The organism is Rummeliibacillus pycnus, from assembly GCF_044359855.1.
In the GTDB taxonomy this organism is placed as follows: domain Bacteria; phylum Bacillota; class Bacilli; order Bacillales_A; family Planococcaceae; genus Rummeliibacillus; species Rummeliibacillus pycnus_A.
In genome coordinates this window covers 2,768,232-2,825,902 of record NZ_CP132291.1, presented here as the reverse complement: position 1 = coordinate 2,825,902, position 57,671 = coordinate 2,768,232, and the positions used below count along the sequence as shown (strand labels likewise).

The 57,671-nt window shown below is 37.8% G+C and carries 41 protein-coding genes, 16 tRNA genes, 6 rRNA genes, 2 other RNA genes and 1 pseudogene (1 of these 66 only partly in view); 19 read left to right on the top strand and 47 right to left on the bottom strand.

From position 1 onward, the window contains the following. Positions 1 to 133: 133 nt before the first annotated feature. The 3 genes from Q8X41_RS13965 to Q8X41_RS13955 all read right to left on the bottom strand — a co-directional run bounded on the left by Q8X41_RS13965 (position 134) and on the right by Q8X41_RS13955 (position 2,404). Positions 134 to 502, bottom strand: a complete 369-nt coding sequence (locus Q8X41_RS13965; RefSeq protein WP_397536877.1) for a helix-turn-helix domain-containing protein — start codon at positions 500 to 502, stop codon at positions 134 to 136. 117 nt (positions 503 to 619) lie between these two features. After that, the gene (locus Q8X41_RS13960) at positions 620 to 1,102 is read right to left on the bottom strand and encodes a PaaI family thioesterase (RefSeq protein WP_397536876.1); all 483 of its coding nucleotides are present in this window, start codon (positions 1,100 to 1,102) and stop codon (positions 620 to 622) included. A 177-nt stretch (positions 1,103 to 1,279) separates the two neighbouring features. Continuing rightward, positions 1,280 to 2,404: a sensor histidine kinase gene (locus tag Q8X41_RS13955; RefSeq protein ID WP_397536875.1), complete on the bottom strand. Its 1,125-nt coding sequence runs from the start codon at positions 2,402 to 2,404 to the stop codon at positions 1,280 to 1,282. Positions 2,405 to 2,789: 385 nt separating this feature from the next. Here Q8X41_RS13955 and Q8X41_RS13950 point away from each other — a divergent pair, with 385 nt between their 5' ends. After that, positions 2,790 to 3,296 (top strand): ferritin, encoded by a 507-nt coding sequence (locus Q8X41_RS13950; protein ID WP_397536874.1) that lies wholly within the window; start codon positions 2,790 to 2,792, stop codon positions 3,294 to 3,296. Between the two features lie 117 nt (positions 3,297 to 3,413). On the opposite strand, the gene Q8X41_RS13945 is transcribed toward Q8X41_RS13950, so the two are convergent. Next, entirely contained in the window at positions 3,414 to 3,890 is a 477-nt protein-coding gene (locus Q8X41_RS13945; RefSeq protein ID WP_397536873.1) for a hypothetical protein, read from the bottom strand. A gap of 204 nt (positions 3,891 to 4,094) precedes the next feature. Between Q8X41_RS13945 and Q8X41_RS13940 the strand changes: the two genes are divergently transcribed. Next, on the top strand, positions 4,095 to 6,092 hold the full coding sequence (locus tag Q8X41_RS13940) for a penicillin-binding transpeptidase domain-containing protein (protein ID WP_397536872.1): 1,998 nt from the start codon (positions 4,095 to 4,097) through the stop codon (positions 6,090 to 6,092). 144 nt (positions 6,093 to 6,236) lie between these two features. Here Q8X41_RS13940 and Q8X41_RS13935 read toward each other — a convergent pair whose 3' ends face one another. Then, entirely contained in the window at positions 6,237 to 6,674 is a 438-nt protein-coding gene (locus tag Q8X41_RS13935; protein WP_397536871.1) for a hypothetical protein, read from the bottom strand. A gap of 257 nt (positions 6,675 to 6,931) precedes the next feature. Here Q8X41_RS13935 and Q8X41_RS13930 point away from each other — a divergent pair, with 257 nt between their 5' ends. Next, the gene (locus Q8X41_RS13930; protein WP_397540272.1) at positions 6,932 to 7,561 is read left to right on the top strand and encodes a YfbR-like 5'-deoxynucleotidase; all 630 of its coding nucleotides are present in this window, start codon (positions 6,932 to 6,934) and stop codon (positions 7,559 to 7,561) included. A 28-nt stretch (positions 7,562 to 7,589) separates the two neighbouring features. On the opposite strand, the gene Q8X41_RS13925 is transcribed toward Q8X41_RS13930, so the two are convergent. Then, complete coding sequence (locus Q8X41_RS13925) at positions 7,590 to 7,748, bottom strand: hypothetical protein (RefSeq protein WP_397536870.1); 159 nt, start codon at positions 7,746 to 7,748, stop codon at positions 7,590 to 7,592. A 481-nt stretch (positions 7,749 to 8,229) separates the two neighbouring features. Here Q8X41_RS13925 and ssrS (Q8X41_RS13920) point away from each other — a divergent pair. The 7 genes from ssrS (Q8X41_RS13920) (at position 8,230) to ssrS (Q8X41_RS13890) (ending at position 13,466) form a co-directional block, all read left to right on the top strand. Continuing rightward, a non-coding RNA gene (ssrS, locus tag Q8X41_RS13920) (6S RNA) lies at positions 8,230 to 8,423 on the top strand. A 344-nt stretch (positions 8,424 to 8,767) separates the two neighbouring features. Beyond that, positions 8,768 to 9,943 (top strand): acyl-CoA dehydrogenase family protein, encoded by a 1,176-nt coding sequence (locus Q8X41_RS13915; protein WP_397536869.1) that lies wholly within the window; start codon positions 8,768 to 8,770, stop codon positions 9,941 to 9,943. 20 nt (positions 9,944 to 9,963) lie between these two features. Beyond that, positions 9,964 to 10,830 (top strand): transporter substrate-binding domain-containing protein, encoded by an 867-nt coding sequence (locus Q8X41_RS13910; RefSeq protein WP_397536868.1) that lies wholly within the window; start codon positions 9,964 to 9,966, stop codon positions 10,828 to 10,830. A gap of 69 nt (positions 10,831 to 10,899) precedes the next feature. Continuing rightward, the gene (locus Q8X41_RS13905) at positions 10,900 to 11,607 is read left to right on the top strand and encodes an amino acid ABC transporter permease (RefSeq protein WP_397536867.1); all 708 of its coding nucleotides are present in this window, start codon (positions 10,900 to 10,902) and stop codon (positions 11,605 to 11,607) included. 12 nt (positions 11,608 to 11,619) lie between these two features. Next, positions 11,620 to 12,333 (top strand): amino acid ABC transporter permease, encoded by a 714-nt coding sequence (locus Q8X41_RS13900; RefSeq protein WP_397536866.1) that lies wholly within the window; start codon positions 11,620 to 11,622, stop codon positions 12,331 to 12,333. 18 nt (positions 12,334 to 12,351) lie between these two features. After that, a complete protein-coding gene (locus tag Q8X41_RS13895) occupies positions 12,352 to 13,107 on the top strand; it encodes an amino acid ABC transporter ATP-binding protein (protein WP_397536865.1) in 756 nt (251 codons plus the stop codon). A gap of 168 nt (positions 13,108 to 13,275) precedes the next feature. Then, positions 13,276 to 13,466: non-coding RNA, 6S RNA (gene ssrS / locus Q8X41_RS13890), on the top strand. A gap of 265 nt (positions 13,467 to 13,731) precedes the next feature. Here ssrS (Q8X41_RS13890) and Q8X41_RS13885 read toward each other — a convergent pair. The 5 genes and pseudogenes from Q8X41_RS13885 to Q8X41_RS13865 all read right to left on the bottom strand — a co-directional run bounded on the left by Q8X41_RS13885 (position 13,732) and on the right by Q8X41_RS13865 (position 18,506). Beyond that, a complete protein-coding gene (locus Q8X41_RS13885) occupies positions 13,732 to 13,950 on the bottom strand; it encodes a DUF3955 domain-containing protein (RefSeq protein WP_397536864.1) in 219 nt (72 codons plus the stop codon). A gap of 33 nt (positions 13,951 to 13,983) precedes the next feature. Further along, positions 13,984 to 14,108 (bottom strand): annotated as a pseudogene (locus Q8X41_RS13880) (helix-turn-helix domain-containing protein); the annotation flags it as partial. Positions 14,109 to 14,674: 566 nt separating this feature from the next. After that, positions 14,675 to 15,316 (bottom strand): hemolysin III family protein, encoded by a 642-nt coding sequence (locus Q8X41_RS13875; RefSeq protein ID WP_397536863.1) that lies wholly within the window; start codon positions 15,314 to 15,316, stop codon positions 14,675 to 14,677. 217 nt (positions 15,317 to 15,533) lie between these two features. Beyond that, on the bottom strand, positions 15,534 to 17,153 hold the full coding sequence (locus Q8X41_RS13870; RefSeq protein WP_397536862.1) for an amidohydrolase: 1,620 nt from the start codon (positions 17,151 to 17,153) through the stop codon (positions 15,534 to 15,536). A 15-nt stretch (positions 17,154 to 17,168) separates the two neighbouring features. Next, positions 17,169 to 18,506 (bottom strand): APC family permease, encoded by a 1,338-nt coding sequence (locus tag Q8X41_RS13865; RefSeq protein WP_397536861.1) that lies wholly within the window; start codon positions 18,504 to 18,506, stop codon positions 17,169 to 17,171. Between the two features lie 269 nt (positions 18,507 to 18,775). Between Q8X41_RS13865 and Q8X41_RS13860 the strand changes: the two genes are divergently transcribed. Continuing rightward, positions 18,776 to 20,149, top strand: coding sequence for an APC family permease (locus Q8X41_RS13860; RefSeq protein ID WP_397536860.1), 1,374 nt, complete (start codon positions 18,776 to 18,778; stop codon positions 20,147 to 20,149). 448 nt (positions 20,150 to 20,597) lie between these two features. Here Q8X41_RS13860 and Q8X41_RS13855 read toward each other — a convergent pair whose 3' ends face one another. The 22 genes from Q8X41_RS13855 to Q8X41_RS13750 form a co-directional block, all read right to left on the bottom strand. Next, positions 20,598 to 21,962, bottom strand: coding sequence for a putrescine aminotransferase (locus tag Q8X41_RS13855; RefSeq protein WP_397536859.1), 1,365 nt, complete (start codon positions 21,960 to 21,962; stop codon positions 20,598 to 20,600). Between the two features lie 12 nt (positions 21,963 to 21,974). After that, positions 21,975 to 23,468, bottom strand: a complete 1,494-nt coding sequence (locus Q8X41_RS13850) for an aldehyde dehydrogenase family protein (protein WP_397536858.1) — start codon at positions 23,466 to 23,468, stop codon at positions 21,975 to 21,977. A gap of 194 nt (positions 23,469 to 23,662) precedes the next feature. Then, positions 23,663 to 25,780 (bottom strand): sigma 54-interacting transcriptional regulator, encoded by a 2,118-nt coding sequence (locus tag Q8X41_RS13845; RefSeq protein WP_397536857.1) that lies wholly within the window; start codon positions 25,778 to 25,780, stop codon positions 23,663 to 23,665. Positions 25,781 to 26,025: 245 nt separating this feature from the next. Next, positions 26,026 to 26,097, bottom strand: a tRNA-Glu gene (locus tag Q8X41_RS13840). A 1-nt stretch (position 26,098) separates the two neighbouring features. Then, a tRNA-Asn gene (locus Q8X41_RS13835) sits at positions 26,099 to 26,175 on the bottom strand. A gap of 9 nt (positions 26,176 to 26,184) precedes the next feature. Then, positions 26,185 to 26,261 (bottom strand) — tRNA-Ile (locus Q8X41_RS13830). Positions 26,262 to 26,265: 4 nt separating this feature from the next. Further along, positions 26,266 to 26,349 (bottom strand) — tRNA-Tyr (locus tag Q8X41_RS13825). 7 nt (positions 26,350 to 26,356) lie between these two features. Next, positions 26,357 to 26,432 (bottom strand) — tRNA-Thr (locus Q8X41_RS13820). A 6-nt stretch (positions 26,433 to 26,438) separates the two neighbouring features. Next, a tRNA-Phe gene (locus Q8X41_RS13815) sits at positions 26,439 to 26,514 on the bottom strand. Between the two features lie 36 nt (positions 26,515 to 26,550). Then, positions 26,551 to 26,627, bottom strand: a tRNA-Asp gene (locus Q8X41_RS13810). Between the two features lie 4 nt (positions 26,628 to 26,631). Then, positions 26,632 to 26,708 (bottom strand) — tRNA-Met (locus Q8X41_RS13805). Between the two features lie 26 nt (positions 26,709 to 26,734). Then, positions 26,735 to 26,827, bottom strand: a tRNA-Ser gene (locus Q8X41_RS13800). A 15-nt stretch (positions 26,828 to 26,842) separates the two neighbouring features. After that, a tRNA-Ala gene (locus tag Q8X41_RS13795) sits at positions 26,843 to 26,918 on the bottom strand. A 13-nt stretch (positions 26,919 to 26,931) separates the two neighbouring features. Next, positions 26,932 to 27,008 (bottom strand) — tRNA-Pro (locus Q8X41_RS13790). Between the two features lie 4 nt (positions 27,009 to 27,012). Beyond that, positions 27,013 to 27,089: transfer RNA gene (locus tag Q8X41_RS13785), tRNA-Arg, on the bottom strand. Positions 27,090 to 27,129: 40 nt separating this feature from the next. Then, positions 27,130 to 27,204, bottom strand: a tRNA-Gly gene (locus Q8X41_RS13780). Positions 27,205 to 27,218: 14 nt separating this feature from the next. Further along, positions 27,219 to 27,300: transfer RNA gene (locus Q8X41_RS13775), tRNA-Leu, on the bottom strand. A 17-nt stretch (positions 27,301 to 27,317) separates the two neighbouring features. After that, positions 27,318 to 27,390 (bottom strand) — tRNA-Lys (locus tag Q8X41_RS13770). A gap of 22 nt (positions 27,391 to 27,412) precedes the next feature. Further along, a tRNA-Val gene (locus tag Q8X41_RS13765) sits at positions 27,413 to 27,488 on the bottom strand. Positions 27,489 to 27,495: 7 nt separating this feature from the next. Next, a 5S ribosomal RNA gene (gene rrf / locus Q8X41_RS13760) occupies positions 27,496 to 27,612 on the bottom strand. A gap of 59 nt (positions 27,613 to 27,671) precedes the next feature. Beyond that, positions 27,672 to 30,600, bottom strand: a 23S ribosomal RNA gene (locus Q8X41_RS13755). Positions 30,601 to 30,782: 182 nt separating this feature from the next. Next, positions 30,783 to 32,332 (bottom strand): 16S ribosomal RNA (locus tag Q8X41_RS13750). Together the 16S, 23S and 5S rRNA genes with 16 tRNA genes alongside form the textbook arrangement of a ribosomal RNA operon. A gap of 985 nt (positions 32,333 to 33,317) precedes the next feature. Here Q8X41_RS13750 and Q8X41_RS13745 point away from each other — a divergent pair. From Q8X41_RS13745 to Q8X41_RS13735, 3 genes are all read left to right on the top strand, one after another. Further along, positions 33,318 to 33,797 (top strand): hypothetical protein, encoded by a 480-nt coding sequence (locus Q8X41_RS13745; protein WP_397536856.1) that lies wholly within the window; start codon positions 33,318 to 33,320, stop codon positions 33,795 to 33,797. Between the two features lie 124 nt (positions 33,798 to 33,921). After that, complete coding sequence (locus Q8X41_RS13740) at positions 33,922 to 35,370, top strand: hypothetical protein (protein WP_397536855.1); 1,449 nt, start codon at positions 33,922 to 33,924, stop codon at positions 35,368 to 35,370. 139 nt (positions 35,371 to 35,509) lie between these two features. After that, the gene (locus Q8X41_RS13735) at positions 35,510 to 36,184 is read left to right on the top strand and encodes a DUF2642 domain-containing protein (protein WP_397536854.1); all 675 of its coding nucleotides are present in this window, start codon (positions 35,510 to 35,512) and stop codon (positions 36,182 to 36,184) included. 295 nt (positions 36,185 to 36,479) lie between these two features. On the opposite strand, the gene Q8X41_RS13730 is transcribed toward Q8X41_RS13735, so the two are convergent. Beyond that, on the bottom strand, positions 36,480 to 37,265 hold the full coding sequence (locus tag Q8X41_RS13730) for a TrmB family transcriptional regulator (RefSeq protein WP_397536853.1): 786 nt from the start codon (positions 37,263 to 37,265) through the stop codon (positions 36,480 to 36,482). Between the two features lie 114 nt (positions 37,266 to 37,379). Here Q8X41_RS13730 and Q8X41_RS13725 point away from each other — a divergent pair, with 114 nt between their 5' ends. Beyond that, on the top strand, positions 37,380 to 38,156 hold the full coding sequence (locus Q8X41_RS13725) for a TSUP family transporter (RefSeq protein WP_397536852.1): 777 nt from the start codon (positions 37,380 to 37,382) through the stop codon (positions 38,154 to 38,156). Between the two features lie 276 nt (positions 38,157 to 38,432). Here Q8X41_RS13725 and Q8X41_RS13720 read toward each other — a convergent pair whose 3' ends face one another. Further along, entirely contained in the window at positions 38,433 to 38,999 is a 567-nt protein-coding gene (locus tag Q8X41_RS13720) for a TetR/AcrR family transcriptional regulator (protein ID WP_397536851.1), read from the bottom strand. A 154-nt stretch (positions 39,000 to 39,153) separates the two neighbouring features. Between Q8X41_RS13720 and Q8X41_RS13715 the strand changes: the two genes are divergently transcribed. Beyond that, positions 39,154 to 39,912 (top strand): SDR family oxidoreductase, encoded by a 759-nt coding sequence (locus tag Q8X41_RS13715; protein ID WP_397536850.1) that lies wholly within the window; start codon positions 39,154 to 39,156, stop codon positions 39,910 to 39,912. A 163-nt stretch (positions 39,913 to 40,075) separates the two neighbouring features. On the opposite strand, the gene Q8X41_RS13710 is transcribed toward Q8X41_RS13715, so the two are convergent. The 8 genes from Q8X41_RS13710 to Q8X41_RS13675 all read right to left on the bottom strand — a co-directional run bounded on the left by Q8X41_RS13710 (position 40,076) and on the right by Q8X41_RS13675 (position 49,375). Further along, positions 40,076 to 41,116: a DUF4179 domain-containing protein gene (locus Q8X41_RS13710; RefSeq protein ID WP_397536849.1), complete on the bottom strand. Its 1,041-nt coding sequence runs from the start codon at positions 41,114 to 41,116 to the stop codon at positions 40,076 to 40,078. Next, positions 41,113 to 41,679, bottom strand: a complete 567-nt coding sequence (locus tag Q8X41_RS13705) for a sigma-70 family RNA polymerase sigma factor (RefSeq protein ID WP_397536848.1) — start codon at positions 41,677 to 41,679, stop codon at positions 41,113 to 41,115. The genes Q8X41_RS13710 and Q8X41_RS13705 overlap by 4 nt, the downstream gene beginning before the upstream one ends. A 189-nt stretch (positions 41,680 to 41,868) precedes the next feature. After that, the gene (locus tag Q8X41_RS13700) at positions 41,869 to 42,522 is read right to left on the bottom strand and encodes an HAD-IA family hydrolase (RefSeq protein WP_397536847.1); all 654 of its coding nucleotides are present in this window, start codon (positions 42,520 to 42,522) and stop codon (positions 41,869 to 41,871) included. Positions 42,523 to 42,686: 164 nt separating this feature from the next. After that, a complete protein-coding gene (locus tag Q8X41_RS13695; protein WP_397536846.1) occupies positions 42,687 to 43,292 on the bottom strand; it encodes a DedA family protein in 606 nt (201 codons plus the stop codon). Between the two features lie 60 nt (positions 43,293 to 43,352). Further along, positions 43,353 to 44,009: a phosphatase PAP2 family protein gene (locus tag Q8X41_RS13690; RefSeq protein WP_397536845.1), complete on the bottom strand. Its 657-nt coding sequence runs from the start codon at positions 44,007 to 44,009 to the stop codon at positions 43,353 to 43,355. Between the two features lie 532 nt (positions 44,010 to 44,541). Continuing rightward, positions 44,542 to 44,658 (bottom strand): 5S ribosomal RNA (rrf, locus tag Q8X41_RS13685). 59 nt (positions 44,659 to 44,717) lie between these two features. After that, positions 44,718 to 47,645 (bottom strand): 23S ribosomal RNA (locus Q8X41_RS13680). Positions 47,646 to 47,827: 182 nt separating this feature from the next. Beyond that, positions 47,828 to 49,375: ribosomal RNA gene (locus Q8X41_RS13675) — 16S ribosomal RNA — on the bottom strand. A gap of 1,676 nt (positions 49,376 to 51,051) precedes the next feature. On the opposite strand from Q8X41_RS13675, the gene Q8X41_RS13670 reads away from it, so the two are divergent. Both Q8X41_RS13670 and Q8X41_RS13665 read left to right on the top strand, forming a co-directional pair. Then, positions 51,052 to 51,618, top strand: coding sequence for a hypothetical protein (locus tag Q8X41_RS13670; RefSeq protein ID WP_397536844.1), 567 nt, complete (start codon positions 51,052 to 51,054; stop codon positions 51,616 to 51,618). A 16-nt stretch (positions 51,619 to 51,634) separates the two neighbouring features. Continuing rightward, positions 51,635 to 51,949, top strand: coding sequence for a DUF3139 domain-containing protein (locus Q8X41_RS13665; protein ID WP_397536843.1), 315 nt, complete (start codon positions 51,635 to 51,637; stop codon positions 51,947 to 51,949). A gap of 92 nt (positions 51,950 to 52,041) precedes the next feature. Here Q8X41_RS13665 and Q8X41_RS13660 read toward each other — a convergent pair whose 3' ends face one another. From Q8X41_RS13660 to Q8X41_RS13650, 3 genes are all read right to left on the bottom strand, one after another. Next, the gene (locus Q8X41_RS13660; RefSeq protein WP_397536842.1) at positions 52,042 to 52,566 is read right to left on the bottom strand and encodes a tyrosine-type recombinase/integrase; all 525 of its coding nucleotides are present in this window, start codon (positions 52,564 to 52,566) and stop codon (positions 52,042 to 52,044) included. A gap of 426 nt (positions 52,567 to 52,992) precedes the next feature. Continuing rightward, the gene (locus Q8X41_RS13655) at positions 52,993 to 53,163 is read right to left on the bottom strand and encodes a tyrosine-type recombinase/integrase (RefSeq protein WP_397540271.1); all 171 of its coding nucleotides are present in this window, start codon (positions 53,161 to 53,163) and stop codon (positions 52,993 to 52,995) included. 867 nt (positions 53,164 to 54,030) lie between these two features. Beyond that, positions 54,031 to 55,080 carry a 2,3-butanediol dehydrogenase gene (locus Q8X41_RS13650; protein ID WP_397536841.1) on the bottom strand — a complete coding sequence of 350 codons (1,050 nt, stop codon included), beginning with the start codon at positions 55,078 to 55,080 and terminating at the stop codon, positions 54,031 to 54,033. A gap of 577 nt (positions 55,081 to 55,657) precedes the next feature. Here Q8X41_RS13650 and Q8X41_RS13645 point away from each other — a divergent pair. Continuing rightward, entirely contained in the window at positions 55,658 to 56,218 is a 561-nt protein-coding gene (locus tag Q8X41_RS13645) for an SLOG family protein (RefSeq protein WP_397536840.1), read from the top strand. 140 nt (positions 56,219 to 56,358) lie between these two features. On the opposite strand, the gene Q8X41_RS13640 is transcribed toward Q8X41_RS13645, so the two are convergent. Beyond that, a protein-coding gene (locus Q8X41_RS13640; protein ID WP_397536839.1) for a nucleobase:cation symporter-2 family protein crosses the window boundary here: on the bottom strand, positions 56,359 to 57,671 show its 3' portion. It continues 34 nt past the right edge of the window; only the last 1,313 of its 1,347 coding nucleotides appear in the window; the start codon falls outside the window, past its right edge; the stop codon is at positions 56,359 to 56,361.

Genomic DNA, 57,671 nt, shown 5'->3' with positions numbered 1-57,671 from the left:
AAAAAGGAGTTATGCAAAAGAAAATCTTTTGCATAACTCCTCACGAATAAATTATTATAACGGTATCAGTCCAGTATCTAATTAGAAACGAAAAACTTCGCTCTATTTACTATTAAAATTATCAATTCTACTTCTATAATGATACTTCTTTTTGCAATGCTTTTAATTCAGCTAAAGTATAAAGTTCCCATAAATCCTTTTTATCCAGTTCATGTAATAAAACACTCAACTCATTTAAAATAGCATTGCGCTTTTTAGGAAACACCTTTTCCCCTTTTGAAGGCGTTTCATCAAGCATATTAAGCAACAATTCGTCAGCTGATACTTGTAGAATATTGCTAAGCTTGACAATCCAGCTAGCAGACGGTACACTTTCGCCCATTTCCCAACTTTTGATACGGCTTGCGGATGTACCAATGGCTTTTCCTAACGATAGCATTGAATACCCATTTTGAATACGTAACTCTTTTAACTTTTCACCAAAATCTTGTGGATTAAACATTCGCCATCTCTCCCTTGTGTTTGTCAGACTGATGTCAAGCGCTTACATAATGTCCGAAATAGTAATTTTTAAAAATAACTTTCTTAAAAAGAATTTTCTTCTATAATAAATATTCCCTTAGCTTTTTAAAAAGCTTTTTGGCATGACAACAGCTACTACTTCAGCATTTGCTACATGAAGATCGCTTGCAAAAACTTGAATCATTACTTTAAATTTCTTAGGATGAATCTCTTCTACCTTACCGATCGCCTTTAACTGCACCCCTTGTGGCGTTGGCATTAGATAATCTACATGTAAAGACGCCGTAACGAAGCGAGGTGGTTCTACTCCGTCACCTGGTTTGTGACCGTTTTTTTGATGCAATGCTAATGATGCTGACCCAGTCCCATGACAATCTATAAAAGAAGCTATAAATCCCCCATACACAAAACCAGGTATTGCTGTATACTTTTTGTCCGGTTGAATGCAAGAAATTGTTAGTTCATCTTCCCAATAAGTTTTTACATGAATGCCTTCATCATTTAAATGACCACATCCATAACACCAAGCAAAACTATTTGGATAATCATCTTGAATTGCTTTACTATTCTCTTTGATCATACCCATTTCAACCTTTCTGTTTAAAATAAAATATTCTTATTACTTACATTTCGACGTTAATTAATTGAATCCTTTTCTTTTTAGTGAATTTTATCTTTAAAAAGAAAATATTCTTCATAGGAGAGAATATTTCTATAAAAAAGCTCGAATATCTACAAAGATATTCGAGCGAAATAATTATTCTTTATTAGGTGCGATCACAATCGGCACTGTTATTCTCACTATCGTTCCATTCTTTTCACGTATTTCCAATTCACCATTTACAAATTCAACGCGTTCTTTCATACCATTTAAACCATTACATGATGGCTTTTTAGTGCTATTGGATAACCCGATTCCATTGTCACTAATAATGATTTCTATAAAATCGGCAGTTTGAAAGATGGCTATCTTACATTCTGTTGCCTGGCTATGACGCACCACATTATTAATAGCCTCTTTTAAACACATACTCAATGAGTTACTAAGCATTGTTGGAATCTTTTCGAACTGTGGATTTCCATCCATTGATAGCCTTATATTAGCCGCCCTTAAAATTTGCTGTACATGTGCTAATTCCTCTTGTAATTTAACATTCTTCATATTCGATACCATTTCGCGTACTTCTTTTAATGCAATACTAGATGTTTGTCGAATATCATGGAGCTCCCCGATAGCAGCTTTTGGATTCTTCTCAACTAAACGAACAGCCAAATCACTTTTCAAGCCAATCATAGATAGTTTTTGTCCTAATGTATCATGTAAATCTCTTGCAATTCGTTGTCTTTCTTCATAAACGCTTAATTCTGAAATTCGTGCGTTTGCTGTTTCTAATGCACCTTCAAGTTTTTTACTCTTACTTTCACTATAAAGATAAAAAGGCCCCAAAATTGCACTAAACAAAATCACTACTATTAAAGGAAGCTCTTGAACGAACAAATCTGTCTCGATAAAGAACCCACCGATAACGGAGCCAACAGTCATCGCAATATGAAGTCCATACATAATGTAAAATCCTACTGTATGGTGGATTTTCCCTATAGAAAATGCTGTGAAAAAGGAAAAATATATATATCCAAATAATACTGTCATCCCAGCATTGATTACCATACCGAAAGCGATCCACATATATACAAGCCCATTTGTAGCGCTATAGGCAAAACGGAAGCATATTAAATACATGATTAATACCGCAAGAGCAATTGATCCTTCAAGCTTTTGTGATGAATGGAAAATCAAATAAAATGGAAGCAAACAAAAAGCAATCCATGCTACTCCACTCATCACTGGATTTTTTGGAAAGACACTATACCATTTTGTCACGTAAACTATTCACCGCCTTTTAGTTGATTTCATTATAGCAAAGTCTAAGTGTATCTATATGGCTTGACCATATAAATACCGGTGAAAAGATTTGGATCAGCTTTCGACAAAATTATTTCTCGGGAAATTTTTTAAGACAAAATTCCATCTATTCACAATTTTTTCTACACTATTAGGTGGATTTTCATTTAAATTGCAACAACAATATTAGCATTGTGGCTAATTTTTCTCGGTGCAGTTCTTCAAAATGCATAATTAGGAATTGCCATAAACATAAAAAATATTACAAAAAAACAATATTTATTCATTTTTTGAACCAATAGTTATGACCGTTGTATACTAGAAGGGAAATATTGAAGTCATTATATTCTGAGGAGGAAAATTCATGTTAACTGAAACACTACACAATGCACTAAATGATCAAATGAACTTTGAATTTTATTCAGCACACACTTACTTAGCGATGGCAGCTTATTGTACTAGCGAAAACTACGATGGCTTTGCTAACTTCTTTTTAGTACAAGCTGAAGAAGAACGCTTCCATGCGATGAAGTTGTACAACTTTATAAATGATATGGGCTATCGTGCAACAATCCAAGGATTTGAAAGTCCAGAAAATGATTTTCCATCTGTTTTAGAAGCATTTAAAACTGCACTTTTACATGAAAAAGAAGTAACTCGTCGAATCTATGGACTTTCTGATATTGCATTAGATGAACGTGAGCATGCTACAATGGCATTCTTAAAATGGTTTATTGACGAACAAGTTGAAGAAGAATCTACATTAGATACACTTATTCACAAATTTGAACGTATCGAAAATGATTCAAATGCCATCTTCATGTTAGATTCTGAATTAGCAGGTCGTACATTTACCGCTCCTGAAGCATAAAAATTCCAAAAGAAAAAGCATGATGTTGAATGACAAACGGTGTCACAGCATCATGCTTTTTGCATTATTCTCATAGTTATCGAGAGGCACCCTTTAAAATCTTTAAAGATAGACGTTTCATTTTACACGATTTAATAATTTTTGTGTATTCTCTGATTGTTCAAGTACTTTATTTTGTTCTGGCCAATAGATTACATAAGTATTACCTTTTACATCAAACAAAAATGGCTGTAATTCCTTAGAAACTGATTTATTTTCACCTGTCAAACGTAATATTTCAACAGAATAAAGCGCTTTACTATCCCTTTTATAAGTAATCTTGTAATCTGGATCTTCGGCAAATACCTTGCGATCTCCTTTTTCCAGTTTATCAACATGGCTTAAAGGATATTGTTCTTTGTACTGATCTGCTTCATTTTTTGTTGACCAAACGACTTTGTCAGCACTATCTTTTACCTCGATTTGATTGACGCCTTGTTGTTCATTTATTATTGAATTGATTTGTTGTTTTTGCTCTTGTTGCTTATGTGCTCCCCATCCGAAAACAATAAGCACAACCGCTATCAGGATGAGTGAAATTCGCATTTTCTTCATATTAAATCCTCTTTTCATGTATTATCGAACAGTAGCCCTTCAGTTCAACACTCAATACAAAAGCCCGATTCTACTAACAAGACAAGAATTAAGAAAACTCCCCTTGTTAAGTGAAATTTCACTTTATCATTTTAACATTAATAGTTCATTCTATTATACTTTTAACCATACATCGTTATAATAACGATAAGGAGGCGATTTTGCTTGAAGAGTAAAGCACTACTAATTAGCATCATTGTAATTCTAATCGCAGTTATTTCTAGCGGTTCTTATTATATGGCACAACAAAATGCCGAACAAAAGGCTGAACAAAAAGCCAAAAAATTTGTCGAAATCATAACAAAACAACAATTTAATCTATTACCTTCACTAGTGTCCAATAATGCGCTTAAAAAATATGATTATAACAAGCAAGCATTGATTGATAAGTATTCAAATATTTTTCATGGAATTGGTGCAGAAAATATGAAGGCTAGTGACGTTACCGTATCCAAGATCAAAAGAGGTCAATACGAATTTACGTATAAATTAAGTTTGGTAACGGCACTTGGCAGAATACCTACCCTTTCATACAAGGGAATGCTCGTAAAACAAGGTAAGGATTTTGTTGTTGACTGGAACCCTGAACTCATCTTCCCACATATGGAAGCAACCGATAAGATTTCCTATACAGAAGAAGATGCCATTCGAGGCAAAATTCTCGACAAAAATGGTAATGAACTCGCAACAAACGCTGAATTCCGTCAAGCTGGAATCATCCCTAAAGAACTTGGAGACGGATCGAAAAAAGAAGAAAATATAAAGACTATTGCAAAACAATTTGATATGACTGAAAAAGAAATTAAAACAAAGCTCAGCCAAAATTGGGTCAAAGAAGATTTATTTGTTCCATTAAAAGTAATCAATAATGATCAGATTATGAAAATGACTGGCGTACAGTATCAAGCAGTAGATATTCGTTATTATCCACTTGCAGAAGCTGCTTCAACAATGATTGGTTATACAGGGAAAGTAACTCAAGAAGATCTTGAAAAAGATGCGACTCTTTCAGCCGATGCTATTATTGGCAAAAGTGGCTTAGAAAGAGCCTACGATAAAGAATTACGTGGTAAGAACGGTGGTAAAATTTCTTTAAAAGATAAAAACGGTAAAGTTAAAGAAGTATTACTAGAAGCTTATCGTGAAGACGGTAAGGATATTAAACTAACAATAGATGCAAAAACACAATTAAAAGCATATGATGCACTAGAAAATGCTGCTGGAGCTTCTGTCGTCATGCAGCCTAAAACTGGTGAACTACTTGCACTCGTGAGTAAACCTTCCTACGATCCAAACAAAATGATTCGAGGGATATCACAACAAGACTACGATGCCTATATGAACGATGAACAAAAACCATTCACAAATCGCTTTACACAACGCTTTGCACCCGGCTCTACATTGAAAACTGTTACAGCAAGCGTTGCACTTGATGCAGGCGCTTTAACAACAAACAAAGTTCGTACAATCCAAGGACTTAAATGGCAAAAGGATAAATCTTGGGGCAATTATTTTGTAACGCGCGTATCCAATGTTCCAAAAGTAAATTTGCAAACAGCCTTGATATACTCAGATAATATTTTCTTTGCTCAAGAAGGGTTAGAAATGGGCGAAAACATATTGCGAAAAGGGTTCAATAAATTTATCTTTGGTGAAAAGTTAGATTTACCATTTGATATGAAACCTGCTCAAATTTCAAACAACGAATCCTTTAAATCTGACATTCTATTAGCTGATACCGCATATGGACAAGGCCAAGTGTTGATGTCCCCTATTCAACAAGCCATTACGTATAGTGCTTTTGCAAGTAACGGCAAAGTGGTTTATGCACATTTATTAAAAGATCAACAAACAAAGACCAAAAATGCTGTTAGTGCAAAATCAGCAAATATTGTCAAAAATGCAATGGTACAAGTTGTTCAAAATACAAACGGTACAGCACATAGTTTAAATGGAATTAGCTCCACTCTAGCTGCCAAAACAGGTACCGCTGAATTAAAACAAACACAAGGAACAGAAGGCCAAGAAAATAGCTTTGTCGTGGCATTTGATACGAAAAAGAAGCATGAATTCCTAGTTTTATCTGTAGTAGAGGATCATAAAAAAGTTGGGAAAACAGCTACTGAGCTTGTAAAACCTTTAATCCAAACATTAGAAAAGTAAATAAAAAAGGATGCTCTATAAGTGTATAAAAACACTTATAAGGCATCCTTTTATTTTTATGAAAGTAAGAGTGCTTCTACCTAATGTTATCCGGCTTCAGTGGCTAGCTTTTCGGGCATGGACGAGCCACTTCAGCACTTATATTTACCATAACGCTGGTTTTGTCACCATAAACCAAAGCATGATTAATAATAATATTGTATAAATCCAAACCGACTTGGTTAATTTATCTACAAAGTGCTGATGATCATATTGCGGTGTATTAAATGTTCGTATCGTTGGCTTAAATGCTCGTGCTAAGAACATAATCGAAAGGATTAACAAAGTAATCGTCATTACAATGAAAGGCGATGTAACTGAGTAACCACCGCGCCACAGAATGTATAACCCGGATAATATAAGTACATGCCCTGAATGCTTCACTACTTGAATAGCAAGAGAGAAAGTAGTTACATATGCTGTCATTTCTTCATGTGTCTTTGCTAGTCTCATTTTCTTCAGCATTGGAATGAGTACAAAAAAAGGACCAATCGATAAAATTGCACTTATAACATGTATGTAAGTTACAGTTGAATAAAGCATAGATAGGCTTCCTTTTCTATATATTTCTTACTTCAACAATAAAGGAATTCATAAATACAAGCAATCGACAAAAAGGTGAACATGAATTTCGCTTTGTAAATGCAATGTAAACATACCCTATATTCTTTGTAAATACATAATTTGCGAGTAAAGTATGTATTATAATATACGTATCAAGAAGAAATTAGTGGACATCCTAAGCACATTCTTGGTAAAGTAGCATACAATAAATAAAATTAAAAAGGGAGAGGATTTTTATAGGAATCCATAAATTTTTTACAAGTTTAAATGATTTAGAGCGTATTATACGTTGCCCAGGTCGCTTCAAATTAGAAGAACATAATGTGGCAGCACACTCTTGGAAAGTATCACAATACGCAATGTTTTTTGGGACAATTGAAGAAATGAACGGTGCAATTATCGATTGGAAATCACTATATGAAAAGACAATCAACCATGATTTTGCAGAAGTATTTATTGGTGATATTAAAACACCAGTAAAGCATGCATCCCCTGAGCTTAAACAAATGATTGCTCATGTAGAAGAGAAAATGATGGAAAAGTTCATTTTTAACGAAATTCCAGAAGAATTTCAAGAGGTATTCTTCAATCGTATGAAAGAAGGAAAAGATGCAACAATTGAAGGTCGATTACTCGAATTTGCAGATAAACTAGATCTCTTTTATGAAGCATTTGCGGAGCTAAAACGAGGCAACACCGATAGTGAATTTGTCAGTATGTATCAAGAGGCACTAAAAAAATTGTTAGTCATTCCATTGCCAACAAGTGTTGATTACTTCAAAAATGTCATTTTAGCAGATGTCATAACTGAAAAAACACCAGTTGATATTACTGCATTGACTGAAGAAGTATTATCAGAAGCTTAAGCCTTAAAAAAATAAGGCATATGCTTTTTTATTTTACCCAAAAATAAACCGCAAACAATCGAATCATTCGTTGCTTGCAGTTTAATATTGTTTGATAAAAGGTTTTAGGAATTGCCCCACCACTACGTTGATAGTAAAGCAATAGCGCTTTGTCAGCATTTATAATATTCGTTACTTTCCCTATCAATATCACCTTGTCCCCTGCATCTATCTGTTAAATACTTTCGCATTCTAATGCTGTATTCGTTAATATCGGTAATTATTTGCCGAACGTTGCCACTCGCAAATCCTTCAAAACGCTTTTTATTGCATTCATATCTTTCCTCACTATGTCCATCGTGGATTCCCTCAAATGCTTACTTCCAAAATTCTTTCTTATTGTCCCCAAGCAAGACGACTAATCACCCGGTAAGTGAATTATAAGCAGTCGGTATATTTTTCACCGCAATATGTAATACTTCTTGCAAACGTGTATCGAAATAATCAGATAAAGCATATTATAGTACGTCTTCCCTCTACAGCTTCATAGAAATTCTTTGTTACATGATTTCCTTCTTATTTCACTCAATACCTAGTATGCATGTATGCAATTATTAGTGGCATTTATTCCCGCAATATTATGAGGTGTTCTTTCTTGCAGATTGATCATTCATGCAGTAATATAAGAATACAAGCTGCGTTGCTCGTAATAATATTAAGTTTTAACCTTTGAGCTGTAAAAGGGAGTTTTAATTGAGTACGGACTGGCATGCCGCATTCCACGTTAATGCGGACGAACATGAAATACTCTGCGAACACCCACTTTGAGGAGTGGTGGTTTAAAACTTTCGATATTTAAATTTACGGCAAAGGCGGCTTATTAAATCGCTTACTATCAAGATTAATATTGAAAAGCACTTACCAAATGGTAAGTGCTTTTTTGCCTATTATACATTGAATTAAAGTCTTTTTGTATCACGTATCGATTTCATTTGAAGCTTAAACAAATCAACCATTTACATACTGATAACCTAATAGTTTTCTATTCCTATAAAAATACTCATAATTAATATTGACTTTGCACTCACCAACCTTTATGATTAGGTAAAAATAAAACATAATACAAATTAACCCATAAGTAGTTATTTATTTCTATAGTGGGTTTTAATTTATTTATATACCTACTATTCTTCTAAGTATTGTACACTTTAAAAGGAGGTCTGCTTTGTGAAAGAACTATTTATTCGTACCGATCTACAGCGGAAATGGCTTCAAAAGCTCGAAAATCTGCGTCATGATATTACAGCAGATTCTAAAAATGTTGATGAACAATCCCTCTTTCCTTTAAAAAATTTCGAAAAGTTAAGAGCAATTGGCTATCCACAGGTAACATTGCCAAAAGCATATGGAGGTGAAGGATTATCTGTTTATGACATGATTTTGCTTCAAGAAACTTTAGCTAGTTATGATGCAAATACCTCTCTAGCAATTGGTTGGACACTCGGAGTTGTTGGTGAACTATATGAACATAAGCTTTGGAGTCCTGAATTACTTGAAAGCTTCTCGATAGAAGTTCAAAAAAATGTATTCATTAACCGTGCAGTTAGTGAAGCACAAACAGGCAGTCCAACTCGTGGTGGACGCCCAGGAACAAATGCAGTTAAAACTACTAATGGTTGGATATTAAATGGCCGTAAAATTTTTACTACAGCCTCTCCTATTCTTGATTATTTTCTAGTAAGTGCATGGATTGAGGAGCAACAACAAATCGGTTTTTTCCTTATTGAAAATGAAACTCCTGGATTATCTATAGAAGAGACTTGGGATGTCATGTCCATGCGTGGAACGGGTAGCCACGATTTACTTTTAAAGGATGTACATGTTGAATCTATAGCACTTGTTGAGTATCCTCAAAGCCCGTTTGGTGGGAATCATATTAACGGTTGGATCTTGCATATTCCTGCAACGTATCTTGGTATTGCACAAGCCGCACGGGATTACGCGGTAAACTTTGCAAAACATCACCAGCCTAATAGTTTAAATGCACCTATTAGTTCATTGCCTAATGTACAGCAACATTTAGGAAATATAGAACTAAAATTAGATCAAGCACGTTTCACCCTGTATGGTGCTGCAGAAGCGTACGATGATAACGTACGTCGAAAGTATTTAACAAATGAATTAGCTGTTGCAAAGCATACAGTTACAAATACAGCAATTGAGATTGTAGATTTAGCCATGCGTATTGTCGGTGCTAAAAGTCTGCAAAATTCAAATCCGCTACAACGTTATTACCGAGATGTTCGGGCAGGTCTACATAATCCACCAATGGATGATATGACGATTACAAAACTCGCAAGAACTGCTTTAGAACAAGATAAAGAATCACCATTATATATATAAAAAAAAAGGGGTTATGGAATATGTTTAAAAGTAATTTTTTGAAATTTGCAACAATTAGTTTAGCAACAGTTGGATTATTAGCAGGCTGTGGATCAGATAGCTCATCAGATGCTTCTTCAGAAGCCAGTTCAAAGAAAGTAACCACAGTGAAAATTGCTTATGACCAAGCAAGTAAACCAATGACTTACACAGATGAAAATGGAAATCCAACTGGTTACGATGTTGAAATTATGAAAGAAGTTGACAAACTATTACCAGATTATAAGTTTGAATACGTAGGAACAACAAGTGATGATTTGTTAATTGGCGTTGAACAAGGTAAATACCAAGCTGGTGTAAAAAATGCATTTTTTACAAAAGAACGCAAAGAAAAATTTATCTTTCCTAAAGAATTCTTAGGTTTAAGCAGTATTGGGCTTGTCTTAAAATCATCTAATAAAGATTTAAAATCATTATCAGATTTTGCTTCTAAAGGCTACTCACTAGCCCCTATTGCAGCAAACAATGCTCAATATACCGTCATTAAAGAATATAATGACAAAAACCCAGATAACAAAGTAAAACTTAAAGCTGGTGATGAGTTCACGGTAGACGTTGTGCAATGGGTAAATGAAGGTCGTGTTGATGGCGGTGTTATGATCGAGGGTGCCTTCCAACAACAAGTTACTTCAGATAAAGGTGCTTACCATAATTTAAAAGATCAAGTCGTTTATAACGAATTCGGCGTTATTAAAACATGGCCTTTATTCAACAAAAATCAACAAAAACTAGCAGATGCATATGATGAAGCAATCAAAAAACTTAAACAAGAAAAGAAACCAAACGAACTAAGCAAAAAATTCTATGGTCGCGACTTATTTGAAGTGTTAAACAAAGCTGAACGTTAATATCAAAACCTATAGGCTACTGAAAAAATCAGTAGCCTATAGTTACACTAAAAAGATGGTGATTCGTACATGAGTAAATATTTTGATGCCTCTTATATTTGGAACTCGCTTCCTCAACTTTTACCATTCTTAAAAGTGACATTTATTGTAGCTGGCTCTTCCATCATTTTTGGAACATTAGCTGGCTTGCTACTTGCTACTATGAAGCTTGGTAATAGTCGTATTTTAAAAATAATCGCTACGGGTTACACAACCATTATGCGATGTACTCCATCAATCGTTCTACTATTCCTTGTATATTATGGTATTCCTGCAATAGCAACAAATTTTAATATTAATTTACACAATATTGATACGGCAATTTTTGTTGTTATTACTTTCACACTTCAATTTGCTGCTATTATGTCAGAGGTAATACGCTCAGCCTATGAAGCGATTGATCACGGACAATATGAGGCTGCTGTAAGTGTTGGTTTAACCCCCCTTCAGGCTTATCGACGGATCATTTTCCCACAAGCGCTCGTTGTAGCATTACCCAACTTCGGGAACGGTATGATTACGCTTCTTCAAGAGGGTTCCCTTGCCTACACAATTGGCTTAATCGATGTCGTTGGGAAAGCTAACTTACTTATAGCAGCAAATCTAAATGCACATGCTTTAGAAATCTACATCGCTCTTGCCGTTATTTACTGGATTTTATCAATCCTTATAGAACGGGTATTTAATGCATTAGAAAAATTCTTTAGTAAAGGTAAAAAGACTTTAGAAACAACGTAAGGAGGTACATCTATGTCAACTGCATTTAACGGAAAGTTTTTTATCAATACATTCTTTGTCGCTTTGTCTGGTGTACCGATTACCTTACTTGTGACAATTGTTGCTCTAGTGATTGCTGTTCCATTAAGCTTTTTATTAGCATTAACTCGCATCCACAAAACTCCTATTATTCAACGTATTACACAAATTTATGTATCTTTTGTGCGCGGTACACCGATTTTAATTCAGATTTTTATTATTTACAGTAGTATTCCGCTCATATTAAAGATTATCTTTAAAAAATACAATATAGGCATTGATATTTATAAAATTAACCCTATCTGGTATGCATTTATTATTTTCTCTTTTAGCACAACTGCATTATTAATAGAGGTTTTCCGCTCAGCCTTAAGTACAGTGGATAAAGGCCAGCTTGAGGCTGCTCATTCTGTCGGCTTAACAACTTTTCAGGCATACTGTCGAATTATTATTCCGCAAGCACTCGTTGTTGCAATGCCCAATATTACGACTACAATTGTCAATTTAATTAAAGCAACTTCCTTAGGCTATGCTCTATCACTATCAGAAATCACCTTAAAAGCGAAGGTCGCTGCAAATGTAGGCTATAACTACATTGAAGCGTATTTGGACATTTTCATAGTTTACTTAATTTTATGTACTATCGTTGAATACATATTAAAACGCTATGAAAAATATTTAAGCAAATATAAGGTTGCTCATTCTTAACCATAGAGGTGTTTGTCAATGTTAGAAATTAAAGATATACACAAATCATTTGGTCATCATGAAATTTTAAAAGGTGTTGATATTTCAATTGCTAAGGGTGATGTAGTAGTTATTTTAGGCCCAAGTGGCTCTGGTAAAACAACGTTACTTCGCTGCATTAATTTCTTAGAATGTGCTGATAAAGGTCATGCTTCTATTAGTGGCATTGAAGTTGATTTACATCATGCGAAGAAAGGAGAGATTCACAACATCAGACAAAAAGTGGCTTTCGTATTTCAAAGTTATAATTTATTCAATAATAAAACAGTTCTTGAAAATGTAACTGAAGGATTAATTGTCGGTAGAAAAATGCCAAAATCAGATGCAGTAGAAATAGCTAAACGTGCTCTAAGCAAAGTCGGCCTTTCTGACAAATATGATGCTTATCCAAGTGCACTTTCTGGTGGTCAGCAACAGCGTGTTGGCATTGCTAGAGCTGTTGCATTAAGCCCAGACATTATCCTATTTGATGAACCAACCTCAGCCCTCGATCCAGAACTTGTTGGTGAAGTATTAACTGTTATGAAAAATATCGCAAATGAAGGCACAACAATGCTTGTCGTAACACATGAAATGTCCTTTGCCCGAGATGTTGCGAATCGAGTTATTTTCATGGACGGCGGAGTGGTCGTAGAAGAAGGTACTCCTCATGATATTTTTGTTACCCCTAAAGAGGAGCGTACAAAGCAGTTTCTAAAACGTGTATTGCCCGAGGACTATACGTATAATATTTAGACTCTAATTTCAAAATACCTATCAATTTCTAGACTGAACTCTCTCCACTATCAATTGAAATATTTACTTAGTTTTCAGCTTAGATTTTCTACAAAAGTGGCATTTATTTCCGCAATATTATATGGTGTTCTTTCTTGCAGATTGATCATTCATGCAGTAATATAAGAACACAAGCTGCATTGCTCGTAATAATATTAAGTTTTAACCTTTGAGCTGTAAAAGGGAGTTTTAATTGAGTACGGACTGGCATGCCGCATTCCACGTTAATGCGGACGAACATGAAATACTCTGCGAACACCCACTTTGAGGAGTGGTGGTTTAAAACTTTCTATAATAACTACGGCATACGTGGCTTTTACTCTAAATATTGTTTTATCAAAGTTTACATAGCATCTTAGCCGAATTGGTTAAGGTGCTTTTTTCATCCTAAAATAGTCGATGGGATTAAATTGGGGTTAAACTTCTTTACAATTAAAAATAAAATTCGTTAATTAAAGGATTTATTAGAGGATGAATTTAATGCTAAGAAAAAGCTATTATTGGGGATATACAATAAAACCAGGGACTCATTAATTTGAGTCCCTGGTCTTTTGTTTAGATGGTTGGTAGCCTTTTATACAAAAATTAATTTGAAGTTTGTGTTTTCTTAAATATTGAAATCAATGCCACACCAGCTAATGACACAATCCCTAAGAAGAATAATAAAAATCCAACCGGAATCAAGAAGAAAGGTTCTTCTAAAGTGCCATCTGCAGCTACATTACTTCCAATGATAGCCTTCGCAATAAAACAGATTACTCCTAAAAGAATTGGTGTAGATGCAATTACATATTTTGTTTTCATAATATCTTCCTCCATTAAAGCTATTTTAATTATTTTTTTGACCAAGATATCACCTGGCTGACAGTCTAATACTTCACAAATTTTTTCTAATGTTAAAACTTTATAGCTTTTGCTTTTTCATTTTTTAAATTTGAGACGTTTGCCATTGTGATACCAAGTTCCCTATCGACTTTCTAATGTTAGAATAACTGAAGATACATCCTTAGTCAATACTTTTTTATCGTAAAACGATAAATTGTTATTACTTTACAATAAAGATTCATAATTTAAATAAAAAAGACCAGGCTCAAAATTAATTGAGCACCTGGGCTTTAAAATTATTAATCAATGAAGCTGCAGACATAACATTCAACTCCTCAACACCAAACGACATTTCTTTCTCAATGTGCTTTCTCACATAAGGATTCCGTTTTTCTCTGGAGACTTGGTATCATCAATAAAAAAGACACCTATCACTCTTTTGCAACAAGAAAACTAACAACAATGCTTATAGAAAATCCGAATGAGCAAGCCTTCGGAATACAGTAAAAATTAATTTAGAAGTTATTCAAGCACTACCTTTATTAATTTGTACATTAATAAAGCACTGACTTTTTAAGTCAGTGCTTTTTGTCGGTCAAAAGAAATTGTTTCTAAAAATTTTAATCCAACACGAAAATGATATATAACTACATTTACCAAAAGGTACTATTAAGTAAGTAGCCACCTTATGATTTCGGATAACTTAAATATAATAATATATGCTTGCAAACATTGCCGCACAGCCTCCCATAACAAAGACATGCCAGATTGCATGATTATATGAAATACATTTGTTTTTATAAAAATATGTGCCAACTGTATAGATGACGCCACCAACTAGTAGTACTAAAAAGCCTTCAACGGTGATATGTGCGACAAGTGGTTTGTAGGCGAAAATAATAAGCCACCCCATGCAGATGTAAACGATTAAAGATAATGTTTTGAATCGGTATACAAAGAACATTTTCATGACGACCCCGATGATCGTTAAAATCCACTCAACAAAGAAAATAGTCCAGCCTGTCGCACCACCCACTGCTACAAGTGCAATTGGTGTATATGTACCCGCAATCAAAAAGAAAATTGAACAATGGTCCATCTTTTTGAAAAAACTTTTATGCGTTGGAACGCTATGATAGAGGGTTGAGCTTAAAAATAATATCATCATCGAAATACCAAAAACGATATAGCTAAACAATTCGATTTTCGAGCCAGACTCATTTGACTTTTGAATTAGTAAGATCAAGCCAGGAATTGTTAGCAAGAATGCAATGCCATGAGTTAGCGCATTCCAAAATTCCTCTCTCTTACTGTAGCCGTTTTCTATATTTACAGCATGTGACATCCTAATCACTTCTTTCTATGTCTATTATTCAATATTTTGGATAATAGACATAGTACACTGTGTCACAAAAATAATATGATAAATATAACATTCACTTTTCTAATAGTTGTAACTATATGAGGAACAAATAGATAAAATAAACATTCATGAGCTTTTGTCTCCCAAATACAGGCATGAATAATTTTATCGTCCTATTTCAAACGTTGGAGTAAGACTTTTACTTTACCATAACTGCTTCCCACACCTTTTGACCGTCCATCAATGTTAGAACTACTTCTGTTTCTAAAATTTCCTCTTTCGGACATGCGAACAAGTCTCGATCTAATACAATAATATCTGCAAACTTCCCTACTTCTAATGTACCAAGCTCTTGCTCCCTAAATACGCTATAAGCGGGGACTTGTGTATATGCCTTTAATGCCTGGGCAAGTGTTACTTTTTCTTGTTCATTCCACGTATCTTTTAACGTAATATCCATTCTTGTAACTGCATGATAGATTTCTAACATTGGCTCAAGCGGTACAATTGGATAATCACTACTGTAAGGAACAATCGCACCTGAATCGATTAATGTTTTGTTAGGGTAAATATATGGTTGTTTTTCTTCTCCTACACGTGTTGTATGACTTTCACGTGGCATTAATGCCATATGGTATGGTTGAATGGATGGCATTACACCAAGCTCTTTGAAGCGCGGAATATCAACTGGTGATACAATTTCAATATGTTCTAATGAATGACGCGCATCACGTTTACCATTTACTTGCTGTGCTTTTTGATATAAATCTAAACCTAGGCGGACAGCTCCATCTCCAATTGTATGAAAGCGTATTGCAAAACCATTATAATCTGCTTCAATAACCCATTTTTCAAGAGTTTCTACAGGATAAGCAACATCACCAACAGAATCTGGCCTGTCTAAATACGGATCAAGCATATATGCTGTATGCCCTGTCACTACCCCATCAATAAACTGTTTTAATCCACCTAATTGTAATTTTTCTGAATTGAATAGCGTACGTAGCATGCGTGCTTTCCCCATATCACCATTTAATGGAGGATAAACATGCAGTCTTGTTGTTAAGCACCCTTCTTCATCTAATTCTTTATAAATATCATATTGCTGTAAGCGTTCATGTGCACGACTTGCATACAAATCATTAACTGATGTAATTCCAAGCTTCGCTGCTTTCTCTAAGAAGCTTTCGACCATTTCTTTAAATGTTTCTTTTGAAAAATCATAGGCCAAATCTGTTGCCATCGATATCGCTGTTTCAATTAAAATACCAGTAGGTTCTCCGTTTTCATTTTTCACGATAATACCGTAATCAGGGTTTTTCGTATCTTTCGTGATATTGGCAAGCGCCAAAGCTTTCGTATTGACCCAGCCATAATGTCCTTCTGCATGTAATAAGACAATCGGACGGTCTTTCAATACCGCATCTAATTGCTCACGAGTTGGAAATACTGTATCACCCCAAGCTGTATGATCCCAGCCTGTCCCGATAATCCAATCTCTTGTTGTTTGTGTCTTGGCATAATCTACTACCATTTGAATCGCTTCTTCAGCAGAAGTGGCATCGAATAAAGATACTGCCTGTGTACTAAAAACACTGCCAAGCATAATATGCATATGTGCATCATGGAAGCCTGGCATAACAAGCTTATCCCCCACTTCAATTACTTCTGTAGATTCTCCTTGCCATGACACAATATTCTCCCAATGATCAACTGCTAATATCCGATTATCTCGAATAGCAATCGCTAGTTTTTGTGGCTCATTTGCAAGTCCTGTGAAAATACGATTTCCTTTAATAATTTTCGTTGCTACAGTCATTTCCATACCCCCTGGTTATAATTGTGCTTGTCCAGACAAATCAATTTCTGGTGGAGCCTTCTTGAATCCCTTCGTCAAAACAAGCATATAAATGACACCACAAACAAACCAAATACTACCTAGAATAATTGAATGCCGATCCAAATTAATCAATAACCAAATATCTAACACCGCTCCAATCAGCGGAATAATTAAGTATAAAAAAGTACCTTTTAAGGACCTTTGCTTACCTTTTACAAAATAATAAGCAATGACAGATAAATTCACACATGTGAATGCTAAGAAGGCACCAAAGTTAATGAATGATGCTACAAGCGTCAAACTAAGTACAAGTGCTAATAACGAAAATACGCTAATTAATAAAATATTATTTACAGGAGTGTCATATTTCTTATGAAGCTTGGAGAAAAACCCCTGCGGTAATTGCCCGTCACGCCCCATCGCAAACAATACGCGTGATGCACTCGCCTGTGATGACATAGCAGAGCCAAATGCGGTAAATCCATAGACTGCTAAAAAGAATGAAGCGAATGTTTTGCCACCGACAAGCTCAATAATGTCATTGGCAGCCGCATCTGCATTCGTAAATGTGCTGTAATCTGGCCATACATTATGGGCAAAATATGAAACAGCAATAAAGACAAGCCCACCCATAAATACAATCGTATAGACAGCACGTGGAATCGTTTTTTGTGGATTAATCGTCTCCTCTGCAAATGTAGTCGCGGAATCAAACCCTAAAAATGAGAAGCATAATAATGCCGCTCCTGCAACAACGAATGAAAATGGTTCACTTGTATTATAGAAAGCATCAAAATTCCAAATACTCCCCGTACCCGCTCCGCCATTAATTTCTTGAATAGATAGACCAATAAAAATCGCAATAAACAAAAGCGATACACCTGTTAATAAAATATTCGCCTTTGTTGCCATCTGCACCCCCAGTATATTGATAACGGTTACAAGGATTAATAAACCTAACACCCAAACATATGGAGGGATTGACGGAAAGGCAGCCGAAAAGAAAATGCTAAATAATAGATAATTCACCATCGGAATAAATAAATAGTCCATCAAAATAGACCAACCGACTAAAAAACCTACAAACGGATTAATCGCCTTTTGCGTATAAGCATAAGCTGAACCCGCAGACGGAATCGCCTTTGCCATCTGTCCATAGCTATATGCAGTAAACAACATGACAACAAGTGCTAATACATATGCCCCTGGTACCATACCGTGCGAAATTTCTGCAGCAATGCCGTATGTACTAAAGACCGTTGCAAGTGCCATAAACGAAAAGCCAAACAATACAACAGGTATTAATGTTAATGTCCGCTTCATTTCTTTCATAGAATTCCTCCCTATTAACAGATTTCAATTTCATATACTTTGTACATGCATAATCTATGCCAATAAAATTCCCCATACCTTCGTTTTTCTGTTAAAGCGAAGTATGCAAAATTGAATTTATTATGCTAATTTGAATAATAATTTGCTAGAAGGAGGAGAAAGAAATTCTACTTTTATACATTTATTTCTCTCAAAATCTATATTCTGAATTTTGGCATACTTTATGCAGATGAAATGTAAAGGGAAATTTTTATTAGGGGGAATGATAGATGGAGAATGGTTCTACATTAAGGAGATCACTTAAATTATGGCAAATTGTAATGATTGGACTTGCTTATATGACACCAATGGTTGTATTCGATACGTTTGGTATCGTCTCGAGTGTTACAGATGGACATGTTCCAACATCTTATGTCATTGCTTTAGTTGGCATGCTACTCACCGCCGCAAGCTACGGTAAACTTGTCCGCATCTTTCCAACAGCAGGATCCGCATACACATATACGCAAAAGGCGATTAGTCGTAGGCTTGGTTTTTTAATTGGTTGGGCATCTTTACTTGATTATTTATTCTTGCCGATGGTCAATGCATTGTTAACACAAATATATTTAACAGCTTTATTTCCAGAAGTTCCATCATGGTTATGGGTTGTGCTATTCGTAGCGCTTGTGTCGTTTTTAAATTTACGAAGCGTTAACTTGCTTGCCAATTTTAATGCGATTTTCGTATTAATACAAATAGTGATGGTGGTTGTCTTTATTATTCTTGTAGTTCGTGGCCTTCAAACGGGAGAAGGAACTGGAACAGTCTTTTCACTTCAGCCATTTATCTCTGAGAATATGAATATGGGGCATATCATTACAGGGGCAACAATCTTATGTTTCTCATTCCTTGGATTTGATGCAGTCACAACATTAGCAGAAGAAACACCTAATCCTAAAAAAACAATTCCAAAAGCAATTCTTTATACGGCTTTATGGGGCGGTGTTATTTTCATTACTGCTTCTTTCTTTATTCAATTATTCTTCCCTGATGTCTCACGCTTTCACAATCCAGATGCTGCTTTACCCGAGATTGCACTTTATGTAGGCGGAAAACTATTTCAGACTATTTTCTTATGTACGACATTTGTTAATACACTTGCGTCTGGAATGGCTTCACATGCAAGTGTGTCACGATTGCTTTATGTAATGGGACGAGATCAAGTCTTTCCTGAAAAATGGTTTGGCTATATTCATCCAAAGTGGAAAACACCCTCTGTTAATGTATTAATAGTAGGAGCTATTTCACTATCTGCTATTTTCTTTGACTTGGTAACAGCGACCTCGCTTATTAACTTTGGGGCACTGATGGCATTCACATCCGTTAACCTTTGTGTTATTAGTCATTTTGTTATTCGTGAAAAAAAGCATCGGACAGTGAAAGGCTTCTTCAATTATTTAGTCATGCCAATTCTCGGTGCCCTATCTGTTGGCATACTTTGGTTTAATATTGAAAGAAGTTCACTCATTATGGGGATAATTTGGTTCTCCATCGGTTTCGTTTACTTACTATACTTAACAAAAGCATTCAGCAAAGCACCTCCTCAATTCAAAGAGGAAGATGTAGTTTCCGAGTTACCTGACATGCAAATTACTAGCTAATAGAAAGTCCGTAGCTTTCATTTTAAGCTACGGACTTTTTTGCTTTACAATTAATATAGATAACTCAGATCTTTGATTTCCACTGCGAGTGACGTTTTCCACGGGAGGTACCGAGCTGCTTCCCTCGCCATATTCAGTCCAGGGTCTCTACTGTCCCGCTTTTCCCTCTTAAACGCATCCCGCAGCGAGGTTCAGCTGAATGCGTAAATGAACTAAACAATCTACTTTAGGATTCAGCTTCAAAAGGCTGAGATTAAGAAATGCTTGTTTGGAAATCATCGAAAAACAGTACCGAATTATAAATAGCAAAACAGGGAGGCATAACTTATTATTACTAAGAAATGCCTCCCTTACTTATACTATTATGACTTTATCAGTGCCCACTAAATTCCAGTAGTGCTTTTTGTAGTTTTATAAAAATTGGATACAAATATTAAGCAAAATAGAATTATAGTGATTCTAATACTTCTTTAAAACGGCTAATTACTGCATCTACTTCTTCATATTTAATCGTTAATGCTGGCTCGATACGGATTGTTTTTGAATTAATTAAAGTACCTGCAACAAGTACGCCACGATCAAACATACCTTTTGATACTTCATAGCCGACTTCATCATCATGGAATTCAATACCAATCATTAAACCTTGACCACGAATTTCTAATACTTTATCTTTATGTGCTTCCGCTACTTCACGTAAGCCTTGTAAGAAATATTCACCCACTTCAGCTGCACGTTGTGGCAATTGTTCTTCGATTAATACACTAATTGTAGCAAGAGCCGCTGAACACGCTAATGGATTTCCGCCAAATGTTGTTGTATGCATGAATGGGTTTGGGAACCAGCTTTTGAATACTTCTTCTTTTGCTACAACAGCTCCTGCTGGCATAACTCCACCGCCGAATGCTTTTGCTAAGCAAATAATATCTGGTACTACATCATAAAGCTCTGATGCGAACATTTTCCCTGTACGGCCCATACCTGTTTGCACTTCATCTAAGATCATTAATGCACCGTATTCATCACAAAGTGCACGAACTTCTTTTAAATAATCTTTTGGTGGAAGAATAATACCACCTTCACCTTGGATTGGTTCAAGAAGAACTGCAGCTACATCTTCACCTGTTAATGCACAAGCTTCAAATGTTTTACGCATCATGTCAATATCACCAAATGCAACATGACGGAAACCTGGTACTAGCGGTAAAAATGGTTTGCGGAACATGTTTTTTGATGTTGCAGATAATGCCCCTAAGCTTTTACCATGGAATGCTTTTGTTGTTGCGATGAAAGTTGTACGTTCACTGTACATTTTTGCTAATTTCAACGCTGCTTCTACACTTTCTGTACCACTGTTTGTGAAGAATGAGTATTTTAAGTCCCCAGGTGTAATCTCAGCCAACACTTTTGCCAACATTGCACGTAAAGGGTCTAGTAAATCTTGACTGTGTAAAGCTTGACGTTGTAACTGATCTTGCACAGCTTTCATTACTTTTGGGTGGCGATGTCCAACATTATAAATACCAAAACCGCCTAGGCAGTCGATATATTCATTACCATTTAAGTCTTTAAAGCAAGAATCGCCATCAGACCATTCAACTGCTGCAAATTGGCCGTCTTTCGTAACGGTTTTGCGGTATTCTAAGAAGCCTGGGTTAACATTTTCGCGGAAGCCATTAACTGTTTCTTCAGTAATCCATTTTGCTTCTTCAGCTGTTACTTCTTTTTTTTCAATAATATTTAATACTTTATCTAGGTACTCTGAAACTTCCGCTTCTTTTTTCGTTAATTGACTATTCACATTGATACTCATATGATCCGCTCCTTATTTTTCGAACCATTGTACTGGTTCTACTTGTAGATTGATATTAATTTGTTTAATTTCTTGGAATTCATCGAAGCCGTATGTACCTAGGCTACGACCGATACCACTTTCTTTATATCCACCCCACGGTGCTTCGTTATATGTTGGATGATACGAATTAATCCAAGTAATACCTGAACGTAATTTTTTGATAATGCGTAATGCTTTTGCACCATCATTTGAGAAGACTGCCCCTGCCAAACCGTATTTCGTTCCATTTGCCAATTGAATTGCTTCTTCTTCTGTGCTGAACTTCTGAATGACTGCAACAGGTCCAAAAATTTCTTCCTGTACGATACGCATATCTTGATTTACATCTACAAAGGCTGTTGGCTCTACAAAATATCCTTTATCATAGCCATTTGCAGTGATGCGATTACCACCACAGATAACACGCGCGCCTTCTTCTTTACCAATTTCGATATAGCTTAATACTTTTTCAAGATGTTGTTGGCTTACTAATGGGCCCATTTCTGTCCCATCTGCTAAACCAGATCCTACTTTAATCTGTTTTGCACGTTCTACAAAACGATCTACAAAGCGATTATAAATACTTTCTTCTACTAAAATACGTGAACCCGCAGAGCATACTTGCCCAGAGCCACAATAAATACCGAATAATGCAAAGTCTACTGCTACTTCAAAGTCAGCATCTGCAAAAATAATATTTGGTGATTTCCCACCAAGCTCAAGCGATACTTTTTTCATTGTATCTGCTGCCTTTTTCATAATATGTTTTCCTGTTTTCGTACCACCTGTAAACGAAATCATATCAACATCCGGACTTTCTGTAATTGCATCACCTACAACATTACCAGCGCCCATCACCATATTTGCTACACCTTTTGGTAAGCCTGCTTCTTCAAAAATCTCGAATAATTTTGTTGGTGTGATTGGCGTTACTTCGGATGGTTTGAAAACAACCGTATTTCCCGCAGCTAAAGCAGGTGCAAGTTTCCAAACACTCATTAATAATGGGAAGTTCCAAGGAACGATTAAACCACAAACCCCTACTGGCTCACGAACAACCATTGCTTGCATTGGGTCTGTCACATGATAGGTTTCGCCATCTGGCTTTGTCACGATGCCTGCATAATAACGGAAACATGCAGCAGCATCTGCTATATCACCTTCTGCTTCTCGTAATGGCTTGCCATTATCAATTGTTTCAAGACGTGCTAATTCTTCTGCACGTTCGTCAATTTTATCTGCTACCTTCAATAAAAAAGCGGCCCGCTCTATTGCTGGTACTTCTGACCAAACACCTTTATCAAATGCTTCACGCGCTGCTTGAATGGCTTTTTTGGCATCCTCTACTGTTCCTTCAGGTGCTTGTGCAATCTCTTCACCAGTTGCTGGATTGATGATTGAACGCTTGCCACCATTAGATGACTTTGTCCATTGACCATCGATATACATATTCAGTTCAAGTGTATCTACTTTCACCTTTATCATGTTTTGCTCCTCCTTTAACTGTTGTCATATTACATAAAGCAAGAAGCGTGCCAACTCTCAAACTACGACTCTATCGATATTTTAGAAATGCTATTATGCAAATGAACATACATTTATGCAGTTTCGCATATATTTACCCACAATTGCATAAAAAATCCGCCAATGTCTTCACATTAACGGATTCTGGATTCTAATTATTGTTCATACTTTTTTTGCAAAATCTTTTGATACTTGCGACTAACGGAAGACTGACTTATCCCTAAAGCCTTCGCAGCTCGTGTCGTTGTCTTATACTGCTTCATGGCGAGCATAATCAGTTGTTCTTCTACATCATTAAGTGCCTCTTCTAGCGGCATTACCCGGGTAATAACGGGCTTCTTATGATTCACGGTATAACCAAGTGATAAAAAACGGCTAACAAACTCAGAAGTAATAGCTGGTTCATCAGCTGATACAACTAATCTTTCAATCATATTTTGCAATTCACGTACATTACCTGGCCATGCATAGAATTCCAAAATATTAATTGCATCTGGTGTAAGCGTATAGTTCTTTCCATAACGCTTATTCAATTTTTCTAAAAAGTGAAATGCCAATACAGGGATATCTTCTACCCGTTCTCTTAAAGGAGGAATATGTAGTGGAATAACATTTAAACGATAATACAAATCCTCACGGAAAGTACCATTTGCCACCATCTCTTGAAGATTTTTATTCGTCGCTCCTATAATTTGCACGTTAATTGGTATAGGCTTTGTGCTCCCGATTTGAACGATTTCTTGTTCTTGCAATACACGCAATAGTTTTACTTGTAAATGTAATGGCATTTCACCAATCTCATCTAAAAACAGCACTCCTTCATGTGCCTGTTGGAAATATCCAATCTTTCCATTCTTATCGGCACCTGTAAATGAGCCCTTCGTATAACCGAACAGTTCACTCTCCAGTAAGTTTTCTGGGATTGCTCCACAATTCAGCTTCAAAAATGGCTTCTCAGAGCGATGTCCAAGCTGATGAATCACTTGTGCAATAACTTCTTTACCAACACCTGATTCGCCATACAGCATAACTGTTGATGAAAAATCTGCAATTCGCTTCGCTTGTTGGACTAAACGCTCCATCTTCTGACTTCGATAAATAAGCTGTTCTGTTGAACGTTCTTTATTTTTGAAAAGATCAAGCTCTTTTTTATACTGCGCAGAGATTTTTCTCATCTCTTGCAGTTCACTCTCTAATCGAGTTGACTCTGTAATATCTCGCGATGCTATTACAATTCGAGTAATTTCTCCTTGTTCGTTAAAAATGGGATTCCCAACTGATAAAATTTTACGCTGATTTTTCGTCTCCTGAACGACAGATACTTTTGTTTTCCCCTTAAGCACTTGTCCTATAGAATTTGGACAATAACGTCCCTCTTTTTCAAGTGCCAACAAACTTTTACCAATCCATTCATTCAAATTCGTATCCCACACACCTGGGATTAGACGCTCACTTGTACGAATTAGCTCTCCTCTTCCATTAACGACCAATATTTCATCATAAATACTTGATAAAATAGCATTTAAATCCTTATTAAGTCCTTTAATATCTTCAATCTCTGTCGCCATTTCCTCTACTTTTGGCAAATCTTGAACAACAATTACAATTCCTTCAACAACCTGCTCAAAATTGATAATTGGGCAATAATCGACAAGTACAATCGCATCATCACCAATTTGAAGCTGATTTAAAATTGTCTTTCCTGTATTAAAAACATAATGTAAGTATGATCGGTTAAAAATTGCCTCTGCATCACAATTTTCCGCAAATTCCTTATCTAATCGCATCATTTTCAGTGATGCATCATTATAATTGACAATACGATGCGAGCGATCCACCACAAAAATCCCCATCGGTATGGATGTCAAAATAATTTTCAACAAATCTATTGCCTGATTATCTTGCTTAAAAAGTTCAACAAGCATTTCCTCACGACGCAAATAACCAATTATATCGCCGTTCACACCTTGCACCAATGCAAATGGCTCGCCAATAATTTGGAACAATACTTTTACAGATAGATGCTCGTCTACCTGACAAATGCTATCAAGTGAAGTGGCATAGTGTCGAAGATCCTCTACTGTTAGATGCGGGCTTTGCTGTACATCTTGTTGCAATGTATTCATATTAATATATGACTCTAATTTCCCTTGTCTCTTTAAAAATAAAAAGGGTTCTTTCATGTCCTTAATTGCTATTGATTGTTGACGCTCTAAATGGTCAATATCAATTGTCGCAAGTGGTCTAAGTTTCTCTACATCAACTGCAAACATTCTAATTCCCCCTTGGTTATTTTTATCATAACATTTTTGCGGAATTTTTAGAAAATTTATAGGTAAAAAAGTGGCTCTACGTCAAATGTTAGGAGAACTAATTTTATATTAGTTGCTCTAATCGAAATAAACTTAAACATTTGACACAGAACCTGAATAAAATATTTTCATTTTAGTAATACAATTATATTATTGCAACGAAAAAATTCTTAAGAATCAAATGACTCTTAAGAATTTTTTAAGTATGACCCCTACGAGATTCGAACTCGTGTTACCGCCGTGAAAGGGCGGTGTCTTAACCGCTTGACCAAGGGGCCATGGCTCCGAAGGCAGGACTCGAACCTGCGACCCTCTGATTAACAGTCAGATGCTGCTACCAACTGAGCTACTTCGGAATAATATTATGGTGGGCCTAAATGGACTCGAACCATCGACCTCACGCTTATCAGGCGTGCGCTCTAACCAGCTGAGCTATAGGCCCATAATGGTGGAGGGGGGCAGATTCGAACTGCCGAACCCGAAGGAGCGGATTTACAGTCCGCCGCGTTTAGCCTCTTCGCTACCCCTCCGAAAAAATGGTGCCGGCGAAAGGAGTCGAACCCTCGACCTACTGATTACAAGTCAGTTGCTCTACCAACTGAGCTACACCGGCATATCATGGTGGGTCGGGACGGAATCGAACCGCCGACACTTAGAGCTTCAATCTAATGCTCTACCAACTGAGCTACCGACCCATGATAATGATATTTTTTATTCTTTTTTAAAAAAAATGGCGGTCCGGACGGGACTCGAACCCGCGACCTCCTGCGTGACAGGCAGGCATTCTAACCAGCTGAACTACCGGACCATTTTGGTTGCGGGGACAGGATTTGAACCTGCGACCTTCGGGTTATGAGCCCGACGAGCTACCGAACTGCTCCACCCCGCGATAGTAATATTAACTTGATTGAAAAATGGAGGAGGAAGAGGGATTCGAACCCCCGCGCGGTTTGACCCGCCTGTCGGTTTTCAAGACCGATCCCTTCAGCCAGACTTGGGTATTCCTCCGAAATAATCTTTATATGGTGGAGCCTAGCGGGATCGAACCGCTGACCTCCTGCGTGCAAGGCAGGCGCTCTCCCAGCTGAGCTAAGGCCCCATATGATTTAAAATGGTCGGGAAGACAGGATTCGAACCTGCGACCCCTTGGTCCCAAACCAAGTGCTCTACCAAGCTGAGCTACTTCCCGAAAATGGTGCGCCCAGCAGAAGTCGAATCCACAACCTTCTGATCCGTAGTCAGACGCTCTATCCAGTTGAGCTATGGGCGCATATATATGTTATCTTATTTTAAGAAATTTTACATAAAAATGGAGCGGAAGACGGGGTTCGAACCCGCGACCCCCACCTTGGCAAGGTGATGTTCTACCACTGAACTACTTCCGCAACATACTTAAAAATGCGGGTGAAGGGAGTCGAACCCCCACGCCTTGCGGCGCTAGATCCTAAGTCTAGTGCGTCTGCCAATTCCGCCACACCCGCGTTATAAAATTAAATGATGAGTCATGCAGGATTCGAACCAGCGACCCTCTGATTAAAAGTCAGATGCTCTACCAACTGAGCTAATGACTCATTTAAAATAAATGATAAAAAATGGTGGAGGATGACGGGATCGAACCGCCGACCCTCTGCTTGTAAGGCAGATGCTCTCCCAGCTGAGCTAATCCTCCATATATAGCCTAGCAACGTCCTACTCTCGCAGGGGGACAGCCCCCAACTACCATTGGCGCTAAAGAGCTTAACTTCTGTGTTCGGCATGGGAACAGGTGTGACCTCTTTGCCATCATTACTAGACTATTGAGATTGTTCTCTCAAAACTGGATAAACATTCATTGAAGTTCTTAAATCAACTTTTGGTTAAGTCCTCGATCTATTAGTATTCGTCAGCTCCATGTGTCACCACACTTCCACCTCGAACCTATCTACCTTGTCGTCTTCAAGGGATCTTACTTACTTGCGTAATGGGAAATCTCATCTTGAGGGGGGCTTCATGCTTAGATGCTTTCAGCACTTATCCCGTCCACACATAGCTACCCAGCGATGCTCTTGGCAGAACAACTGGTACACCAGCGGTGTGTCCATCCCGGTCCTCTCGTACTAAGGACAGCTCCTCTCAAATTTCCTACGCCCACGACGGATAGGGACCGAACTGTCTCACGACGTTCTGAACCCAGCTCGCGTACCGCTTTAATGGGCGAACAGCCCAACCCTTGGGACCGACTACAGCCCCAGGATGCGATGAGCCGACATCGAGGTGCCAAACCTCCCCGTCGATGTGGACTCTTGGGGGAGATAAGCCTGTTATCCCCGGGGTAGCTTTTATCCGTTGAGCGATGGCCCTTCCATGCGGAACCACCGGATCACTAAGCCCGTCTTTCGACCCTGCTCGACTTGTAGGTCTCGCAGTCAAGCTCCCTTGTGCCTTTACACTCTACGAATGATTTCCAACCATTCTGAGGGAACCTTTGGGCGCCTCCGTTACTCTTTAGGAGGCGACCGCCCCAGTCAAACTGTCCGCCTGACACTGTCTCCTACCCCGCTAAGGGGTACGGGTTAGAATTTCAATACAGCTGGGGTAGTATCCCAAGGACGCCTCCACCGAAGCTGGCGCTCCGGTCTCTCTGGCTCCTACCTATCCTGTACAAGCTGTACCAAAATTCAATATCAGGCTACAGTAAAGCTCCACGGGGTCTTTCCGTCCTGTCGCGGGTAACCTGCATCTTCACAGGTACTATAATTTCACCGAGTCTCTCGTTGAGACAGTGCCCAGATCGTTACGCCTTTCGTGCGGGTCGGAACTTACCCGACAAGGAATTTCGCTACCTTAGGACCGTTATAGTTACGGCCGCCGTTTACTGGGGCTTCGGTTCTCACCTTCGCTTACGCTAAGCAATCCCCTTAACCTTCCAGCACCGGGCAGGCGTCAGCCCCTATACGTCACCTTACGGTTTTGCAGAGACCTGTGTTTTTGCTAAACAGTCGCCTGGGCCTATTCACTGCGGCTCTCTCGGGCTTGCACCCTACTAGAGCACCCCTTCTCCCGAAGTTACGGGGTCATTTTGCCGAGTTCCTTAACGAGAGTTCTCTCGCTCACCTTAGGATTCTCTCCTCGACTACCTGTGTCGGTTTGCGGTACGGGCACCTCCTACCTCGCTAGAGGCTTTTCTTGACAGTGTGAAATCAGGAACTTCGCTCATACGAGCTCGCCATCATAGCTCAACGTTATAGAGAGCGGATTTGCCTACTCTCACGCCTTACTATTTAGACGCACATAACCAACAGTGCGCTTACCCTATCCTACTGTGTCCCCCCATTACTCAAATGGTAGGGAGGTGGTACAGGAATATCAACCTGTTATCCATCGCCTACGCCTATCGGCCTCGGCTTAGGTCCCGACTAACCCTGAGAGGACGAGCCTTCCTCAGGAAACCTTAGTCATTCGGTGGATGGGATTCTCACCCATCTTTCGCTACTCATACCGGCATTCTCACTTCTAAGCGCTCCACCAGTCCTTCCGGTCTGACTTCTCAGCACTTAGAACGCTCTCCTACCACAGACATCGTAGATGTCTATCCACAGCTTCGGTGAATTGTTTAGCCCCGATACATTTTCGGCGCAGCGTCACTCGACCAGTGAGCTATTACGCACTCTTTAAATGATGGCTGCTTCTGAGCCAACATCCTGGTTGTCTAAGCAACGCCACATCCTTTTCCACTTAACAATTACTTTGGGACCTTAGCTGGTGGTCTGGGCTGTTTCCCTTTTGACTACGGATCTTATCACTCGCAGTCTGACTCCCGTGCATAAATCACTGGCATTCGGAGTTTGTCTGAATTCGGTAATCCGGGATGGACCCCTAGTCCAAACAGTGCTCTACCTCCAGGATTCTCTATCACGAGGCTAGCCCTAAAGCTATTTCGGAGAGAACCAGCTATCTCCAGGTTCGATTGGAATTTCTCCGCTACCCACACCTCATCCCCGCACTTTTCAACGTGCGTGGGTTCGGGCCTCCAGTAAGTGTTACCTTACCTTCACCCTGGACATGGGTAGATCACCTGGTTTCGGGTCTACAACCACATACTCATTCGCCCTATTCAGACTCGCTTTCGCTACGGCTCCGTCTTTTCAACTTAACCTTGCATGTAATCGTAACTCGCCGGTTCATTCTACAAAAGGCACGCTATCACCCATTAACGGGCTCTAACTACTTGTAGGCACATGGTTTCAGGATCTCTTTCACTCCCCTTCCGGGGTGCTTTTCACCTTTCCCTCACGGTACTGGTTCACTATCGGTCACTAGAGAGTATTTAGCCTTGGGAGATGGTCCTCCCAGATTCCGACGGAATTTCACGTGTTCCGCCGTACTCAGGATCCACTCAGGAGAGAATGAACTTTTGACTACAGGACTGTTACCTTCTTTGGTGGGTCTTTCCAAACCGCTTCGTCTAACTCATTCCTTTGTAACTCCGTGTTGAGTGTCCTACAACCCCAAGAGGCAAGCCTCTTGGTTTGGGCTCTTCCCGTTTCGCTCGCCGCTACTAAGGGAATCGAAATTTCTTTCTCTTCCTTCAGGTACTTAGATGTTTCAGTTCCCTGAGTCTGCCATCATGACGCTATGTATTCACGTCAAGATACTGTCCCATTACGAACAGTGGGTTCCCCCATTCGGAAATCTCCGGATCAAAGCTTACTTACAGCTCCCCGAAGCATATCGGTGTTAGTGCCGTCCTTCATCGGCTTCTAGTGCCAAGGCATCCGCCATGCGCCCTTAATAACTTAACCTATAAGTTATTAAGCCTAAAAAATTTAAAACTTAATATAAAAAATGTGTTACTTAAGAATTTCTTCAATGTCGTTTTATCCAGTTTTCAAAGAACAAGTTTTGAAAGCGATGAGCCTTCAAAACTGAACAGCAAGCGTTAATCGTATAAGTTCCAAGAACTTATTTCCGAAATATTCCTTAGAAAGGAGGTGATCCAGCCGCACCTTCCGATACGGCTACCTTGTTACGACTTCACCCCAATCATCTATCCCACCTTCGGCGGCTGGCTCCAAAAGGTTACCTCACCGACTTCGGGTGTTACAAACTCTCGTGGTGTGACGGGCGGTGTGTACAAGGCCCGGGAACGTATTCACCGCGGCATGCTGATCCGCGATTACTAGCGATTCCGGCTTCATGTAGGCGAGTTGCAGCCTACAATCCGAACTGAGAACGGTTTTATGAGATTAGCGTACTCTCGCGAGTTAGCGACTCTTTGTACCGTCCATTGTAGCACGTGTGTAGCCCAGGTCATAAGGGGCATGATGATTTGACGTCATCCCCACCTTCCTCCGGTTTGTCACCGGCAGTCACCTTAGAGTGCCCAACTGAATGATGGCAACTAAGATTAAGGGTTGCGCTCGTTGCGGGACTTAACCCAACATCTCACGACACGAGCTGACGACAACCATGCACCACCTGTCACCAATGTCCCCGAAGGGAAAACTCTATCTCTAGAGCGGTCACTGGGATGTCAAGACCTGGTAAGGTTCTTCGCGTTGCTTCGAATTAAACCACATGCTCCACCGCTTGTGCGGGCCCCCGTCAATTCCTTTGAGTTTCAACCTTGCGGTCGTACTCCCCAGGCGGAGTGCTTAATGCGTTAGCTGCAGCACTAAGGGGCGGAAACCCCCTAACACTTAGCACTCATCGTTTACGGCGTGGACTACCAGGGTATCTAATCCTGTTTGCTCCCCACGCTTTCGCGCCTCAGTGTCAGTTACAGACCAGACAGTCGCCTTCGCCACTGGTGTTCCTCCAAATCTCTACGCATTTCACCGCTACACTTGGAATTCCACTATCCTCTTCTGCACTCAAGTTCCCCAGTTTCCAATGACCCTCCACGGTTGAGCCGTGGGCTTTCACATCAGACTTAAGAAACCACCTGCGCGCGCTTTACGCCCAATAAATCCGGACAACGCTTGCCACCTACGTATTACCGCGGCTGCTGGCACGTAGTTAGCCGTGGCTTTCTAATAAGGTACCGTCAAGGTACGTTCATTTCCTAACGTACTTGTTCTTCCCTTACAACAGAGTTTTACGATCCGAAAACCTTCATCACTCACGCGGCGTTGCTCCATCAGACTTTCGTCCATTGTGGAAGATTCCCTACTGCTGCCTCCCGTAGGAGTTTGGGCCGTGTCTCAGTCCCAATGTGGCCGATCACCCTCTCAGGTCGGCTATGCATCGTTGCCTTGGTAGGCCGTTACCCCACCAACTAGCTAATGCACCGCGGGCCCATCCTGTAGTGACGCCCGAAAGCGCCTTTCAACATTTCACCATGAGGTAAAATGGATTATCCGGTATTAGCTCCGGTTTCCCGAAGTTATCCCAGTCTACAGGGCAGGTTGCCCACGTGTTACTCACCCGTCCGCCGCTAAATCAGAGGAGCAAGCTCCTCATCATTCGCTCGACTTGCATGTATTAGGCACGCCGCCAGCGTTCGTCCTGAGCCAGGATCAAACTCTCCATAAAAGTAAAGTTTGAAAGCTCATTAGCTTTGCTAGCGTATCATCTATAAGATGATATCTATTGTTTGTCCTTGTTACTAACAGAAGTTAGTAAACAAAGTTTATTGATTAACGTCTTGCTTGTTCAGTTTTCAAGGTTCATTTTACGCCACTCACTTAGCGACTTGATTATTATATCAAGTCTGATTAACGATGTCAACAACTTTTTTTGAGAATATGTTTTTTTCGTTTTGTCTCTTAGCGACTTAAATAATATAACATGTCATTCATATTAGAGTCAACATATTTTTATAGATATTTATTATATTTTATAAATTATATGCGTTTCTTCTATTACAGAAGATCCTAAATCATAAACACGATAATTTCCCATTGTAGAACTCACATATCATTATCTTAATTAAAAGGTATATAAAATAAATAAGATTTTGCAGAAACACCTCTTAATTTAGATAAGCAAAATCCCATTCTACTATGACGATAAATTTAAAGACGCAAATGAGTTTTCATATACTTTACAAAACCTAATTCAGGTGTACCTATATTAATAGAGTACTTAGTTGTTCATTTAGTAATCATTTTTGAAAAAAAACGGTCCCGAACATTATCTCGATACTCCTCTTTATTGCAAACGTTATTATGTAATAATCGATTTTTATCGACTGTACATGAGTAAAGTACATTAATCGTAATAAGCTCCTGAAAAAGGAATAATCCTATTTTGCTATTTAGTATAGATATTCCGTCTTGTATTTATAAAAAAACGACTAAATAGATTAGGGCATAATAGATATATCCTTTTCCATCCTTTAAAACAATCCGCTTCAGATGTTATAAATCTAGTACCAAATTCCAAATGATGAACATATATTAGTTAAAATTTTGATTTACCCAAAATAAAACTTATTGATTAATATTGGGCTTTTGACATTAGCTACCCACTTAATGATACATATGGATAGTAAGAACAAAAAAAGGAGGGCAAGGGAATGAATAAAGAAATGTTAAGTACTTTAGTGAATCAAGTCATTAAAGTAGATAGAGGTGGGCCTGAAAACACTACTGGAATGTTGTTAGCTGCTGAAGAAGATCATATTACAGTACTTACAGAAAATGACGGAGTTATCTACTATAAAACACAACATATCAAAAGCATAACACATGATTCCAAAGGCGGTATGGAATTCAACACCGTAATACCTGAAAACTTTGAATTTTTACAAGGAAAGGACTTCAAAAGTGTTCTAGGTGACCTAAGATTTCAATGGGTGAAAATTAATCGAGGTGGGCCTGAAAAGTTAGAGGGTGTTCTAGACGAAATTACTGATGATTACTTAACAATTATCTTGAACGAAGAAATCATTAGAGTTTCCATGTTCCATATTCGAAGCATTAACTATGGGCTTAAGATTGAAAAAGAAGAGGTAGAAGACGCAAAGGACAAAGAAGGAAATGCGAAAAAAGAATAAAATCCCTCTAATATAAGCAAGATCCCTGAAGAAAAGCTATACTAAACGACAACGGAATAGCTTTCAACAACTGAAAGTATGGCATAATTTTTTTAAAGAATAAATAATGAAAGGGGCCCCCTAATTGGTAGAGGGTAACTTTGAAAATTCAATAGGGGGTCTTGTGGGTAAGAAAATTGGTTTTTATCTTAATGATAACCAATTTATCCAAGGCGTCTTATTAAATGTTAAGCGAGATCACCTTATCGTAAAAGTGGATCAAAGTGTAATTTATTTTGCACTCAATCAAATTCATGCATGTTCAAAAAACGCTAAAGACTTTCGGGTATCAACCCAAGTAGTTCCATATCTCAACAGAAATAATTTAACCGATGTTTTGGATGACTTGAAATACAAATGGGTAACCATAAATTGCATGACTAATAAGACATTTGCTGGATTGTTAAGCAGGATTTATGAAGACCACATTATATTACTAAACAATACAGAACAACTATTTGTACAAAAATCATATATATCCGATATCTATAAAGGAGTTTATGAAAGTATTGAACATCATCAAGAAAATGATGTTACAGAAGATGTTACAGAAGATACTGATCAATCCCTATCCTCAAAAGAAGAGTCGAATCAACTTCCTGAACCCGAACTCGTTCCACTTTTGGAACATGAGTCTGTTCCATCTCCTGAACCCGCCCCTGTTCTACCTTCTGCACCCGAATCTGTCCTATCTCCTGTATCCGACACTATTCCAACTTTTGAGTCTGCTCTACACACGGAATACGAACCTATCCTACCTTCCGAACCTGAGTCTATCCTACTTTCTATGACTAAGCCTGTTCAATCTTATGAGCCTGAATCTGTTCAACTTTCAGGGAACCAAAACATTCATGCTCAAGAAGAGAAAATTATTAGAGAACAAAAATCAAAAAATAAGATGACACCACAAGAGTACTTCGATTTCATTAAAAAACGACATAATAATGATGAAACAGATGATAAAAATTCAGAAATGAATAATACACAGATACATGCAGAGACAAAGTCAACCCAAGATACTTATGTTACATCATTGAATACTGAAAAATTTCAATATGATAATGAATCCAATGATTCTATAGTAGACTATCTTAATCCGTTACCAATCAAGAGAAATAGAAAAAATAGAAATAGAAAATTTAAGCTAACCAAATCTAACGCATTTCAAAAAAAAATTGCAGATGCGACCTTTTCTTTAAAAAATAAAAAACTTTTAAAAACAGAGCAAAGCTCCTTTGATAAAGGTTACGAAGTCTATTATTATAATACAGATCCTAACAATCACCATACCGAGCCTCTGTTTTGTAACTCATTATGTATTCCAAAACATAAATCTCACAAAGAAGTTAGTCTTGATGCGGATTCAAATATTTTAACTAACTATCCAGAATATAACCAATCACCATCTGATTCCTATCCTATAAACCAAATCAGTCCAAGAGAAGAAAAGATAACTTTAGAAAAGCAATATTACGCATTAATGAAGTATGCTGAAAAAATGTACCTTCAATTAAAGAATGATCGATTAAAATAAGAATACTCAATATAGTCATGACGAGAAACAATTGTATCTCTTTAATAGGAGTGGACATTTATTAAACCAATAGGCTTATATATTGGTTTAGTAAACTAAAATCGTTTCGTAGAAAATTTGACTAAAGAGGATGGTGACATTGGATAAATTACTCCAAAATTTTGATAAAGAAATAGTAGAGCTTGAGATATCAGGTGGTAAATTTCTTAAAGGTTCTATCATTGATATAAGCAGTGAAATAGTTGTTCTATTTAATGGAACGGATTATCTTTACATTCCTATTGACCATATACAAAATTTATTGGTGAATACCAATAATGGGGATGAGATTGATGTACCTTCAGAACCTCCTACTATTACAAATAAAGAGAAAGAAGATTTAACCCTGACACAGGTTCTTACCCAAGCCCAAGGAATGTACACTGAAATTTATGTAACCGGTAAGATTCCTTTGCATGGCTATATTTCAAATATTATGAATGACTATATTGTATTTCAATCTCCTATCTATAAAACAATGTATATTGCATTAAAACATTTGAAATGGCTTATTCCGTATTCTTTTAATCAAAAGCCTTATGGATTAGCAGATCATACTTTTGATATTCAACCTTATAATGAGCCCTTATCAAGAGATTTAGCAATCCAAGTAGAAAAAATGAAAAATGAACTTATTATTATTAATATTGGCGAAAAAAGTGATTATATTGGAAAAGTAAATAATATCGTAGGGAAAATTGTAGAAATAAAAACAGCACGAACAAATTCAGCTTTTCTTAACCTCGATCATTTCAAAACGATTCACCTGAGATGACACCTTTTGAAATTCTTCGAAATCTGAAAATCCTTGTACTTAAATAGATTGCTTTGATTTATTTGAAATTACCCGCAACTTTCTCTTTTTAAAGGGAGGGTTGCTACGGTAATCACATATAACATATAGAATGATTTAAGCCCTGAGCAAGGGCTTATCTTTTTGTTAATGTAGTATATATGAAGTTTTGGTAATCTTTCTAAGTGGATAATTTATTCATCCACCTTATACCCTCCTTCAACGTTCCATCCCTTGCTATCCACAGGTGCATAACTTTTCATCCCTTATCCACAAGCTATTCTTCCATAAAGAATTTTTTGCGTTCAGTGGATACCCACTGTTCTAGGTTATCTTGGCTTCGTCTGACCAATCGATTTACTAAAACATCATGCCAAACATAATCTTCCAATAGATAGATATGCACTGGATCATCTGTATAAAATGCCAATTCACGCTCATCTAAGCATGACCCATATATCATTTCCTTTGCATCAATAGATAGGACAAACCATTTTGTGCTTGTCGGTGCTTCTGTAAAATGAGTAATTCTGTGTAAATCTACACCTTTTGCAGGGTGATTAACATGCAATGTAATACCTTGAATTTGGACATTTTCAGCTACTTCTTCTAAATCATTTCTTAACTCTCCATACATATCGTCCCACATTGAAATAATAATTCGCTTTTGGGCTTTTTTAATGAGTGATTTGCAATAGCTAATAATCGCCATTTTTTCTTTTAATGTAAGCACTCGATTGTCTGGTTTTTCTTCTGTTGTTTCTAGCTGCTTTAGCTTTTTGCTCAAACTTTGATAATTTGTTTCCCAAGTGGATTGTGCTCTTTCTAGAAAGACATCGACGGGTAGTGGTGAATAAACAGCACCATCCGTTTTTTCCTCTTTTAAGACAATCCCTTTTTCTACGAGGGTTTTCAAAATATCATAGATTCGTGCTCGTGGTATACCAGAATTTTTACTTACTTGGTAAGCAGTTACTGTTCCCTGTTTGACTAAGGAAACATAGGATTTTGCTTCATATTCAGTGAATCCAATTGACTTTAGCTGCTGCACTAAGTTCTCCATTTTGCATTCCTCCGTTTTTCTCTTATCTTAATCATACCAAATTTTTTTGAACTATTTACAATCAAAAGGATTTTAGTTACTATTTTAGTAGTTACTAAGCAGGAGGTTAATTTGATGCCGTTTGATTTAGATATTAATTTTTCATTATTATTAATTCTTGTAATTTTTGGGTTTTTGGCAGCGTTTATTGATTCCGTTGTTGGTGGAGGAGGTTTAATTGGATTACCAGCGTTATTATTTGTTGGCCTCTCACCTGCTGCAGCAGTTGCAACAAACAAGCTTGCAGGAACAATGGGATCTTTTACTAGTACTATTACTTTTTACCGTTCCGGAAAAATGGATTTCAAATCTGTTGCAAAGTTTTTTCCATTAGTATTTGTTGGTTCAGCACTAGGTGCATGGATTGTCCATTTGATGAATCCGGATGTTTTGAAGCCACTAATGCTCATTATGCTTGCAGCAGTGGCTGTATATACCATCTTCAAAAAGGATTGGGGAAGCATTTCTACATATAAAAAATTATCGCCAGCTAAACTTGTTCTATTTATTGTAGTGATCTTCGCATGTGGTTTTTACGATGGTTTCTTAGGACCTGGTACAGGGTCTTTTCTTATCTTTGCCTTTTTAATGGTTGGTTTTGATTTTCTAAAGGCTGCAGGGAATGCTCGATTCTTAAACTTCGGAAGTAATATTGCAGCATTACTGATGTTCATGTCCTTAGGGCAAATCCATTATGCCTATGGAATACCAATGGGCATTGCACAAATATTCGGTGCTATAGCCGGCTCTAAATTTGCCTTGAAACAAGGGACTGGCTATGTACGAGTATTATTTATCATTGTTACATGCTCATTATTAACTAAAAATGTTTATGATTATTTCTTTAAATGAGGAATAGAATATTTATGAGGCTGTCTAAAAAGTACACTTTCATAAGAAATAGCTTAAGATAATATTAAAAATTAGATAATAGAAATGTGCGCTCTGGCACTTGCTTTACGTGGGCAAGCCTTGAGCCGCTTCGTCATGATGCAGATTGCTTTTCCAGTAGGGGGTTTCTCGTACCACCTCTATATGTAGTGTAAAATCAAAAATAGATTATAAATATTTCAACTATACGGGGGGCTAATTCACTTATTGCCCCCCCATCTTTTTATAGCTTTCTTCTTAGTCCTTCAACTGCAATATCTTCGTAAGTTGCTCATTCATATAGGAAACTGAATACGAAAAATTACGATTCACCCATTCTACAATCATACCGATGATGGCATAAGTTTGATAGGAAGCATATAAATCTACATCTATGCCATTATGTTTGTATTTGTATTGTTCTATTTCTTCCTTGATCCATTCTTTAATTTTTTCACTAAAGATATTGTGAAACTTGATGGTGCTTTCATAAGAAAAGACCATTTGATAAAACTGCTTGTACTCTAATATGTGTTGAAAAATACCAATTGTCTCACTTTTTAATGTAGCCATGTTAAGTATCGGTTGATGTGAGTACGGTTCAAAATATGCTTTAAAAAAGTCATTCATTATTCTCTCCATGACTTCGTTAAACAGATCTTCCTTCTGTACATAATGCCCATAGAATGTTCCTCTATTTACTTGGCCCACCTTACATATATCTGTAATAGAAATATCCTCGTAATCCTTTTCATTGATTAATTCGATTAAAGCCTGATGAAGTGCTTTTTTTGTTTTAATAACACGTAAATCATTTTTATTCATAAATGGGGTTCCTCACTTATTGAACACTTATTCTTTAATCTGTTTAATAACCTACTATTTATCTTAATTTTGCTTATTGAAACCGTTTTCTTATGTATTATACAATATTTATTGAACAAATGTTTGATAGATAAATATTAAAGGAGAGATTGATATGCGTTTAGAAAATAAAGTAGCCATCGTCACTGGTGCAGCATCTGGTATGGGTAAAGCTATAGCAGAATTATATGCAAAAGAAGGCGCAAAAGTCGTTGCCTCCGATTTGAATCTTGAAGGTGCAGAAGCCATTGTAGATGGTATTAAAGAAAACGGTGGTATCGCTGTAGCTATCAAAACAAATGTTGCCGAAGAAGCAGATCTTCAAGCAATGTATGATTTAGCGATTGAAAAATACGGTAAATTAGATATTATCGTCAATAATGCAGGCATCATGGATGGTATGCAACCAGTTGGCGAAGTAGACGACAACCGTTGGGATTTAGTATTCTCCGTTAATACAACTGGCGTTATGAAATCAATGCGTATCGCAACTAACATCTTCCTAGAACAAGGCCATGGCGTAATCGTCAACAACATTTCAGCAGGTGGTCTTTATGGCGCTCGTGCTGGTGCTGCATACACTGCTTCAAAACATGCTGTTGTTGGTTTAACTAAAAACACTGCCTTTATGTATGCAGATAAAAATATTCGTTGTAACGGCATTGCTCCTGGTGGCGTAGCAACAAACATCGGCTCAACCATGACAAATATGAGTGAATTAGGAGCAGCTCGTCAAAATCTAGGTATGGCCATTATGCCACGTGGTGGTCAACCAGAAGAAATTGCACAGCTTGCATTATTCTTAGGTTCTGAAGAATCAAGCTTTATCAACGGGCAAGTAGTAGCAGCTGACGCTGGTTGGTCTGCATACTAATTGATGCTATAGAGCGATTAATACAATCCTTCATAAATTTAAAGCCAAGAGCAGTGGATCGTTCCTGCCTTGGCTTTTTGGTTGTAATATTATCAAATATTTCTTAGCAAATGCTTTCGTATATTCATTAGATGGAAGCCCTTGTTGTCTAGTCTGTTGCAAATTACTTTTCCTTTTTCAAATCAATTTCAATCGGTTTCATTTTCCGTTCTTCATGGCCTTTTCCTTCACCCAGACTTAGAATAACAGTTGGTGTAATGATTAATTTTGTTGCTTTTTCGTTAATAACATTCATCGTGTCACTAAATTGAGATTTCGCCCCTTGATTATGACTAGTTCCACCATTCCCCTCTATATGATAAGTCGTTCCAACATCATCTACAACATCTAAAATTGTTGAAACGTCTTTCCACTTTTCAAGAATTTTAGGATCAACGGTTTGCTGGTAATTTAGAACAGTCGAAACATCTGTCTTTTCAAATGACTGTAAAATTATTTTGAGTCCTTTCGATTCACTTGTCTGATTTACAAGTTGAGTCTTACCTTCTACTTTATCTAAAGAGAATTCAAAGGACCAATCTCCCTTTACTTTTGTACCAGAGGTAATGTTAGTAAATGCTTCTGGCTGCCAGCTTACTTGTACAGTATTCGTTCCCTTGCCGTCTCCCTTATAAATTGGTGTTATTTTATCTACTCCTACATATTTAGTATCACTTATTTTCTTTAATGATGAGCCACCTGATGTTCCAATTGTATTCTCTACCGAAGGTGAACCAGCTATCATTGGGTTTCCTCCCAAGTCTTTCTTCGTTTCAATTGCATAAGAAATAGTGATAGAAGTACCATCATATACTGCATTATCGATCATAACAGATACCCCGTTACTGGTTTGAACCTGTCCGATAGTTGTAGAAAACTCATCATACTTTTCATAGAAGTTATCTTCATCTTGAAAATAACTGATCACATTCTTCATAAATGGGATTTGAGATGCAACTGAAGGAAATGCAAAACCTGTTGTCGTAACTACACCAATTGTTATAACAGCTGCCGCAACAATATTACGATATAGCGTAGATGTTTTTCTTCTACTCTTTGATCCAAACACAAATCGCTTAACCCTTTGTTTCTCTGTTTCCGACACTTCAACTGGCTCAATATCTTCAATATTTAAACCCGTCCAGTCTTTATAATTTTTTGTCATATAAAACTCTCCCTTAACTGAATAGTATTCGCTAGTTTTCGCTTTCCTCTATAAAGGCGATTATCAACAGCTGCTTTTGTTATATTCAATTTTTCTGCTATCTCGGTATTTTTCATTCCTAAAAAATACTTCATGACAAAAATATCCCGATCAAGTATATCTAGCTTACTTAATGCAAAAAGCAGTTCATTCTTTTGCTCACGTTGCAAAAGTTGTTGCTGTAAATCCTTTTTATCTGTAAACTGCTTCTCCATTTCAAGCTGCTCCTCGCGCGATTGCTGTTTTTCTAAAATTCGGTATAGATCAATCGCCTTGTATTTCGCAATCATCCCAATCCATTTCTTAAAGTCCTCTTGTTCTCCATTAAATTGCTTTGCATTTTGCCACACCGATAAAAATACATCGTTTACACATTCATCCACTGTGTCACTTTTAGCTAGTGGCTGTAAGATTTTATAGGCTATTGCTTTCACTAGTGGCATATAGACATCGATTACAAATTCAAGGGCATCTTCTTTTTGTTTTTTTAAACGCACGATAAAATTTTTCGTAGAACATGTCATACACTTGTCTCCTTTTGCTATTGAAAAAGCTTTTTCACTAAGTACAACGAAGGCAATATAATTTTATTCTCAACTTTTCAGGAATTTTAAATTGTTTGATTAAAAAAAGAGAAACGCACATTATTTGGAAAGTGCGTTTCTCTTATATTAACAAAAATCAATTTCAGCAAGTCGTATTTAAATCATTTATTAGACATTCAATAAATATTTGCTTAACTCCTGTATATCTTGGACAATGCCTTCAGGCTTTGCTAATTCCAACTCTTCTCGGCTACCATATCCGTAACATACACCAATGCTTGTAATTCCTTCTTTTTGCGCACCAATAATGTCATATTTACGATCACCAATCATAACAACACTTTGTTTAGACGGGGAGGATAACTGTTTTAAAACTTCTTGTATGACTTCATGTTTAGCTGATTGTGTACCATCTAAATTACTCCCTACCACCACATCAAAATACTGATTTAAATTAAAATAATTTAGTATTTCTTCAGCAAAAATAGTTAGCTTTGATGTAGCCACTGCTAACTTTACCCCTTTTTTCTTCAATAAAGAAAGTAATTCGTCAATTCCAGGATATACTTTGTTTTCATATAAACCAACTTGTTGAAATCTTTCACGATAATACTCAATTGCTTTCTCTGCCTTTTGTGGATCAAATCCGCAAAACTCGCAAAAAGATTCCATTAATGGGGGACCAATAAATAATTCCAAAGTTTGTTCATCTAAACTTACTGAATTCAATTTTTTTAATGCATAAGCAATACTTTTTGAAATACCTTCCTTCGGGTCTGTTAACGTACCATCTAAATCAAATAATATGTACTCAAATCTCATACATTATCCCTCCCGCTAAATAATTCTGTATTTCTTTTCTATTTATTGTAGGTAAAACGCCAAACATAGTAAACAAATTTATAGAAAAAGCTAATAATACCACTTCTAACAAATAAAAAACTGTAGATACGCCCAAAAGAACGCACTACAGCAAATAGATTTGATTACTTCTTCCTACTTCTGATAAACCACATAACAAACAATACAAAGAGTACAGCTAAAATTATGACTACAACATTAGAGTATGTATCCATATAGCCAGCGATTGTACTCCATGAAGAGCCTACCGCTGCTCCCACATTTACTAAAATACTATTCCAAATTAGCGAACCGATTGTCGTAAATAATAAGAATACGCCAAAGTTCATATGTGCCATGCCAGCTGGAATAGAAATTAAACTTCTAACCAATGGGACAAGCCTTCCCACTAATACTGCCCAAACCCCAAACTTATGAAACCAAGCATCTGCTTTGCGAATATCCTTTCGCGTTAATCTTAGTATATGCCCCCATCTATCAACTATTTTCTCTAGTCTATGTACGTCAAGAAGTAGACCAATACCGTATAAAACAATAGCCCCAACTACTGAACCAATTGTTGAAAAGATAATTACACCTATCACAGTTGCATCCGATGTAGTCGTCAGGAATCCACTAAATGTTAAAATTACTTCAGATGGAATAGGTGGGAAAATATTTTCTAAAGCAATTAAGAGGAGTATACCTATATATCCATATGAATTCATTACTTCAATAATCCAATTTTCCAAATTAGCTCTCCTCTCAATATTAACTCCCACTAATTATTAGAAATTAACAGATTCTTCATACTAAGAACGATGGCTTCTTTCATATTGCTTTTCTTTATATCTTTGGAAGAACCAAATAGCTATTGTTAGCCATAAACCGCTGGCAAAGTAACCTCCAACTATATCGCTTGGATAATGTACACCAAGATAAATCCGGCTAATACCAATCATTAGGATAAATATAATACTTACCAAAATTAGAGCAGTACGGCCTAACCGGTTTGGAATATGACGCCATAACAAGAATGCAACAATTCCATAAAAGGAAAATGCACTCATTGCATGCCCACTTGGAAAACTATAGCCGCCTGCTTCGATTAATCGATGAAAGTCTGGACGTGCTCGATGAAACAACTGCTTTAAAATCCCATTTAAGATTACCGTCCCTATTATTACCGTGCTAAACAATAGGAATTCTGCTCGATGCTTTAACACTATATATAAATAATACGAAACGACAATAAATAGAACCATTACCACAGGAAATGAACCCAAATATGTGAAAAACTTCATGATTATAGTAAGTAACGGTGACTCTAGCCCTTGAATAAAGGAAATAATCGTTTGGTCAAATTGAACAATTTTATGATCACTTATAAGAATGGCTATGCAGCTAAATCCTATAAGTGAAACTAATGCTACTAAGAAGGCACTCAACAGCTGGCCTTTTAATTTCATACTAATAACCCCTTCTTCATTTATTTAAGAGAATATTTTCCTCCTCTTTTCTATAATGCAAGGCTTCTCTTTAAAAGCGATCCAAGATATTAGACCATCACTTTCTTTTCTACCTTTTGCATTCTAAATAAAATTATACTTTATCCGTTTAACAGTAAAACTATTTTGGAAACTAAAAGTATAATCCTCATTTAATTCTCTTATATTGTATATACTTTCATTTTCTCCGCCATCAATTCCGTTGTCATTGGACTCTTTTTCAACTTTAACATAAGTTGCAGGCAGAAGCAGTAGAGTATAAATTAGTTCCTAAAATTATTGCTCTAAAACCGGAATTACTGTTTTATTATTCATTTGCATTCCTCCTAAAATGTATAGTAAAGCTTTTTACATTCTCTATTTTGACAGCTAGTGATGAAAAGTTAACGAAACTTCTTTAAAAAGTTGATTAGAATTTAATTAGCAATTTCTTATTTCCAACAAATTTAAACGCAAAAAAGCACAACTGAATAATCAGTTGTGCTTTAAGTGTGCCTAGCAACGTCCTACTCTCGCAGGGGGACAGCCCCCAACTACCATTGGCGCTAAAGAGCTTAACTTCTGTGTTCGGCATGGGAACAGGTGTGACCTCTTTGCCATCATTACTAGACTATTGAGATTGTTCTCTCAAAACTGGATAAACATTCATTGAAGTTCTTAAATCAACTTTTGGTTAAGTCCTCGATCTATTAGTATTCGTCAGCTCCATGTGTCACCACACTTCCACCTCGAACCTATCTACCTTGTCGTCTTCAAGGGATCTTACTTACTTGCGTAATGGGAAATCTCATCTTGAGGGGGGCTTCATGCTTAGATGCTTTCAGCACTTATCCCGTCCACACATAGCTACCCAGCGATGCTCTTGGCAGAACAACTGGTACACCAGCGGTGTGTCCATCCCGGTCCTCTCGTACTAAGGACAGCTCCTCTCAAATTTCCTACGCCCACGACGGATAGGGACCGAACTGTCTCACGACGTTCTGAACCCAGCTCGCGTACCGCTTTAATGGGCGAACAGCCCAACCCTTGGGACCGACTACAGCCCCAGGATGCGATGAGCCGACATCGAGGTGCCAAACCTCCCCGTCGATGTGGACTCTTGGGGGAGATAAGCCTGTTATCCCCGGGGTAGCTTTTATCCGTTGAGCGATGGCCCTTCCATGCGGAACCACCGGATCACTAAGCCCGTCTTTCGACCCTGCTCGACTTGTAGGTCTCGCAGTCAAGCTCCCTTGTGCCTTTACACTCTACGAATGATTTCCAACCATTCTGAGGGAACCTTTGGGCGCCTCCGTTACTCTTTAGGAGGCGACCGCCCCAGTCAAACTGTCCGCCTGACACTGTCTCCTACCCCGCTAAGGGGTACGGGTTAGAATTTCAATACAGCTGGGGTAGTATCCCAAGGACGCCTCCACCGAAGCTGGCGCTCCGGTCTCTCTGGCTCCTACCTATCCTGTACAAGCTGTACCAAAATTCAATATCAGGCTACAGTAAAGCTCCACGGGGTCTTTCCGTCCTGTCGCGGGTAACCTGCATCTTCACAGGTACTATAATTTCACCGAGTCTCTCGTTGAGACAGTGCCCAGATCGTTACGCCTTTCGTGCGGGTCGGAACTTACCCGACAAGGAATTTCGCTACCTTAGGACCGTTATAGTTACGGCCGCCGTTTACTGGGGCTTCGGTTCTCACCTTCGCTTACGCTAAGCAATCCCCTTAACCTTCCAGCACCGGGCAGGCGTCAGCCCCTATACGTCACCTTACGGTTTTGCAGAGACCTGTGTTTTTGCTAAACAGTCGCCTGGGCCTATTCACTGCGGCTCTCTCGGGCTTGCACCCTACTAGAGCACCCCTTCTCCCGAAGTTACGGGGTCATTTTGCCGAGTTCCTTAACGAGAGTTCTCTCGCTCACCTTAGGATTCTCTCCTCGACTACCTGTGTCGGTTTGCGGTACGGGCACCTCCTACCTCGCTAGAGGCTTTTCTTGACAGTGTGAAATCAGGAACTTCGCTCATACGAGCTCGCCATCATAGCTCAACGTTATAGAGAGCGGATTTGCCTACTCTCACGCCTTACTATTTAGACGCACATAACCAACAGTGCGCTTACCCTATCCTACTGTGTCCCCCCATTACTCAAATGGTAGGGAGGTGGTACAGGAATATCAACCTGTTATCCATCGCCTACGCCTATCGGCCTCGGCTTAGGTCCCGACTAACCCTGAGAGGACGAGCCTTCCTCAGGAAACCTTAGTCATTCGGTGGATGGGATTCTCACCCATCTTTCGCTACTCATACCGGCATTCTCACTTCTAAGCGCTCCACCAGTCCTTCCGGTCTGACTTCTCAGCACTTAGAACGCTCTCCTACCACAGACATCGTAGATGTCTATCCACAGCTTCGGTGAATTGTTTAGCCCCGATACATTTTCGGCGCAGCGTCACTCGACCAGTGAGCTATTACGCACTCTTTAAATGATGGCTGCTTCTGAGCCAACATCCTGGTTGTCTAAGCAACGCCACATCCTTTTCCACTTAACAATTACTTTGGGACCTTAGCTGGTGGTCTGGGCTGTTTCCCTTTGACTACGGATCTTATCACTCGCAGTCTGACTCCCGTGCATAAATCACTGGCATTCGGAGTTTGTCTGAATTCGGTAATCCGGGATGGACCCCTAGTCCAAACAGTGCTCTACCTCCAGGATTCTCTATCACGAGGCTAGCCCTAAAGCTATTTCGGAGAGAACCAGCTATCTCCAGGTTCGATTGGAATTTCTCCGCTACCCACACCTCATCCCCGCACTTTTCAACGTGCGTGGGTTCGGGCCTCCAGTAAGTGTTACCTTACCTTCACCCTGGACATGGGTAGATCACCTGGTTTCGGGTCTACAACCACATACTCATTCGCCCTATTCAGACTCGCTTTCGCTACGGCTCCGTCTTTTCAACTTAACCTTGCATGTAATCGTAACTCGCCGGTTCATTCTACAAAAGGCACGCTATCACCCATTAACGGGCTCTAACTACTTGTAGGCACATGGTTTCAGGATCTCTTTCACTCCCCTTCCGGGGTGCTTTTCACCTTTCCCTCACGGTACTGGTTCACTATCGGTCACTAGAGAGTATTTAGCCTTGGGAGATGGTCCTCCCAGATTCCGACGGAATTTCACGTGTTCCGCCGTACTCAGGATCCACTCAGGAGAGAATGAACTTTTGACTACAGGACTGTTACCTTCTTTGGTGGGTCTTTCCAAACCGCTTCGTCTAACTCATTCCTTTGTAACTCCGTGTTGAGTGTCCTACAACCCCAAGAGGCAAGCCTCTTGGTTTGGGCTCTTCCCGTTTCGCTCGCCGCTACTAAGGGAATCGAAATTTCTTTCTCTTCCTTCAGGTACTTAGATGTTTCAGTTCCCTGAGTCTGCCATCATGACGCTATGTATTCACGTCAAGATACTGTCCCATTACGAACAGTGGGTTCCCCCATTCGGAAATCTCCGGATCAAAGCTTACTTACAGCTCCCCGAAGCATATCGGTGTTAGTGCCGTCCTTCATCGGCTTCTAGTGCCAAGGCATCCGCCATGCGCCCTTAATAACTTAACCTATAAGTTATTAAGCCTAAAAAATTTAAAACTTAATATAAAAAATGTGTTACTTAAGAATTTCTTCAATGTCGTTTTATCCAGTTTTCAAAGAACAAGTTTTGAAAGCGATGAGCCTTCAAAACTGAACAGCAAGCGTTAATCGTATAAGTTCCAAGAACTTATTCCCGAAATATTCCTTAGAAAGGAGGTGATCCAGCCGCACCTTCCGATACGGCTACCTTGTTACGACTTCACCCCAATCATCTATCCCACCTTCGGCGGCTGGCTCCAAAAGGTTACCTCACCGACTTCGGGTGTTACAAACTCTCGTGGTGTGACGGGCGGTGTGTACAAGGCCCGGGAACGTATTCACCGCGGCATGCTGATCCGCGATTACTAGCGATTCCGGCTTCATGTAGGCGAGTTGCAGCCTACAATCCGAACTGAGAACGGTTTTATGAGATTAGCGTACTCTCGCGAGTTAGCGACTCTTTGTACCGTCCATTGTAGCACGTGTGTAGCCCAGGTCATAAGGGGCATGATGATTTGACGTCATCCCCACCTTCCTCCGGTTTGTCACCGGCAGTCACCTTAGAGTGCCCAACTGAATGATGGCAACTAAGATTAAGGGTTGCGCTCGTTGCGGGACTTAACCCAACATCTCACGACACGAGCTGACGACAACCATGCACCACCTGTCACCAATGTCCCCGAAGGGAAAACTCTATCTCTAGAGCGGTCACTGGGATGTCAAGACCTGGTAAGGTTCTTCGCGTTGCTTCGAATTAAACCACATGCTCCACCGCTTGTGCGGGCCCCCGTCAATTCCTTTGAGTTTCAACCTTGCGGTCGTACTCCCCAGGCGGAGTGCTTAATGCGTTAGCTGCAGCACTAAGGGGCGGAAACCCCCTAACACTTAGCACTCATCGTTTACGGCGTGGACTACCAGGGTATCTAATCCTGTTTGCTCCCCACGCTTTCGCGCCTCAGTGTCAGTTACAGACCAGACAGTCGCCTTCGCCACTGGTGTTCCTCCAAATCTCTACGCATTTCACCGCTACACTTGGAATTCCACTATCCTCTTCTGCACTCAAGTTCCCCAGTTTCCAATGACCCTCCACGGTTGAGCCGTGGGCTTTCACATCAGACTTAAGAAACCACCTGCGCGCGCTTTACGCCCAATAAATCCGGACAACGCTTGCCACCTACGTATTACCGCGGCTGCTGGCACGTAGTTAGCCGTGGCTTTCTAATAAGGTACCGTCAAGGTACGTTCATTTCCTAACGTACTTGTTCTTCCCTTACAACAGAGTTTTACGATCCGAAAACCTTCATCACTCACGCGGCGTTGCTCCATCAGACTTTCGTCCATTGTGGAAGATTCCCTACTGCTGCCTCCCGTAGGAGTTTGGGCCGTGTCTCAGTCCCAATGTGGCCGATCACCCTCTCAGGTCGGCTATGCATCGTTGCCTTGGTAGGCCGTTACCCCACCAACTAGCTAATGCACCGCGGGCCCATCCTGTAGTGACGCCGAAGCGCCTTTCAACATCTTCACATGAGAGAAGATGGATTATCCGGTATTAGCTCCGGTTTCCCGAAGTTATCCCAGTCTACAGGGCAGGTTGCCCACGTGTTACTCACCCGTCCGCCGCTAAATCAGAGGAGCAAGCTCCTCATCATTCGCTCGACTTGCATGTATTAGGCACGCCGCCAGCGTTCGTCCTGAGCCAGGATCAAACTCTCCATAAAAGTAAAGTTTGAAAGCTCATTAGCTTTGCTAGCGTATCATCTATAAGATGATATCTATTGTTTGTCCTTGTCACTAACAGAAGTTAGTAAACAAAGTTTATTGATTAACGTCTTGCTTGTTCAGTTTTCAAGGTTCATGTTATTGCGTTGCTATCAAGCAACTTTTATATAATATCAAATCTCTTATTTTTTGTCAACAACTTTTTTCATAAAAGATTTAATTAGTTGTCGTCGTTTTTCAGACGACTTTCAAATTATATCAGATCATTTCTCCGTTGTCAACAAATATTTATTTCATTTGAAAGATTCATATCATTTTTGTCGTTTCGTTTTAACGACTTGATTATATTATCATGTATATTTATATCCGTCAACAGTTTTTTATCTGATTTTAATAAAGAATAATATAAATTCAATCCTAGTTTATCTATTAAAATGAATCACTTCTATTTATACAAACTTTCTATATTCACTTCGACATGATGAACAGTTGGCATTTTTCAGCGTATAAAGTGAAAAATCCTTTATCTACTCCTGGTATGGTAGTCATGGACCTTCTCAATAATTGTTGAGAATACTTCCGTTAACTCTAATAACAATGTTAATGTACAAATTCTTCATACCCTGTCTTCTGTTGATTTTGCAACTCGATTAGCTGGTTCTTTAATAAGTAATTTTGTGCTTTGAGGTAAGAATAATCATTTAATTTTCTTCTATTAGATATTCTAACTTTAGGCATACAATAAAATCATCAATTTCTATTCGATACTTTATATAACATCTAAGTGTTCTTTTTTACAAATTACCATTACTTAGTTTTTAAAGATGTAAAACACTATGCAGCCAAGTTGAATTCGTTGATTGTTTGCTGTGTATGTTGTCATATAATTTCTCTCCTTTTTGGGAAGAAAAAAAGCGTTCGTATCGTGTTTTAACGATACAAACGCTTCAATGACAAATTTAAACACTTGAAAACTACTCAAAAAATTTGCATCGTACCGTGAATACGATGTGATGAGTATATAAGTGTTCCCGCACTTATATAGTCACGTTGAATGGCTTTTTTTATTTTCCGAACAATTTTTATACCTCATATTGCACACTAAAGACTATCAATCTGCAAAACAAGTTTGCTAGAATTGGTAGTTTTTTTTATCATTCTTTTACATACTTCAAAAAATTAATTGTTGAAGTAAGAAGGAAAGAGCATAAGGGAAAAATGCCCCCAATTACATCGTGGGGTTAGGCAGAGCCTAACTTTTTCTATTTCTTCTTTCCTTATTTGGATAGAGTAGTGACCATAGGGCTCTGCTCTTTTTTTATTTATTTTGTGAGGGTTACGAGAACCTGCTATTTTCGCCTTTAAATTTTTTCGATGCACTTCCACCAACTATTAAAAACGCTCCTACACCCCTTTAAATGCAAAATAAAGACGAGGCAACAAGCTGGATTGAGTATGATAAAAGCAACGCTTTTGTCATGCAATTACTTAAATATTATTAATAACACTTAAATATTAATCAATAATATATAAATATTGATAATAAAATTTATAATTATATATATATGTATATATTTATTATGCTTTAATATCCAATTAAAACGGTAAATTGGCTATATATGCTTTCTCTTTATATTAATATACACTTTTAATATAAAGGAAAAGGTGGGATAAAATGAAAAAAATAACATTATTTATTATGTCAATTCTATTATTTTTATCTTCAGGGTTAGTTTTCGCACCAAAAGCGAGTGCCGCAATTGCGGGGGATATTATTATTACAAAGGACACTAATCCGGGGATGTCTGGTAAGGGAATAGTTGGTCATACAGGTATCTATATTAATAAAACAACGATTCTTCATACATCAGGACGAAAAAAGGAACCGTGGCCAAAACGAATTTCTGAAAGCAAATGGCATGAGAGATATAAACAATCCAAAGTTATACGGCCAAAGTCTGCAGCATTAGGGAAAAAGGCCGCGAAAATGGCTCAAAATTATTTTGAAGGTAAACATATACCATATAATATTCCTAAAGCAAGTTTATATAAGTTAAAATATACTTATTGTAGTCAATTAGTTTGGCACTCATATATGAAAGCTGGTAAGGAATACAAAATATTTTATCAATCGGTCAACCAAATGAAATGGATTGTGCCAGGTATAATAAAGCCATATGATTACATAGATCCAGCTACTGTAGATTATAATGGGTTCAAGTTTATTGACAAAAAGTGGTAACAAAAGAGGTGAATAGATGAATAAAAAATTAAAGTATTTTTTAATTTTTATTATTAGTTGTATTGTTATTGCTGGTGCAATTTTTGGTTATATGGAATATAAAAAATACGCCATCAAAAAAGATGTAGAAACCTACTTAACAGAAACTAAAAAGATTGATAAGAAAGATATAACAGAAATTACACCTTATTATTCAAAGGAAACTGGCGATAGATTTTTGTTAGTGTATGTGACTTTGAAAAATGATAAGAAAGAATATACTTATATGAGAGATTCTAAAACCAATAAAATCAAACTAGAATCTTACAATATAGGCGATAAAACTTACTAGTTCTTAACTTTTTAAAAAGAGCAATCCATGATTATGGTTTGCTCTTTTTATTTGTTCACCTTCATTTCACTTCTAGTAATACTTTGTTCACCTTATAATTTGAAACCTTTCAAACTGTTTTCTATTTCATCATCGTTTATGCCTATATAAACCTTAGTTATCTTTGGGTGCGAATGCCCGAATATTTCCATAAGCGTTGCAACATCTTTTGTTTGCTTATAGTAATGATAGCCGAATGTTTTTCTCATTGTATGAGTGCCTATGTCCTCCCGCCCCAACCAGTCAGCTACTTTATCCAGTACCCTGTATGCTTGAGTGGTGCTTATTGGCTTATCACCTTTCTTGCTAGGGAATAAATATTCCTCATCTGCTTTACCTTCGCAATATTGGATAATTTCATTTTGGATTGAGCCTAAAAATAACTTTCTTACTTTTCCTCTCTTTTCTTCAATGACCTGTACATTTGATTTCCCTCGAATGTCTCCTACTTTCAACTTTATAAGATCGCTGATTCTCAATCCTGTATTGATAACAAGAACGAACATAAACCAATCTCTTTCAGTGCAAACATACAGTAAAGCATCTTTAAACTCCTTTATTTCTTCAGGTGTCCGCAAAGGCTCAACATTGTATGTGGTTTGTTACCGTTTCTTCTTCGCCTTTTCCATTTATTCATTCTTATTTTTGAAATTGTTTTACTTACCCCGTTTTTATTCGAGCGAAGCGACAACAAATATAGCTGTTTATTTTGAATAAAATAACAGCTATATATTTGTAAAGGTCGTAGGAATCTCCTTCCAAGTCAAAAACTCAGTTTTTGGGGAGTGGGCGCCCACTCCCGTTGCTTGCCTTACCCAAAAATATAAAGAACTTCGCTAATCTTTTATAAACTTTTATTAAAAAATAAAAGACCCCACTTAAGTAGGTCTAGCTAGCTCAAGCTAGCCTTGCTTTTAATAGGATGTGTTAACCTTTATTAAGGGGGGAAACATGTGCAGCCTTTAAGTTATAGCTTTTTCATTGGAATAAAAACTTGCCAAATTTTAGAGTGAAAAATCCTCCATTGTTGCATCCACCTCATCTTCAGTCACACCTATGTACTTCATCGTAATCGATGGTGCAGAATGATTAAATAACTGCTGCAACACCGCCACGTCTTTATGTTGTTTGTAATGATGATATCCAAACGTTTTTCGCATCGTATGCGTGCCAATATCGTCCCTTCCAAGTGCTTCTGAAGCCTTCTGAAGTACTCTATAGGCCTGTGTGGTGGAAAATATGGCTATTTCCTTTCTGACTACTCGGGAAAAGCCACGCAGAAGGGCTCATATCGCGTGTGTAGTCCTCGATCATCTCTCGGGTAGCTCTTGGAATCAAAAATCGTTTCGTTTTCTTCGTTTTTTGCTCCGTCATCACTAAATGCGTTTTCCCTCTCACATCTTGGACCATTAAAGGCACCAGATCGCTCACACGTAGCCCTATTATTTTAGCACCTATTCTTTCTTTTATTGTTTTTACTATTTTATTTATGACTGTATTAACAGGGAATTTAGCCGATAGAATATCCCATGCAATATTGGTTTTTATCATTTGGATTTTTTTAACTTATTTCCTTAAAACTTCAATTCCTTACTGGAGAAAATATAATATATTATTTGTTTCTTTTGTAGGTCTGATTTTAACATTGTATTTTGTGTTAACATTAACACCATTAGATAATTACACAAATCTTGTTTTTCTTAAAATCGGTAATTTTTCGTTTATTGTAGGGATAATTTTAGTGGGTGTGTTTTATTTTAGTTTTATTACTAAGAATAAAGAGAAACGCAGCGAAGAATCGAGCATTCGTTTACAATAAGCAAAAACCTATTCCCCTATTTACTAAATTGACATTTGGTATAGGGTGCTATTTTTAACCATTCGCCCAATGAAAAAGGGATTCTGTGTAAATTTTGATTAAAAACACCCATCAAGTTAAACATAGCCTAATAAAGAAAACCTGCAGATACATCAAAGTTTAAGGATGTATCTGCAGGTTTACTTTTTCTATCTATTTAAAAATATAGTCAATTTATAAAAACTTATTTTTCCCCGCTTAATTCAACAAGGATTTTAGCCTGTGATTTATCGTTTGTTAATGCTTCGAAGCCTTTTTCTACGATATCGTCTAGTACGATTTGAGATGTTACAATACCCTGTGGTTTCAATTGGCCCGTACCCATTAAGTCTACAGTTTGTTGGAAAGAAGTTGGTGTATATGCAATTGTAGAAGTAATTTTAACACCCGTGTTTGTTAAATGTAATGGATTCCATTCGATTGGACGTGCAAAGATTGATACGATAACCATCGTACCGCGTGCACGAGTTGAATCGATTGCTTGTATAAATGTTGGAGCAACACCCGCAACTTCGAATGTTACGTCTACACCACCAGGTACGATATCGCGAACAGTTGTAGGGCCATCTACTTTACCAGAATTAATGATATGAGTAGCACCAAGTTCTTTGGCTTTTTCTAAACGAGTTTCAGAAAGATCAAGAACGATGATTTTGCTTGCACCAGCTGCTTTTGCTGCAATTGTTGTAAGTAAACCGATTGGACCGGCACCGTAGATTGCTACTGTATCACCAAATTTCAAGTTACCCTCTTTAACAGCTTGTACTGCTACAGCAGTTGGTTCTACTAGAGCACCATCTTGAAGTGTTAAAGTTTCAGGTAAACGATATAGGTTAGATTCTGGAGCATTCGCAAATTTTGAAAAACCACCATCACCATGTAAACCGATGAAGCTAAAGCCATCATAACAATCTATATCTTCTGGTTTATTACCATGTGTTAATGTTGGGTTCACAACTACACGATCTCCTACTTTATAATTTTTTACGTCTTTACCGACTGTTTCAATTACGCCAGCAAATTCATGACCCATGATAATTGGAGCAATTTCTCCTGTTAATTCGTCAACTTTTTCTACTGGTACAAATACAGGTCCTTCTTGATATTCGTGTAAGTCACTACCACAGATACCTGCCCATGCAACACGAACTGTTACTTCATTATCTTTTAAAGGTTTTAACTCTTTTTCTTCTACACGAATGTCCTTTTTACCATGCCATACTGCTGCTTTCATTGTTAAACCCTCCTAGAAAATTATAATTTCTAACTTTATAAAAATTTTAATAACCGTGAGGTAGATGAGCCTCTTTTATGAGCCGGTTTCCGGAAACGTTTTCATAAACTGTACTATATTTTTCCTTCTATTGATTAGCACTGTTAAATTATAGTTTATTTTTCCATAAAATACACTCTATTAATCTTTTAATTCACAAATTATACATTTAATTTCAAGATGCCGTACTTCTAAAATATTCATCTAACATTCCCTTCATCGGCACAAACATTCCATTGTAAACAGAAAATAGCTATTGTAAAATTAAAAAGCAGAAATTGTTGCTTGTATGAGAATACCTGTTTGCTCAATGTAACCGGACTGTTTAACATGTAATTTCATCAACAACAAATACTGCTTCTATATTTACATCAGTCAACCGGTTTCTTGGGAAATCGGTTTTTATATTAAGAGTGAAACGCCCTTTTCCTCTCACAGCGTGAGGGGAAGAGTATTTGATCTCGAGAGATTCACCTGTAGCTGGATAATCGTAGAAGTGGAACACACCCTATCTTAAAATTAATAAGGAGACCTCGTTATGCTAAACCGACTTGTCATTACAGGTTACAAAGCACATGAACTAGGCATTTTCAACGATAGCCATCCTGGTTTACCAATTATCAAAAAAGCAATACAGGATCGATTAATACCACTGATTGAAGATGGACTTGAGTGGGTCATTTTAAGTGGACAACTAGGTGTTGAAACATGGGCTGCTGAAGTTGTTATGGACTTACAATTGGAGTATCCAGAATTAAAATATGCCATTATGACACCATTTTTAGATCAAGAAAAGAATTGGAATGAAGCAAAGCAAGAAAAATATGAAATGATTTTAGCACAGGCCGACTTTGTGACGAGCCTTACAAAGCGACCATATGAAGGCCCTTGGCAATTTATCGAGAAAAATAAATTCTTTCTCAAAAATTCCGATGGTATTTTAATTATTTATGATGAAGAGAATGAAGGATCTCCGAAATTTATAAAAAAACTTGCCGAGCAATATGCCGACAAGTATAACTATGAAATTCTTCTAGTTAATGCTTATGATTTACAAGTAGTTGCTGAAGAAGAACAAATGAGGAACTGGGAACAATAAACAAGTCTACCCAAAATGCCAGTAAGTCTTCTCATAGTGTAAAAACTTCATCCGAGAGTTCCATTCATTACTACTTCATTTTCTTGAACTATAAAAAATAGCCTCGTCCTTTTCGGATGAGGCTATTACTTGTTTAATTATTAAGCATGTTTTTCAGTGAATTTTGAATTTGCTTCCTTCACTTCTTCATTTACTTGTACATGCTCCACTTCAACTTGTTTTTCACGTCTCCATGGAATCATGTTGAAGATGATATTTAACACGATTGCTGTAACACTACCAGCAACAATACCGTTACTAGTTAAAATGCGAAGAGTTTCTGGTAGCACTTTGAAGATATCAGGAACAACTGTTACACCAAGACCCATACCAATTGCACAAGCAATGATCATGGCATTACCTTCTGACTCACCAATAGCAGTACCTAACATTTTAATCCCTTGAGAGATAACCATACCGAACATAGCAATCATTGCACCACCAAGTACAGGAATTGGGATAATTGTTGTTAATGCAGCAATTTTAGGTAAGAAACCTAGTGATACAAGTAGGATTCCTGTGATAAAGATAACTGCACGATTTTTTACACCAGTTAGTTGCATTAAACCAACATTTTGAGAAAATGCAGTGTATGGGAATGAGTTGAAAATACCACCAATAATAGAAGCTAAACCTTCTGATCGATAACCACGAGCAAGTGCTTTATCGTCAATTGGTGTATTTGTCATTTCACTTAAAGCAAAATATGAACCAGTTGATTCAACAAGTGATACAAGTGCAACCAATGTCATTGTGATGATAGGTACAACATGAAATTCTGGAGTTGAAAAATAGAATGGTGTTACAATTTGGCCCCATGCAGCATCTTTAACAGGTGTGAAATCTACCATACCCATGAAAGTCGCAGCTACAGTGCCAAGCACTAAACCTATTAAAATAGCAATTGAACGAACGAAACCTTTAGTAAAACGATACAACAAAATGATGGCGATTAATGTACCAAAAGCAAGTGAAATGTTAGAAGCAGAACCGAAATTTGGTGCTCCTTGACCACCACCAGCATTATTAATAGCTACTGGAATTAATGTAACCCCGATAATTGTAACAACACAACCTGTAACGATTGGCGGGAAGAATTTTACCAATTTACCGAATACTCCTGAAATAAGAACAACGATTATACCTGATGCGATGACTGCACCATATATAGCTCCTAAGCCGAAATCCGTACCAATCCCAATAATTGGTGTTACAGCTGTAAATGTACATCCAAGTACTAATGGTAATCCGATACCAAATACTTTACCACGCGCAACTTGTAATAATGTAGCAAGTCCGCACATCATAATATCAATGGATACTAAATACGTTAACTGAGTTGAATCAAATTTTAGAGCGCCACCAATAATTAATGGCACTAAAATTGCTCCTGCATACATTGCTAGTAAATGCT

Bases quoted from the DNA above. Each gene is read 5' to 3' on its own strand.
- Q8X41_RS13900 (WP_397536866.1), top strand. From the start codon at position 11,620: ATGTCAACTGCATTTAACGGAAAGTTTTTTATCAATACATTCTTTGTC.
- Q8X41_RS13950 (WP_397536874.1), top strand. From the start codon at position 2,790: ATGTTAACTGAAACACTACACAATGCACTAAATGATCAAATGAACTTT.
- Q8X41_RS13650 (WP_397536841.1), bottom strand. From the start codon at position 55,080: ATGAAAGCAGCAGTATGGCATGGTAAAAAGGACATTCGTGTAGAAGAA.
- Q8X41_RS13725 (WP_397536852.1), top strand. From the start codon at position 37,380: ATGCCGTTTGATTTAGATATTAATTTTTCATTATTATTAATTCTTGTA.
- Q8X41_RS13715 (WP_397536850.1), top strand. From the start codon at position 39,154: ATGCGTTTAGAAAATAAAGTAGCCATCGTCACTGGTGCAGCATCTGGT.
- Q8X41_RS13875 (WP_397536863.1), bottom strand. From the start codon at position 15,316: ATGTCACATGCTGTAAATATAGAAAACGGCTACAGTAAGAGAGAGGAA.
- Q8X41_RS13730 (WP_397536853.1), bottom strand. From the start codon at position 37,265: ATGGAGAACTTAGTGCAGCAGCTAAAGTCAATTGGATTCACTGAATAT.
- Q8X41_RS13645 (WP_397536840.1), top strand. From the start codon at position 55,658: ATGCTAAACCGACTTGTCATTACAGGTTACAAAGCACATGAACTAGGC.
- Q8X41_RS13710 (WP_397536849.1), bottom strand. From the start codon at position 41,116: ATGACAAAAAATTATAAAGACTGGACGGGTTTAAATATTGAAGATATT.
- Q8X41_RS13665 (WP_397536843.1), top strand. From the start codon at position 51,635: ATGAATAAAAAATTAAAGTATTTTTTAATTTTTATTATTAGTTGTATT.
- Q8X41_RS13945 (WP_397536873.1), bottom strand. From the start codon at position 3,890: ATGAAGAAAATGCGAATTTCACTCATCCTGATAGCGGTTGTGCTTATT.
- Q8X41_RS13690 (WP_397536845.1), bottom strand. From the start codon at position 44,009: ATGAAATTAAAAGGCCAGCTGTTGAGTGCCTTCTTAGTAGCATTAGTT.
- Q8X41_RS13910 (WP_397536868.1), top strand. From the start codon at position 9,964: ATGTTTAAAAGTAATTTTTTGAAATTTGCAACAATTAGTTTAGCAACA.
- Q8X41_RS13855 (WP_397536859.1), bottom strand. From the start codon at position 21,962: ATGAGTATCAATGTGAATAGTCAATTAACGAAAAAAGAAGCGGAAGTT.
- Q8X41_RS13965 (WP_397536877.1), bottom strand. From the start codon at position 502: ATGTTTAATCCACAAGATTTTGGTGAAAAGTTAAAAGAGTTACGTATT.
- Q8X41_RS13895 (WP_397536865.1), top strand. From the start codon at position 12,352: ATGTTAGAAATTAAAGATATACACAAATCATTTGGTCATCATGAAATT.
- Q8X41_RS13905 (WP_397536867.1), top strand. From the start codon at position 10,900: ATGAGTAAATATTTTGATGCCTCTTATATTTGGAACTCGCTTCCTCAA.
- Q8X41_RS13705 (WP_397536848.1), bottom strand. From the start codon at position 41,679: ATGACATGTTCTACGAAAAATTTTATCGTGCGTTTAAAAAAACAAAAA.
- Q8X41_RS13885 (WP_397536864.1), bottom strand. From the start codon at position 13,950: ATGAAAACAAAATATGTAATTGCATCTACACCAATTCTTTTAGGAGTA.
- Q8X41_RS13850 (WP_397536858.1), bottom strand. From the start codon at position 23,468: ATGATAAAGGTGAAAGTAGATACACTTGAACTGAATATGTATATCGAT.
- Q8X41_RS13960 (WP_397536876.1), bottom strand. From the start codon at position 1,102: ATGATCAAAGAGAATAGTAAAGCAATTCAAGATGATTATCCAAATAGT.
- Q8X41_RS13670 (WP_397536844.1), top strand. From the start codon at position 51,052: ATGAAAAAAATAACATTATTTATTATGTCAATTCTATTATTTTTATCT.
- Q8X41_RS13935 (WP_397536871.1), bottom strand. From the start codon at position 6,674: ATGCTTTATTCAACTGTAACTTACATACATGTTATAAGTGCAATTTTA.
- Q8X41_RS13860 (WP_397536860.1), top strand. From the start codon at position 18,776: ATGGAGAATGGTTCTACATTAAGGAGATCACTTAAATTATGGCAAATT.
- Q8X41_RS13870 (WP_397536862.1), bottom strand. From the start codon at position 17,153: ATGACTGTAGCAACGAAAATTATTAAAGGAAATCGTATTTTCACAGGA.
- Q8X41_RS13720 (WP_397536851.1), bottom strand. From the start codon at position 38,999: ATGAATAAAAATGATTTACGTGTTATTAAAACAAAAAAAGCACTTCAT.
- Q8X41_RS13845 (WP_397536857.1), bottom strand. From the start codon at position 25,780: ATGTTTGCAGTTGATGTAGAGAAACTTAGACCACTTGCGACAATTGAT.
- Q8X41_RS13745 (WP_397536856.1), top strand. From the start codon at position 33,318: ATGAATAAAGAAATGTTAAGTACTTTAGTGAATCAAGTCATTAAAGTA.
- Q8X41_RS13700 (WP_397536847.1), bottom strand. From the start codon at position 42,522: ATGAGATTTGAGTACATATTATTTGATTTAGATGGTACGTTAACAGAC.
- Q8X41_RS13865 (WP_397536861.1), bottom strand. From the start codon at position 18,506: ATGAAAGAAATGAAGCGGACATTAACATTAATACCTGTTGTATTGTTT.